We start from the raw sequence: 44967 nt of genomic DNA, 5'->3' as shown, positions 1-44967 counted from the left end.
ACTTAACAAACCGCCTGCGTGCGCTTTACGCCCAGTAATTCCGATTAACGCTTGCACCCTCCGTATTACCGCGGCTGCTGGCACGGAGTTAGCCGGTGCTTCTTCTGCGAGTAACGTCAATTGATGAACGTATTAAGCTCACCACCTTCCTCCTCGCTGAAAGTGCTTTACAACCCGAAGGCCTTCTTCACACACGCGGCATGGCTGCATCAGGCTTGCGCCCATTGTGCAATATTCCCCACTGCTGCCTCCCGTAGGAGTCTGGACCGTGTCTCAGTTCCAGTGTGGCTGGTCATCCTCTCAGACCAGCTAGGGATCGTCGCCTAGGTGAGCCATTACCCCACCTACTAGCTAATCCCATCTGGGCACATCTGATGGCAAGAGGCCCGAAGGTCCCCCTCTTTGGTCTTGCGACGTTATGCGGTATTAGCTACCGTTTCCAGTAGTTATCCCCCTCCATCAGGCAGTTTCCCAGACATTACTCACCCGTCCGCCGCTCGTCACCCAGGGAGCAAGCTCCCTTGTGCTACCGCTCGACTTGCATGTGTTAAGCCTGCCGCCAGCGTTCAATCTGAGCCATGATCAAACTCTTCAATTAAAAGCTTGATTTGCTTCCACTCGAGAAGCGATGCTCAAAGATTTACTGCATGAATTTTACTTCAGTTAGTCACTCTTCAAGACTTGATATTTTTTTGCATCCGAAGATGCTGGATATCGTCTTGTGGAGTGCCCACACAGATTGTCTGATAAATTGTTAAAGAGCAGTGAGTTAGGCGCTTTCGCTTGCTAACTCGAGGTGGCGTATATTACGCTTTCCTCTTTCAGAGTCAACCCTAATTTTCAGGATTTTTTCTCTGCGACCCCCGGATACTCTGTGAAGTTGTTCACATGTTCCGTGTCGATGGAGGCGCATTATAGGGAGCCGGTTCAGAATGACAAGCGTTAATATGCATTTTTTATCTGACCGCTCACTATTCATTCGTAACGCCTATTAAACCCGCTTTTTGATGGCTGCAGGCAGGTCCGCCAGGCTATTTAGCACCCAATCGGCCAGCTTTTCGCCCTGCTCCGTCACCGGCTTGCCGGTACGCACCAGCACCTTGGTGCCGACGCCGGCCGCGATCGCCGCCTGCATGTCTTCCGGTTTATCCCCCACCATATAAGAAGCGGCCATATCGATGTTCAATTCCTGCTGCGCTTGCAACAGCATGCCCGGCTGCGGTTTACGGCAGTCGCACACCTGACGATACTCCTCTACTGCCGCCTCCGGATGATGCGGGCAGAAATAGATGCCGTCGAAGTCGACATCGCGATCGGCCAGCGACCAGTCCATCCACTCGGTCAGGTACATAAACTGGTCTTCGCTGAACTTGCCGCGCGCAATGCCGGACTGGTTGGTCACCATCACCAACGCGAAGCCCATCTTTTTAAGTTCGCGACAGGCGTCAATCACGCCGTCAATAAAGTGGAAATTGTCGATTTCATGGACATAACCATGGTCAACATTAATCGTACCGTCACGATCGAGAAAAATTGCTGGAACGCTTTGTGTCACCGCTTTGCTCCTGAGGGGCTGAATACGCTGACAGTATCGCATGTTTTACCCCGCACTGAGAACGCCGGAGAACGTCGCTGGCCGTTGACTTAGACGTCTAGACGCCTTAACATCTGATCCATACCTTGGTTCCACGCCGAGGTTTACTTTTATCTAGCCACGGGCAACCACGCTAAAATAAGAAGAATATGATTAAACTTTCTAACATCACTAAAGTGTTCCAGCAGGGTTCGCGCACCATTACCGCGCTCTCTGACGTGACCCTTCACGTCCCTGCCGGGCAAATCTATGGCGTTATCGGGTCTTCCGGCGCCGGTAAAAGCACGCTGATTCGCTGCGCCAACATGCTTGAGCGCCCTACGTCCGGCCAGGTCCTGGTCGACGGTCAGGATCTGACTTCGCTGTCGGAAAGCGAACTGACGCGCGCCCGTCGCCAAATCGGCATGATCTTCCAGCACTTCAACCTGCTCTCTTCCCGCACGGTGTTCGGCAACGTCGCGCTGCCGCTGGAGCTGGACAATACGCCGCGCGCCGAGATCAAAAAGCGCGTGACCGAACTGCTGGAGCTGGTCGGCCTGGCGGACAAACACGACGCCTATCCGGCCAACCTGTCCGGCGGCCAGAAACAGCGCGTGGCGATCGCGCGCGCGCTGGCCAGTAACCCCAAAGTGCTGCTGTGCGACGAAGCCACCAGCGCGCTGGATCCGGCCACCACCCGTTCCATCCTGGAACTGCTGAAAGACATCAACCGCCGTCTGGGCCTGACCATTCTGCTCATCACCCATGAAATGGACGTGGTGAAACGCATCTGCGACCAGGTCGCGGTCATCAGCCAGGGGCAACTGATCGAAAAAGACAGCGTCAGCGAAGTGTTCTCACACCCGAAAACCCCGCTGGCCCAACAGTTCATTCAGTCCACGCTGCATCTGGATATTCCGGACGACTACGCCGCGCGCCTGTCGCCGGAGCGCCAGGGCGACCGTCAGCCGCTGCTGCGCCTGGAATTCACCGGCCAGTCGGTCGATGCGCCGCTGCTGTCTGAAGCCGCTCGCCGCTTCAACGTGAACAACAACATTATCAGCGCCCAGATGGATTATGCCGGCGGCGTGAAATTCGGCGTGATGCTGGCGGAGCTGCACGGCAGCGACGAAGACGCGCTGGCGACGATTAAGTTCCTGCAAGAAAATCAGGTAAAAGTAGAGGTTCTGGGTTATGTCTGAGGCAATGATGTGGTTGATGGCACGTGGCGTGTGGGAAACCGTCATGATGACCTTTGTCTCCGGCTTCTTCGGTTTCGTGCTCGGCCTGCCGGTCGGCGTGCTGCTGTATGTGACCCGCCCGGGGCAGATCATCGCCAACAATTCGCTGTATAAGATCCTGTCCGGGCTGGTGAACATCTTCCGTTCCATCCCGTTCATTATCCTGTTGGTTTGGATGATTCCTTTTACCCGCATGATCGTCGGTACCTCGATCGGTCTTCAGGCGGCCATCGTGCCGTTGACCGTGGGCGCCGCGCCGTTCATCGCGCGCATGGTGGAAAACGCCCTGCTGGAGATCCCGTCCGGTCTGGTGGAAGCGGCGCGCGCCATGGGCGCCACGCCGATGCAGATCATTAAGAAAGTGTTGCTGCCGGAAGCCCTACCGGGCCTGGTCAACGCCGCGACCATCACCCTGATCACCCTGGTGGGTTACTCCGCCATGGGCGGCGCGGTCGGTGCCGGCGGTCTGGGCCAAATCGGTTACCAATACGGTTATATCGGTTATAACGCCACAGTTATGAATACCGTATTAGTATTACTGGTAGTTTTGGTTTATCTGATCCAATTCTGCGGCGATCGCATCGTCAAAGCCGTTACCCATAAATAGTTTCACAGCATATTAATGCGAGTCTAATGAGGAAGGGATATGTCGTTAACATTTAAATCCATCGCGACAATTGGCGCACTGATCGGCACTCTGGCTCTGGCGGGCTGTGGCCAGGATGAAAAGAATCCAAACCACATCAAGGTCGGCGTGATCGTCGGCGCAGAGCAGCAAGTGGCTGAAGTGGCGCAGAAAGTGGCGAAAGAGAAATACGGTCTGGACGTCGAGCTGGTCACCTTCAACGATTACGTGCTGCCAAACGAAGCGCTGAGCAAAGGCGATATCGACCTGAACGCCTTCCAGCACAAGCCTTATCTGGATCAGCAGATCAAAGATCGCGGCTACAAGCTGGTGCCGGTCGGCAGCACCTTTGTTTACCCGATCGCCGGTTACTCCAAGAAAATCAAATCGCTGGACGAGCTGAAAGAAGGTTCTCAGATCGCACTGCCTAACGATCCGACCAACCTGGGCCGCTCGCTGCTGCTGCTGCAGAAAGTCGGCCTGATCAAACTGAAAGACGGCGTTGGCCTGCTGCCGACCGTGCTGGACGTGACCGAGAACCCGAAAAACCTGAAGCTGGTTGAGCTGGAAGCGCCTCAGCTGCCACGTTCTCTGGACGATCAGCAGATCGCGCTGGCGGTGATCAATACCACCTACGCCAGCCAGATCGGCCTAACGCCGGCGAAAGACGGTCTGTTCGTGGAAGATAAAGACTCGCCTTACGTCAACCTGCTGGTTGCGCGCGAAGATAACAAAGATGCGGAAAACGTGAAGAAATTCGTGCAGGCCTATCAGTCTGACGAAGTTGACGCCGCCGCCAACAAAATCTTCAACGGCGGTGCGGTGAAAGGCTGGTAAGCGCTTATTCGCCAATTTTATTCCTATAATTGCAAGACGGGCCAAGGCCCGTCTTGTTATTTCCGCCATAGATTGCTTCAATAGCGCCACTTTCATTAAGGCAGAGGAATCTCAATGCGTGTTTTACCTCTCTGTTTGTTAGCGCTCGCGCTGGCCGGATGTTCATCGCAACGTATCGCGCCATCCTCAACAAACAGCACCAGCAAGCCGACCACGACCGCCCCGGCCAAGACCACGCCGGCCGCCCGCCCCGCTCCGGTAAAACTGTATAAAAGTGCAGAAGAACTCGTGGGTAAACCGTTCCGCGATCTGGGTGAAGTGTCCGGCGAATCGTGCCAAACCACCGTACAAGACTCCCCACCGAATCTGGCTACCGCCCGTAAACGCATGCAAATCCGCGCGTCTTACATGAAGGCCAACGCCGTGCTGCTGCACGACTGCCAGATTGTCAGCGGCGTCGCCGGTTGTTATCAGCAGGCCGTCTGCCAGGGCTCGGCGCTTAACGTCTCGTCCAAATGACCGAATTCGTTTTCGAGCAGATCGGCGTGATCCGCTCGCCGTATAAAGAGAAATTCGCCGTGCCCCGCCAACCTGGGCTGGTCGAAGACGGTGGCGGCGAACTGCTGTTGCTACCGCCCTACAACCAGGCGGAAGCGGTTCGCGGTCTCAGCGATTTCAGCCATCTGTGGGTGATGTTCATTTTCCATCAAACCATGGAAGGCGGCTGGCGCCCGACGGTACGCCCACCGCGTTTAGGCGGCAATGCCCGCATGGGCGTGTTCGCCACCCGCTCCACCTTCCGCCCCAACCCGCTCGGCATGTCGCTCATTGAGCTCAAAGGCGTACGGGTGAAAAACGGGGAAGTGGCGCTGGAACTGGGCAGCCTCGATCTGGTCGACGGTACCCCGGTGGTGGACATCAAGCCTTATCTGCCGTTCGCCGAGAGCCAACCGCAGGCCCGCGCCGGCTTTGCCCAGGCCGCGCCCGCCGGCGATATGCCGGTGCGTTTCGCGCCGCAGGCGGAACAGCAGCTGCAGCAACATCAGGCGCACTACCCGCAATTAAGGCGTTTTATCAGCCAGGTGCTGGCACAGGACCCCCGTCCCGCCTATCGTAAAGGAGAGGACGTCGAACGGGATTACGCCGTCTGGCTGCTGGATTTCAACGTGCGCTGGCGCGTCGTAGACGGCCACACCGAAGTGCTGTCGCTCGACCCGCGTTAAAATTCCGCCGCCTCTCTTTTGGCGACCCGCTCGCGCTGGTAAACTAAATCACTTTTTGGCCGCCACTCTGGCAGCCCGATGCAATTTGCAGTTCTAACGGAACCAAAACACCATGCGTACTAGCCAATATCTGCTCTCCACTCTGAAGGAGACACCTGCCGACGCCGAAGTGATCAGCCACCAGCTGATGCTGCGCGCCGGGATGATCCGCAAGCTGGCCTCCGGTCTTTATACCTGGCTGCCGACCGGCCTGCGCGTTCTGAAAAAGGTTGAAAACATCGTTCGCGAAGAAATGAACAATGCTAATGCGATCGAAGTGTCCATGCCGGTGGTTCAGCCTGCCGACCTGTGGCAGGAAAGCGGCCGTTGGGAGCAATACGGCCCCGAGCTGCTGCGCTTCGTCGACCGCGGTGACCGTCCTTTCGTGCTGGGCCCGACGCATGAAGAAGTGATTACCGATCTGATCCGCAACGAGATCAGCTCGTACAAGCAGCTGCCGCTGAACTTCTTCCAGATCCAGACCAAGTTCCGTGATGAAGTGCGCCCACGTTTCGGCGTGATGCGTTCCCGTGAGTTCCTGATGAAGGATGCCTACTCCTTCCATACCTCGCAGGAGTCTCTGCAGGAGACTTACGACGCGATGTACGAAGCGTACAGCAAAATCTTCAGCCGCATGGGCCTGGATTTCCGCCCGGTGCAGGCCGATACCGGCTCGATCGGCGGCAGTGCGTCGCACGAATTCCAGGTGCTGGCAGACAGCGGTGAAGACGATATCGTGTTCTCCACCGGTTCCGACTTCGCCGCCAACATCGAGCTGGCGGAAGCGGTCGCGCCGGCGGCTCCGCGCGCGGCAGCCAGCGAAGCGCTGCGCCTGGTAGATACCCCGAACGCAAAAACCATCGCCGAGCTGGTCGAGCAATTCGCGCTGCCAGTGGAAAAAACCGTGAAGACGCTGATGGTACGCGCCACCGAAGAGAGCGGCCACAAGCTGGTCGCTCTGCTGGTGCGCGGCGATCACGAGCTGAACGAAGTCAAGGCAGAGAAGCTGGCGCAGGTTGCCACGCCGCTGACCTTTGCCACCGAAGAAGAAATTCGCGCCATCGTCGGTGCCGGCCCGGGTTCACTCGGCCCGGTCAACCTGCCGATGCCGGTGGTAGCTGACCGCAGCGTGGCGGCGATGAGCGACTTTGGCGCCGGCGCCAACGTTGACGGCAAACACTACTTCGGCATCAACTGGGAGCGCGATCTGCCGCTGCCGCAGGTGGCCGATATCCGTAACGTGGTGGAAGGCGACGCCAGCCCGGACGGTCAGGGTACGCTGCTGATCAAACGTGGCATCGAAGTGGGCCATATCTTCCAGCTCGGCACCAAGTATTCGGAAGCGATGAAAGCGACCGTGCAAGGCGAAGATGGCCGTAACCAGGTACTGACCATGGGTTGCTACGGCATCGGGGTCACGCGCGTTGTGGCCGCCGCCATCGAGCAGAACCACGACGAACGCGGCATCATCTGGCCGGACGCTATCGCGCCGTTCCAGGTCGCTATTCTGCCGATGAACATGCACAAGTCGTTCCGCGTGCAGGCGCTCGCCGAAGAGCTGTACAACACCCTGCGCTCCCATGGCATCGACGTGATCCTCGATGACCGCAAAGAGCGTCCGGGCGTGATGTTCGCGGATATGGAACTGATCGGCGTGCCGCACTCTATCGTTATCGGTGACCGTAACCTCGACAACGAAGAGATCGAGTACAAGAACCGCCGCGTCGGCGAGAAGCAAATGATCAAAACCGGCGAAATCGTTGATTTCCTGCTGGGCCAGATCAAACGCTGAGCGACGAACGCCAGAAAATAAAAAACCCGCCTAGGCGGGTTTTTTTATATCCGAAAACGCTTACTTGCTGCTGCAGTTTTTGCTGCGGTCGAACGCGATTTTGCCGTCCGGTACCACCGCCTTCTCTATCTGCCCTTCTTCCATCGATGGCTGCACGCTGAAATGCGCATTGAAGGTCAGGAACACCGGCTCGCCGGCATTTTTGTTGGCTTTGGCGTAACCTTGCTCCAGCGCGATGCTGTTATCCACCGGGAACGTGATGCCGGTAGCGCAGTCCTTGAAGACTGCCGCATCCGCCATATAGGTGTAACTGCCTTTCATCACCATCGGCGTTTTAGGCAACGGTTTTTCAATCGGCTCCAGGCGATAGTTCAGCTTGGAGGCGATCGGCGCGCCGCTGCGATCCAGCATCTCCAGGCTCTTGCCCACCGGACGGAAGTAACGTTTTTCACCGGTGCTGTCGGTCAGCACCAGCTTATCCGCAGTGCGCGCCCATTTGCCGTAGTCGGCAAAGGTCTGATCGCCGTCTTTGGTGCCGCGATAGGTTTCCTGCAGAACAAAGGTGCCGTCCTCATCCAGGAACAGCGCCGTATCCAGCCCGCCGCAATCGGCGCAAGGCAACAATCCTTGATAACTCTGCGGCATCGCCTGCAGCGGTTGTTCCTTCGGCTGATAATGATTGTTGCATCCCAACAACGAGAGTGCGCCTGCCGCCAAGAACAGGGCTACCGTAATTTTCTTCACAGTTATTCTCCTACTGTGTTCATGTATTCCTAAGTGCGAACCTTGCCACGCAGCGCCTTGGTGGCGCCTTTACGCGTCTTGCCTTCCAGGCGACGCAGTTTCGCCCCTTTCGTCGGCTTGGTCGCCTTGCGCGTTTTTTCCATCACCATCGCCTGCTGAATCAGCGCGACCAACCTGGCCAACGCCGCTTCGCGATTCAATTCCTGACTGCGATACTCTTGCGCCTTGATAATCACTACGCCATCAGCGGTAATGAGATGATGATTCAGCGCCAGCAGCCTTTCCTTATAATACTCTGGCAGGCTGGATGCCCGGATGTCAAAGCGCAAATGGATCGCCGTTGAGGTTTTGTTCACGTGCTGGCCGCCCGCGCCCTGTGCGCGGATCGCCGTCAATTCCAGTTCATTATCCGGTATGGCTACGTTTCTTGACAGTTCCAGCACCGGTTACACCTGTGCCTGCTGCCACTCGGCAAACTGGATTTCCAGACTATTCTGAGCATCGGACAGCCAAATAGTTCCCTCCTGCAGCGTTGCCTGCAGCGTCATGGTGCGGCTGGCCAATGCCGTCAGGCGCGCCAACTGCTCGTCGTCAAGGAAACGCACGCTCAGGTTCTTGTAGCCGGCCACCTTACCCTGCATTCCCTGCCACCACACGTGCGCAGCGCGCTCGCCGTAAGCGTACAACACCACGCGCGGCGACTGGTTGCAGGCCTTGCGGATGCGTTTTTCGTCGGGTAATCCCATCTCGATCCACATTTCCAGCCCGTTGTGGTCGTTGCGCTGCCAGATCTCCGGCTCGTCGTCGGCGCTCAGCCCTTTGGTGAACACCAACCGCTCGTCGGCATGACAGATCCAGGCCAACAGGCGCAGCATCATGCGCTGCTCATTTTCGGACGGGTGTTGCGCCAGCGTCAGCGTGGCGTCGTGGTAGAAGTGACGATCCATATCAGCAATATTGACCGCGGCTTTATAAATGGTTGCTTTCAGCGCCATGGGTGACCTCGTTATTATCCGGCGACAGTGTACTTGATCAGGGCCAAACCCCGCCAGCGCGGCCAGGCCACGGCAGTGCGAAAGGCGTGCCGGGGTGCTGATAACTCCATAACAGCTGTGCTATAGTCGTCTAGGATAGGATAAAACTCCGAGAGCCTGCGCCTCATCGCGATAGTAGTCTTGATGATGCAGAGGTTCTTAAGGGAGGAAACTGTGCAACAATACTGTGAGTTAGTACGCCGTACTTACGCCGAGATTGGCAGTGGAGATCTTGGCTACGTGCCTGATGCGCTGGCTTGTGCGTTAAAGGCATTGGACGATGTCGCAGCGAACGATGCGCTACCGTCCTCCGTTAGGGAACAGGCGGCCTTTGCCGCCGCTAACTTATTGGTGAGCGACTATGTTGATGAATGATGAGTACCAACCCATCAATTGCGATGACTACGACAACCTGGAACTCGCCTGTCAGCATAAACTTATTCTGAAGCTGGAGTTACGCGACGGAGAAGTGATCGAGGCCAAGGCGATCGACCTGCTGCAAAAGAAACGCGTTGAGTATCTGACCATCGAACAGAACGGCCAGCAGCGCGACCTGCGTCTGGACCATATCAGCAGTTTCAGTCATCCGGAAATCGGTACCGTGGTCGTCAGCCTGTCGGACTGAGCAGCGGTAACCCCATCCCAACAGGGCAGCCCAACGGCTGCCCTCGTCATTTAGGGCTTCAGGCTGGCGTAATAGGCCGCCAGATCGGCGATATCGTCATCCGACAGCCCCGACACGTAGGCCTTCATCACCTCGGCCTGGCCGCCGTTGCGTTCCCCTTTCTTGTACGCCTGCAATGCGTGCTGCAGGTACATGGCATTCTGCCCGGCCAGATTCGGGTACATCGGCACCGTCACCTTGCCCTGCGCGCCGTGGCAGGCCGCACAGGCGGCGGCTTTGGCCTGGCCGGCCGCCGCATCTCCCGCCGCCAACGCCGGCAGGCTGAACAGGCCGGCAGCCAACAGCGCGATTTCCACAAACTTCATCATTGATCCTCACGATTATGATTTTTTTCCCAGCGCAGCCGCCACGGGCGTTCGCCTTCCGGCACCTGCCCCGCCTCACAGACGAATACGCCCAGCGCGGCGATCAGCTGCTCATCATAATAAATCAACGGGATGCGTTCACGCTGCCAGGGAGGAATACCCAGCTCCTGCCACAGTTTTTTTATCGGCCGCGAATGGACGCGCCCCACGATGCGCACCGCGCCCTGTAAGCCGCCGAAACGAATGCTAATCTGCTGCGATGGCTGCGGTGCGCGCAGCGCCAGATCGCCCTCACCGGCAACCAACTGCCCCAGCCCGTCCGGCAACGTCAGCGGCTGGTCAGGCTGCCAGGGCAGATGCACATCGCGCAGCGCCGCCAGCGGCGGCAACAGGTGCAATCGGCCGCGGAAACGGCGGATCTGATAGGCGCCGAGCTGCAGCTGCGGTTCGGCATCTTCCCGGCTGAGCGCCACCTCATCCCACAGACGCTGCAACTGCTCACGCGCCGGCATGGTGACGTTGAACAATGCGATCCAGCGCCGCAACAGAGCGAAGCGCCGCACCGGCGAACAGGCCGTCAAACCGTCGATCGCCAATGAGCGATCCGCCGCCAACAGGCTTTGCAGCGGTTCCGCCAGCAGCTCGTCCAACAATTGTTCCTGTTCGGCGCACAGGCTGGCGCTGCGCGCCACCGCCGAGGCGAAGTGCGGCCAACGTTGATTGAGCTGCGGCAACACCTGCAACCGCAGGAAATTGCGATCGAAGCGCGTGTCCTGATTGCTGTCGTCGTCTATCCAGGCCAAGCCGTGGCGTTGCGCGTAATTTTCCAGCGTTTGACGCGAGCAGCCCAGCAGCGGCCGCAACAGCAGGTGCTCGCCCAGCGTGGCGCGCGCCGCCATCGCCGACAACCCCGCCGGCCCGCTGCCGCGCTTGAGCGCCAACAGGAAGGTTTCGCTTTGATCGTCAAGGTGTTGGGCGGTGAGCAGCGCTTCGCCCTCCGCCAATGCTGCGCTGAAGGCGGCATAGCGCGCCGCACGCGCCGCCGCTTCGATGCCGCCCTGGCGGGCATCTACCTGCACGTGCGTCACCGTCAGCGGGATCTGCCAGTCGGCACACCGGCTGCGGCAATGCTCAACCCAACGGTCGGCAAAGGCGCTCAGGCCATGATGCACGTGCAGCGCACGCAGCTGCAGCGCCGGACGTTGGCGGCGCAACGCCGCCAGCAGATGCAGCAGCACGCTGGAATCCAGGCCGCCGCTGAACGCCACCAGCAGCCGCTGCTGCGCGCCCAGCTGGTCCGCCACCTGCGTCGTTAATTGATCAGTATCCATCGGTAGGCTTTGTCACTTCTACATAGCTGCACGTTAACCCCGCCTACCGCCATCAATCAAGCATTAACCGTCCGGGCCTGGCGTCGCGTCAGCAGCCACCAGCCGCCCAGCACCGCGATCACCGCCAGCGCACATCCGGCCGCTCCCCAGCCGATCTGGGCGAAAATGCGGCCATACGCCTGCATCGCCGCCCCCTCTATGTGATCTTCGGCGGTCTGATTGGCGATGATGCCCGCCAGATAGTTGGCGATCGAACCGGTCGCCAACATATAGATGCCGGTCAACACGCCGGTGGCGCCGGGGATATTCAGCCGGGTGATCTGCGCCATCGCCACTGGATCGATAAACAGTTCGGCAAAGCCCATCACCGCCAAACCGGCGATCATCAGCCCCATCGATCCCGGCCCGTGCAGCCGGGTATTAAGCGCCATCAGCGTAAAGCCGACGCCGATCAACAGCAGACCGAAGGCGAACTTGCACCAGATGCGCAGCGTGCGGTCGCCATCGCCACTCGCCAGCCAGGCCAGCGCCACGCCGCCCAGCATCACCGCACAGGCGTTAACCGACTGGAACAAGGCGGTCGGCACCGTCCAGCCGAACCAGCGCCGGTCAACGAAATGATCGATAAACAGGCTGATGGAGCTGCCGCCCTGCTGGGCAAAGGCCCAGAACAGCGTGCCTAGCAGCATCAGCACAACGATCTGCCACAGCCCCCGGCGCTGGCCGGTGTCCGCGCGCAGCATAATGCGTGCCACCAGCACCACCGCCGCCACGCACACCAACCCGAGCAAATAGCCGGCCCAGCCACGTTCAAACAGCAGCGTGAAGAACAGCGGCGACGCCAGCAGCACCACCAGCAGCCAACCCCAGTGCGGCAGGCCCAGGCTTCTGGCGCGCATCAGCGGTACATTCACGCCACGCGTGTGGCGGAAGTGGCGCCCGCCGAGCAGGAAAATCACCAGGCCGGCGAACATGCCGATCCCGGCCAATGCAAAGCCGACGTGCCAGCCATAGCGCTCAGCTGCCAACCCGCAGGCAATCGGCGCCAGAATAGACCCGACGTTGCCGGCGGCGTACAGCAGCGAGAAGCCCCCTTCGCGGCGCGAGTCCTGCGCCGGATACAGCTCGCCCAGCAGGCAGCTGATATTGGATTTGAACAGGCCATAGCCACAGATGATGATGGCCAGCGCCAGATAGAGCGACTGGGCGGAGACCGCGCTCAGGCCAAGCACGATATGCCCCAGGGTCATCAGCGCCGCGCCGGCGATCACCGCGACGCGGTTGCCCAGCAGGCGGTCGGCGAGCCAGCCGCCAAGAATAGGAGTGACGTAAACTAACGAAGCGTAAGCGCTGTAGAGATCGATGGCGTGGCTGTCGGTATAGCCGAGTTGGTGGGTCAGATAGAGGATCAGTAACGCACGCATGCCGTAAAAGCTGAAATATTCCCAAATTTGTATCGCTACGACATAGTAGATTGCGCGCGGCTGTGAGGGTGTTTTCATGGAGGTCTCCCATCAGTCGGTGAACGGCAAAGGGGAAGCGCGAGCGCCTCCCCTCTTATTGGCTGCGGTTATTTCGCCTTCAGCACTTTCACCCGATAACGTCCGTCCGCCTGACGATAGGCGCCGTGAATGTCGGTTTCAAAGCCCGGATAATGCGCGCCGATTTCGCACAGCATCTGCAGGAACTCCAGCACCGGCCGGCTCTCTTCGGTCAGCATTTCGCCCGGCATCACCAGCGGCACGCCCGGCGGGTATGGGAGGATCATGTTGGCGTTGACCTTGCCGACCATCTCTTCCAGATAGACCTCTTCCACTTCGCCGTGCAGCTCTTTCTGGAACGCCTGGTACGGATTCATCACCATGGTTGGCAGCACTTCGAACGCGCGGTACATCAGGTCCGGCAGGTTGTGCTGCTCCACCAGGCGGTGAATGTTCTGCGCCAGATCCTGAATGCGCATGTTTTCATAGAAATCAGGCGCTTCGTGATACAGCGAAGGCAGCATGTTTTTCACCCGCAGGTTCAGATCGAACGAGCGTTTGAAGTCGGTCATCGCGCGCAGCAGGCTGAGCGCCTTGGTTTTGTCGATGCCGATGCTGAACAGGAACAGCAGGTTGTACGGCCCGGTTTTCTCGACGATGATGCCGCGTTCGTCGAGGTATTTCGCCACGATGCTGGCCGGGATACCGAACGGCTGCATCTCGCCTTCCTTGCTCATCCCCGGCGTCAGAATGGTGACCTTGATCGGGTCCAGATACATGTGTTCGTTGTCGATGTTCTTGAAACCGTGCCAGGCGCTGTCGGAGCGCAGCGGCCAGCATTCCGGCTCATCGATATGCTCCGGCTGCCAGACGTCGAAGAACCAGCCGTCGGACTCGACTTTCAGGCGTTTAATCTCTTTGCGGAACTTGATCGCGCGCTCGATAGAGCCGTGGATCAGGCGCTTGCCGGCGTTGCCTTTCATCATCGCCGCGGCGGTTTCGGTCGACGCCACGATGCCGTAGTGCGGCGAGGTGGTGGTGTGCATCATGTAGGCTTCGTTGAAGGTTTCTTCGTTGATGTCACCCTTCACATGAATCATCGAAGCCTGCGAGAAGGCCGCCAGCAGTTTGTGGGTGGACTGGGTTTCGTAGATCACCTTGCCCTCCACGCGGCCGCCGCTCATGCCGCACTTGCCTTTATAGATCGGGTGGAAGTTGGTGTAAGGCACCCAGGCGGAATCGAAGTGGATCGACTTCACGTCCAGGGTGTTCTTGATAAAGTCGGTGTTGTACAGCAGCCCGTCATAGGTGGAGTTGGTGATCACCGCGTGCACCGGCCAGGTGGCGTTCGGGGTCTCCTTCACGCGCTTGGCGATGGTGGCGCGCTGGAACTCGCTCTGCGGAATGCCGCCGAGGATGCCGTAGGCGTTGCGGGTCGGGCGGAAGTAGATCGGCGTGATGTCGCTCATCATCATCAGGTGAGTCAGCGACTTGTGGCAGTTACGGTCAATCAGCACCGTGCTGCCCGCCGGCGCCGAATACATGCCGACGATCTTGTTGGCGGTGGAGGTGCCGTTGGTGACCATGTAGCTGCGTTCGGCGTTGAACACGCGGGAAATGTACTCCTCCGCCTCTTTGTGCGGGCCGGAGTGATCCAGCAGCGACCCCAGTTCGGACACCGAAATCGAAATATCCGACTTCATGGTGTTCGGGCCGAAGAAATCGTAGAACAGGCTGCCCACCGGGCTCTTCTGGAACGCGGTGCCGCCCATGTGGCCCGGCGTACAGAAAGTGTATTTGCCTTCGCGCACGTATTTAAACAGAGCCTTGGTCAACGGCGGCAGGATGGTGTCGATATATTCGTCGGTATTCTGTTTGATCTTGGCGGCGATGTCGGTTGCCGCGCCAAGCGCATACTCGAAGAAGCGCACCTGCATGCGCAGATCGTTCAGGCTGACGTCCAGCGTGGAATAGGTGTTGGCGAACGCGTACAGCGGCATGTATTCGTTCAGCTGGCTGATCTCTTCGCACAGCTCCAGGTTGTATTTGTCCCAGTCGAAGATCACCCCGCACAGGCGGGCGTTGTTCTCGATCAGTTTCAGCAGGTCTTCGCGATCGTTAGGGTAAACGATGCGGAAATCCAGACTTTCCAGCGCCTGATGCAGTTCACGGATAGGCTCTTCTTTGAAGTAGACACCCATGTGATTCATGATGGCGATAACGTTCATATGCATTTCTCCTGGCAAAGCAAGCCCCTTCCCGTCGCGGCTGACAGGTCGGAAAGAAAGGGGCTGGGTAAATTCAGTCGGTCAGCGGACGCGAATCAGTGCGCTTTGGCCGTGGTGTTTTCATCGACCGCCGCTGCGTTGGCAGCCTGGCGGGTATTCATTTTCCGGGCGTAGAACATCAGGATAATCAGGCTGATGATAAAGGTGCCGGACAGTTCGAATGAGTTGGCGCCCATCAGCGCGATGAAGCAGAAGCCGCAGCCGCACACCGAAGCGATTAGGCTCAGCAGGTTGCGCACGTTGACCCCTTCGAAGCGGATCAGATCTACGCAGGAATAGAAGTAAGGCAGCATGGTCAGCAGCACCGCGATGCCGGTCAGCTCGCCGAACAGGTCGGAAGCCTTGCCGCCGGCGGAGCTCATCAGGGTGATCAGCACCATCAGCGCGGTCATTTTGCAGCCGGCCAGCAGCAGGCCTTTTTTCGGAATGCCGTTTTTATCCAGCTCGCCGTACACTTTCGGGAAGTTGCCGTCGTTGGCGGCGCGCACCCCGGCCTGGCCGACCAGCATCATCCACGAACCGAGTGAGGTCAGGCAGGCGAAGGCGGTGAAGGCGGAAACCATCGGTGCGGCCCAGTTGCCCATAATCGCCGAGGCGCTGATGGCGAACGGCGCGCCGCTGGCGGCCATTTCAGACGCCGGGAACATGCCGCTGATCACCTGGGTGGCGGCGATGTAGATGATGCCCGCCAGGCCGGTGCCGAGCATGGTCGCCAGCGGCACGGTACGTTTCGGGTTTTTCACCATGCCGGTGCTGACCGCCGCGGATTCCACGCCGATGAACGCCCACAGGCACAGCAGAATACTTTTGATGACCGCATGGCTGTCGGTGGTGCCGGAGGTATTCCAGTTAGCCTGGTAGGTGGCGGCGTCAAACCAGTGCCAGCCGAGGGTGGCGGTCACGATCACCGGGATCAACACCAATACCAGGCCCAGGGTAGTCAAACGGCTGACCCAGGTTCCGCCCAGCATGTTGACGAAGGTGAAGACCCACACGATGGCGATACAGGCGATACCGGCAGGTATCGGGTTGTTCAGCGCCGGGAAGAAGGTGGAGAGATAAGAAACGGCGGTAATGCCGATGGCCAGGTTACCGATCCAGTTGGCATGGTAATAAAGCACGCCGGTCTGGAAACCGAAGGCCGGGGAAATTTCACCGGCGTAGGCGATAGGGCCGCCCTGCTGCGGGTTTTTGGTGGCGAGACGGGCATACACATAGGCCAGCGACATCGCCCCGATAATCGAGATCACCCACCCCCAAATGGCGATGGATCCGAGACTCGCCAGGTTGGCGGGCAATAAGGCAATCCCGCTCCCCATCATATTGCCGGCGACGACGCCGGTGCAGGCAATAAGCCCTATTTTCTTGGGTGAAGCCATGGTCAGTTTCTCCTGATTTACGTTTCTTATAAGCCACACCCATAAATAAAAGATTTTAATGAGCCGGCTTGATAGTCAGGATGCTAACCATCGGGGGGAATAAAGTCCTAAAGATAAAGTGAGATTACGCTCATGATCATACAAATGATAACCTGAGGTTTTTGATTAACACATCAAGATAAAAAGGTAAGCTAAAGAAAAGATAAACATCTTTTAAAAACAGAATGATACCTAGGTTAATAATGAATAACAAACGACAGAAAAGGAACAATATTACGCAGCAAAATAACACAATGGCGCAACATGTCTTCACCAATAAATAACGCCGACAGCATTCCCGGAGAATAATGGCGGCGTAGTATCGGTTAATTATTGGTGCTGGTAGTTATTTAAATAAGGCACCACGTTGGTCAATGACGTCTGGAATACGCCATTGGTGATCCAATGCAAGGTATCCTCACCGGGGCGCAAATTGAACGCGGTAATATAAGAATCCGCCGCCAAATGATTCTGCCCCTGCATTTCATACACTTTGCCCAGCAACACATAATTCAGCCACGACATTTGCAACTCAATCCCCAGATCGATCGCCCGGTGCGCCTCGTCAATGCGCCCCTGCGCCAACGCATCGACCGCCAGAACTTGCTGCATGATCGGCGTGTTTTTCAATTCGGGGATCGTCGTCAGATGGCTGATATCGGCGCGCAATTGTGCCAAGGCCTGGCTGTCGAACGGTTGGTAAGAATTGCGCAGCACATCCACCAGCGCCTTTTCCGCCAGCAGGTAGTGGAAATTCGGCGCGCTTTTAATCAGCTCGCTCAGCTGAGCGCTGGCGCGAGTCAACGAATCGGCATCACCGTGGATCAACAATTGATGTGCCTGGTAGAAGCGCTGCAGCAGCGGCCCGTTGTCGGGCAGCAGCTGCGCCAGACGCTGCTCCAACTGCGGCGGCCAGGGCTGCTTCAGCGCCGTGGACAGGCTGGCGAGGAAATCGCTTTGGATCTTCAGCTGGTTATCGGCGGTAATGAAGTAACGCTTGTCCAACATGATTGAGCTGTCGGCGTTATCCACCAGCCGCACGGACAGGAAACACTGCTGGGCGCGGTAGTGGCGCTGATTGACGAACTCGATATACAGCGACTTGCCCGAGTTGCTGGGGCCGGAATAGTTATAGTTGGTCTGGTCGTGCACCAGGAAGGTCGAGTAGGTGTTGAGCGAATCGGTGATCAGCTCGCTGACGCCCACCACATAAGAGAGCTGCGGCATCCAGTTGCTGCAGCTCTCGCCGCCCTGAATGCGAATATCGATATCGCGCGGGTTGAGCAGCACCGGCATGGTCGAAACCGGCACGCGCTGCGACAGCGTGGCGATGCCGACAAACGCCACGCAGACGCTGAGCGCCGCCAGAAACGCCAGCCACACCCAGAACGTCGAGCGGAGATAAAAGCGCGGCAGCTTTTCGTCAGGCGCGGCGACCGGCGCTCGGGGCCGGCTCGGCGGCACATACGGCGTCTCGTCGTCGTCATCGCTGCCGTCTTCCGGCTCATGCATGATCACCGCGATCTGCGGCGCCTGTGCGGGAGCGGGTTGCGTCTCGCCCTCTTCACACCATATCACCGACGTCGCCAGCTTATACCCACGCTTGGGCACGGTGATAATGTATTCCGGGCTGTCGCTGTCGCCGTCTTTCAGGTATTTGCGCAGCTCTGAAATACATTGGGTCACCACGTGGTTGGTGACGATATTGCGCTTCCAGACGTTGTCGATCAGCTCGTCGCGGCTCAGCACCACATCGGGGTGCCGGGCGAAATAGCACAGCATGTCGATCAGGCGCGGTTCCAGCGTTTTCTGGCGGCCGTCTCGGCTGATGGTGTTGTCGGCAGGGGTAACCAGCCACTCCCCGACGCGAAAAGCAGGCTCTTGCATGGCGGAAATAACTCTGTAGGCATGTAGGGCAAGGGCGCGATCATAGCATAACCGCCCCCGGCTGTGGCCGCCGGGAGGCGATTAAGCCGTTAACTCTCGTATAATTCTAACGGTAAACCATCAGGATCGCTGAAAAAGGTAAAGCGGGATTGGGTGTAGGGATCGACGCGCACCGGTTCGCAGGCAACGCCGGCCGCCTGCAGATGGGCGATGGCCCGATCGATGTCGTCAACGCTAAACGCCAGATGGCGCAGGCCGCAGGCCTCCGGGCGGCTGACGCGGGCCGGCGGCGAAGGGAAAGAAAACAGTTCGATAGTGTATTGTCCGTTGAGCGCGAGATCCGCTTTCCAGGAGTCGCGCTCCTCGCGGTAAACTTCACTCAGCAGGGTAAAACCGAGAATATCGCAATAGAAATGCTTACTGGCAGCGTAGTTCGCGCCAATGATCGCAATGTGATGCACCTGACGTAATCCCAGCATAGAAACCCTCTCCTGTTCATTCTGATGGGGCACGGTATCCGGCGGCGGCGATGACGTCAACGGCAAAAACCCCGCGGATTGCCGCGGGGCATGATTCAGCACACGGCGTCTCAGGCCTTCAGATCCGCCAACGCCGCGCCGAAGTTGATGTGCAGCACCTGCCCATCGACCACCAGCGCCGGTACACTCTGCACGCCGAGGCGCTCAGCTTCCGCCACGCGCGTTGGGCGTTCCCCCAGGTGCACCACTTCCACCTGCACGTTATCGCTCAACAGTCCCAACAGCTGCTGTTCGGCACTCACGCATACCGGGCAGCCGGCATGATAAAACACGGCCTTAGTCATCCTCATTCTCCTTGGTATTGACGGTTTCGGGCACGTTTACTTACCCATATTGTTTCGAATCGAAACAATATGAACAGTATGCCAGCATCAATGACTTGTCAATATAGTTTTTAATCGATACTATTTACGCAGCCTGATGAGGATACGATGCTAAAACTGTTTGATCTGCTTGAACGCCTGAATAGCCTGCAACGCAGCTGGCTGCGCAGCCACGAAGAATTGGAAAGCCTGCCGCCGGTGCAGCTGAGCGCGCTCTACTATCTGGCACGCTGTAATCATTACTCCAACACGCCGATGGCCGTGGCGGAATACCTTGGCCTGACCAAGGGAACGGTGTCCCAATCGCTGAAAAAGCTGGAGCTGAACGGCATGATCGCCCGCACGGCGGACGCAAAGGATCGCCGCAGCGTGCGGCTGCGGCTGACAGAAAAATCGCGAAGTTTAATGGAGACTCTGTTTCCTCCTGCCTATCTGCAGCAGGCGCAAGACGCCATGCAGCAGGACGGCGAACAGTTGCAGGCGCTGTTAACCCAGCTGCTGCGCCAACTGCAGCGGCAGGAAAATGCGGCGCTGTTCGGCGAATGCCACCGCTGCCGCTATCACCAGCAGCGCAATGGCCAACCGTTTTGCGGCCTGACACAGGAACCGCTGCCGCTCGACAGCGTGAACCTGATCTGCCGAGAATTCGCCTAAACGATTATGCTGGCGCTTTCAACACCTTCACCAGATAGCGCCCGTCCTCCGTCAGTTTGGCGCCGTGGATGTCGGTTTCAAAACCGGGATAGCGCTCACCGATAGAGCACAGCATCAGCAGGAAATCGAGCACCGCCCGGCTCTCTTCGGTGATCATTTCTCCCGGCATCACCAGCGGCACGCCCGGCGGATAAGGCAGGATCATATTGGCCGCCACCTTGCCCACCAACTGATCCAGCTCGCAGGTTTCCACATTGCCGCGCACCTGCTCCTGGAACATCTGGTGCGGCGTCAGCTTCATTTCAGGCAGTACGTCGAACGCCCGCTGCATCAGGCGCGGCAGATCGTGTTGGCGGATCAGCCGATGAATGCCGGCGGCCAGATCCTGGATACGCATATGGCGATAAAAATCCGGATCCTCGGCGTACAGATCCGGCAGCATGTTCTTCACCCGCAGGTTGAGATCGTAGGCGCGCTTGAAATCAGTCAGGCCGCGTAACAGGCTCATCGCCTTGGTTTTGTCGATGCCGATGCTGAACAGGAACAGCAGGTTGTACGGCCCGGTCTTCTCCACCACGATGCCGCGCTCGTCGAGATACTTCGCCACCAGCGCCGCCGGGATCCCCTCTTCCTCCAGCGCCCCCAGCTCATTCATGCCCGGCGTCAGGATCGTCACCTTGATCGGATCGAGGTACATGTGATCGCGATCGGTCTGGCCGAAGCCGTGCCAGTTATCGTCAGGATCCAATGGCCAACACTGCGCCTCATCGATCTCCTCCGGCTGCCAAATGTCAAAGAACCAACTGTCGCTCTCCTCGCGCAGCCGCTGCACTTCACGGCGAAAATGCAACGCGCGCTCCACCGATCGATTGATCAAGCGGCGCCCCGGGTTGCCGCGCAGCATGGCGGCGGCGGTCTCCATCGATGCCACAATGCCATAGTGCGGCGAGGTGGTGGTGTGCATCATGTAGGCTTCATTGAAGGTGCTCTCGTCGTAGTCGCCCTTGATATGAATCATCGAGGCCTGAGAGAAGGCCGCCAGCAGCTTGTGGGTGGACTGGGTTTCGTAGATGACCTTACCGGGCACCCGATCGCCGCTCATGCCGCTCTTGCCGTCGTAAATCGGATGGAAGTTGGTGTAAGGCACCCAGGCGGAGTCGAAGTGGATCGATGGCACTGCCAGCGTCTGCTTGATGTAGTTGGTGTTATACAGCAGGCCGTCATAGGTGGAATTGGTGATCACCGCATGCACCGGCCAGGTGGCGTTCGGGGTCTCCTGCACCCGAGCGGCGATGCTGGCGCGGGTGAACTCGCGCTGCGGAATGCCGCCAAGGATGCCGTAGGCGTTGCGCAGCGGGCGCAGATAGATCGGAACGATATCGCTCATCATCAGCAAGTGGCACAGCGATTTGTGGCAGTTGCGGTCGATCAGCACCGTGCTGCCCGCCGGCGCCGAATACATGCCGACGATCTTGTTGGCGGTGGAGGTGCCGTTGGTAACCAGATAGCTCTGCTCGGCGTTGAAAGTACGCGCAATATACTCTTCGGCCTCGAGGTGCGGCCCGGTGTGATCCAACAGCGAGCCGAGCTCGGTGACCGAAATCGAAATGTCGGCCTTCAGGGTATTGGCGCCGAAAAAGTCATAGAACAGGCAGCCCACCGGGCTTTTTTGGAACGCGGTGCCGGCCATGTGGCCCGGCGTGCAGAAGGTGTACTTCCCTTCGCGCACGTAGTTGAACAGCGCCTTGGTCAGCGGCGGCGTAATGGTATCAATATATTCTGCGGTGTACTGCTGGATGCGCTGCGCGATATCGTCCGCCGCATTCAGGCCATACTCGAAGAAATAGAGCACCATGCGCATTTCATGCAGGCTGACGTCGAAGGTGGAGTGGGTATTGATAAAGGCGTACAGCGGTAGGTATTCGTTCAGCTCGTTGATCTCGCTGCACAGCTCCAGACTGTAGTCGTCCCAGTCGAAGATCACCCCACAGATGCGGGCATTGGCTTCGATCAGCTTCAGCAGGTCACCGCTGTTTTTGGGGTACACCAGTTGGAATCCCATGGTGGCCAGCGCAGCGTGGAGCTCGCGGATCGGCTCATCTTTGTAGTAGACGCCCGTCGGGCCCATGATGGCGATGATATTCATCGGCAGCTCCTGTCAGTTAACGGCCAAGTCTCTATAACACCACGAAAATCCGGCGGTGTGTAGCCAAAAAAAAACCGCCCGGAGGCGGTTTCTTGCAGCGAAGAACAGAACTCAGCAGTAGCCGTAGTTCATCAGACGCTGGTAGCGACGGTTGAGCAACTCTTCGTCGTTTAGACCATCCAGATCTTTCAGATCGGCCAGCAGCTGCGCTTTCAGCGCGGCAGCCATCGCCGGCACGTCGCGGTGCGCGGAACCCAGCGGCTCCGGGATCACCGAATCGATCAGCTTCAACTCTTTCAGACGCGGTGCGGTAATGCCCATCGCTTCTGCGGCCAGCGGCGCCTTGTCGGCACTCTTCCACAGGATGGAGGCACAGCCTTCCGGCGAAATCACCGAGTAGGTGCTGTACTGCAGCATGTTCACCTTATCGCCCACGCCGATCGCCAGCGCGCCGCCGGAGCCACCTTCGCCGATGACGGTGCAGATGACCGGGATGTTCAGACGCGACATCTCACGCAGGTTGCGCGCGATGGCTTCTGACTGGCCGCGTTCTTCCGCACCCACGCCCGGATAAGCGCCCGGAGTATCGATAAAGGTGATGAGCGGCATCTTGAAGCGGGCGGCCATTTCCATCAGGCGCAGCGCCTTACGGTAACCTTCCGGCGCCGGCATGCCGAAGTTGCGGCGGATCTTCTCTTTGGTTTCACGGCCTTTCTGGTGCCCGATGATCATCACCGGGCGGCCATCCAGGCGCGCAATGCCACCGACGATCGCTTTGTCGTCAGCGTAAGCGCGATCGCCCGCCAACTCTTCGAAGTCGGTAAAGATGTGTTTGATATAATCCAGGGTATAAGGACGGCGCGGGTGGCGTGCCAATTGGGCAATTTGCCAAGCCCCAAGATCGGCAAAAATCTTGCGCGTCAGCTCAACGCTCTTTTCACGCAGGCGCTGAACCTCTTCGTCCAGATTAATATCTAATTTTTCGTCTTGACGGCTGACTGCAGTCAGCGAGTCAATTTTCGCTTCCAGCTCTGCAATCGGCTGTTCAAAATCAAGAAAATTCAGACTCATAGCATTCCTATTTTAGTCAAATTCCAAGTCCACCTGCTCATTGCCTACCAACGTCCGCAAGTCGATCAACAAGCGGTCGGTGGGCGTCACGCGCCAGGTTGCGCCAAAACGCAGCTTGGCTCGTGCATCTTCCCGTTGATAGTAGAGATGCACTGGAATCGTCCCCGAGCGATGGGGTTCCAACGACTGACGGAGACGGTTCAAAAGCTGGTCATCAATTTGCCTGTCAGTCAGCGAGATAGCAAGCCCGCGAGCGTATTTTTCCCGGGCTTCACTGATGTCCATTACCTCGCGGGCCATCATTTTAAGCCCGCCGCTAAAGTCATCAAAGCTGACCTGTCCACTGGCGATAAGGATACGGTCTTTTTCCAACAAATGCTGGTATTTTTCTAGCGCTTCGGTGAATAGCATCACTTCCAGACGGCCCGAACGGTCATCCAGCGTGCAGATGCCGATACGGTTGCCGCGCTTGGTCACCATGACCCGCGCGGCGACCACCAACCCGACGGCGGTAGTCATTTTGCCCCGATCCGTCGGGTGCATGTCTTTCAAACGCTGGCCACCGGCGTAACGTTCGATTTCCTTCAGGTACTGGGTGATCGGGTGACCAGTCAGGTACAGCCCCAGCGTCTCCCGTTCACCGTCCAGCACCACCTGCTCCGGCCAGGGCGCGATATTGGCGTAGGATTGCTCCACCTGCTCCGGCGCTTCCGCCAGCACGCCAAACATATCCACCTGGCCAATAGCTTCGGCTTTCGCATGCTGATCCGCCGCTTTCAACGCGTCGCCGAGCGAATTCATCAGCGCAGCGCGGTGCGGCCCAAGGCGATCGAACGCCCCGGACATGATCAGTTTTTCCAGAATGCGGCGGTTCAGTTTCTTGATGTCAGAGCGCGCGCACAGGTCGAACAGGTCTTTGAAGTAACCTTGTTCGCCGCTGTTGCGCGCCTCGATAATGGCCTCGATCGGCCCTTCCCCCACGCCCTTGATCGCGCCGATGCCATAAACGATCTCGCCGTCGTCGTTGACGTGGAAGTGATACAGGCCACTGTTGATGTCCGGCGGCAGGATCTTCAGCCCCATGCGCCAACATTCGTCCACCAGCCCCACCACTTTGTCGGTGTTGTCCATATCGGCGGTCATGACCGCCGCCATAAACTCGGCCGGATAGTGCGCCTTCAGCCACAACGTCTGATACGACACCAGCGCATAGGCGGCGGAGTGCGATTTGTTGAAGCCGTAACCGGCGAATTTCTCCACCAGGTCGAAGATTTTCACCGACAGTTCACCGTCGATGCCGCGCGATTTCGCGCCGTCTTCAAAGCCGCCGCGCTGCTTGGCCATTTCGACCGGGTTCTTTTTACCCATCGCACGACGCAGCATATCCGCGCCACCCAAGGTGTAGCCGGCCAACACCTGGGCAATCTGCATCACCTGTTCCTGATACAGGATGATGCCGTAGGTCGGTTCCAGCACCGGCTTGAGCGACTCGTGCTGCCACTGAATGTCCGGGTAGGAGATCTCTTCGCGGCCATGCTTGCGGTCGATGAAGTTATCCACCATCCCTGACTGCAGCGGCCCCGGACGGAACAGCGCCACCAGTGCGATCATGTCTTCGAAGCAGTCGGGCTTCAGGCGTTTGATCAAATCTTTCATGCCGCGCGATTCAAGCTGGAACACCGCCGTGGTTTCCGAGCGCTGCAGCATGTCGAAGCTTTTCTTGTCGTCGAGCGGAATGGCGGCGATGTCGATCGGTTCCAGCCCGGTCTTGGCGCGCCGGGCGTTGATCATTTCCAGCGCCCAGTCGATGATGGTCAGGGTGCGCAGGCCGAGGAAGTCGAACTTCACCAGCCCGGCATATTCCACGTCGTTCTTGTCGAACTGGGTCACCGGATGGTGCCCTTCGGCGTCGCAGTACAGCGGCGCGAAGTCGGTGATCTTGGTCGGCGCGATCACCACGCCCCCGGCGTGTTTACCGGCGTTGCGCGTTACCCCTTCCAGCTTGCGCGCCATGTCGATCAGCGCCTTGACCTCTTCATCGGCCTCGTAAATCTCCGGCAGCTGCGGTTCGGCGGCAAAGGCTTTCTCCAGCGTCATGCCCGGATCCGGCGGCACCAGTTTGGAGATGCGATCGACGAAGCCGTACGGGTGCCCCAGCACCCGGCCTACGTCGCGGATAACCGCTTTCGCCGCCATGGTCCCGAAGGTGATGATCTGCGATACCGCTTCGCGGCCGTACATCTCCGCCACGTGCTCGATCACCTGGTCGCGCTTCTCCATGCAGAAGTCGACGTCGAAGTCGGGCATCGAAACACGTTCCGGGTTCAGGAAGCGTTCGAACAGCAGGTCGAATTCCAGCGGATCGAGGTCGGTGATTTTCAACGCATAGGCCACCAGAGAACCGGCGCCGGAGCCGCGCCCTGGGCCTACCGGCACGTTGTTGTCCTTCGACCACTGGATAAACTCCATCACGATCAGGAAGTAGCCGGGGAACCCCATCTGGTTGATCACCTTCAGCTCAACGTCCAGACGCTCGTCGTATTCCGGGCGGCGCTGCGCGCGCACTTCAGGATCGGGGAACAGGAACTCGAGACGCTCTTCCAGGCCCTCTTTCGATTTGAGCACCAGGAAGTCCTCGGTGCTCATATCGCCGGTTGGGAACTGCGGCAGGAAGTATTCGCCGAGGCGAATGGTGACGTTACAGCGTTTGGCGATTTCGACGCTGTTCAGCAGCGCTTCCGGGATGTCGGCGAACAGCTCGCACATCTCGTCTTCGCTGCGCATGTATTGTTGCGGGCTGTAGTTGCGCGGCCGCTTGGGATCGTCCAGCGTAAATCCGTCGTGAATGGCGACGCGAATTTCATGAGCGTCAAAATCGTCTTCCACCAGGAAGCGCACGTCGTTGGTGGCCACCACCGGCAAGCCGCGCTCGGTGGCCAATGCCACCGCCGCATGCAGATAGTTCTCTTCGTCCGGGCGACCGGTGCGGATCAGTTCCAGGTAGTAACAGTCCGGGAAATACTGTTGGTAGAAGTCCAGGCATTGATCCACCTGCGCCTGGTTACCGCGCAGCAGGAACTTGCCGACGTCGCCCTGACGCGCGCCGGAAAGCAGGATCAGCCCTTCGCGATGTTCAATCAGCCAGTCGCGATCAATGGTCGGGCCGGCGGCGCCGTAGCCACGCTGATAGGCGCGGGAAATCAGCAGCGTCAGGTTCTGGTAGCCTTCGTTGTTGCTGGCCAGCACCGTCAGCTGAGCCAGTTCGTCGCCCAGCTCATCGCTTTGCACATGGAAATCCGCGCCGATGATCGGTTTGATCCCGGCGCCGTGCGCGCTGCCGTAGAACTTCACCAGCCCGCACAGGTTGGTGAAATCAGTGATTGCCAGAGCAGGCATGGCTAACGCGGCGGCTCTTTTCACCAGCGGCGCCGTCTTGGCCAATCCATCAATCATGGAGTAGTCACTGTGGACGCGCAGGTGAATAAAACGAGGTTCGGCCATCTCCAGATACCTGATTGAAGGGGCTCAGCAGGCTGAGCCCGGGTTAATGCTATCGTCGAGCCCGGTCAGGCCCGCAGACTACAGCGCCAGCGCTCTTTTCACCGGCGCGAAGCTGCGGCGATGATGCTCGGTGGCGCCCAACGCAGCCAGCCGCTCCAGGTGGAGGGCGGTCGGGTAGCCTTTATGCTGCGCGAAACCGTAGTCCGGGAACTCGCTGTCCAGCTCGGCCATTTCGCGATCGCGCGTGACCTTCGCCAGAATGGACGCCGCGCTGATCTCCGCCACACGGCTGTCGCCCTTCACCACCGCCTGCGAACGCATCGGCAGGTTCGGGCAACGGTTACCGTCGATTAAAACCATGTCCGGCGCGATATGCAACCCGGCCACCGCGCGCTGCATCGCCAACATGGTGGCGTGCAAAATATTCAGCTGGTCGATTTCCGCCGGTTCGGCGCGCCCCAGGCTCCAGGAGAGCGCCTTGGCGACGATTTCGTCATACAGCGCCAGGCGGCGTTTTTCACTGAGTTTCTTGGAGTCCGCCAGACCGACGATCGGCTGCGCCGGATCGAGGATCACGGCAGCGGTGACCACCGCGCCGACCAACGGGCCGCGGCCCACTTCGTCCACACCGGCAATCAGCGTGGCAGCGGGATAGATAAAGGGTTCAATCATGCTTTCGCCAGCTCCAACACAGCCTGAGCGGCCTGTTCGTCCGCACCGCAACGAATGCTTTGGTGCAAGGTAAGGAAAGTTTGTTTCAGCGCGTCGGTTTCCGGGCTCTCTTCCAACAGTGGCATCACGGCGGCGGCCAGTTTGTCCGGCACGCAGTCATGCTGCAGCAGCTCGGTGACAATTTCGCGCCCCGCCAACAGATTCGGCAGCGAAACGTAAGGCGTTTTCACCAGCTTCTGCGCCAGCCAGAAAGTGAACGGCTTCATGCGATAGCCCACCACCATCGGGCACTTGGCCAGCATGCACTCCAGCGCCGCCGTGCCGGATGCCAGCAGCGCCGCGTCGCTGGCGATCATCGCCTCGCGCCCCTGGCCGTTCAGCAGATGTACCGTCAGATCCGGCGCAACCTCGGCCTTGATGCGCTCAAACTGCTCGCGCCGTTTGGCGTTAACCAGCGGCACCACCACTTCCAGCTCGGGATAACGCGTGCGCAGCAGCTGCGCGGTTTTGAGGAAGTCGGCGCTCAGCATCTCGACTTCGGCGCCGCGGCTGCCCGGCAGCAAGGCCAAACAGCGCGCCTGCGGAGCGATGCCAAGCTGAGCGCGCGCCGCCAACCGATCGGGCTGCAGCGGCATGGCGTCCGCCATGGTGTGGCCGATAAACCGGCAGGGGACGTTGAAACGATCGTAAAACGCTTTTTCGAAAGGGAGAAAGGCCAGCACCAAATCGGTGGCTTTGCCTATTTTGAAAACGCGCTTTTGCCGCCAGGCCCACACGGACGGGCTGACGTAGTGGATGGTGCGAATGCCGCGCTGCTTGAGGCGGCCTTCCAGCGTGATGTTGAAGTCCGGCGCGTCGATGCCGACAAACACGTCCGGCCGCAGCTCACCGAAGCGGCGAGTGAGATCCTTGCGGATCTTCAACAGGCGTGGCAAGCGCTCGAGCACTTCCACCACGCCCATGACCGCCAGCTCTTCCATTTCGTACCAGGCTTCGCAGCCTTCGGCCTGCATTAGCGGACCGGCGACGCCAACGAAACGCGCGTCGGGGATCTGCGCCTTGAGCGCGCGGATCAAACCGGCGCCGAGAATGTCACCGGAGGTTTCTCCGGCGACCAGTCCGATAGTCAATGGACGATTCGACATAGCTCAGCGAATGATGCCGCGGGTGGAACGGGTGAAGAAATCGAGGTACTGCTGCACCACCGGCTGCTCTTTGGCCAGGGCTTCGATTTCCGCCTTCGCTTCATCCAGCGTTTTTTCACTGCGATACAGGATTTTGTAGGCGTTGCGGATCGCCTGCATTTCATCCTTATCAAAACCGCGACGCTTCAGGCCGACCGCGTTGACGCCGAACGGCGTCGCGTGGTTGCCCTGCGCGATGACGAAAGGAGGCACGTCCTGAGCGACGCCGGAACAACCGCCTACCATCACATGCGCGCCGATAATGCAGAACTGATGGATCGCCGTCATGCCGCCAATGATGGCGTGATCGTCGATTTCCACATGCCCCGCCAGCGTGGCATTGTTGGCCAACACGCAAGAATTGCCGACCACACAGTCGTGAGCAACGTGCACGTTGACCATCAGCAGGTTATCGTTGCCCACTTTGGTCAGGCCGGTGCCCTGCGCGGTGCCGCGGTGAATGGTGACGCTTTCGCGGATGCGGTTGCGATCGCCCACTTCAACGCGCGTCGGTTCGCCTGCGTATTTCAGATCCTGGTTCACTTCACCGATGGAAGCGAACTGATAAATCTGGTTATCGCAGCCAATCTTGGTAATGCCGTTCACCACCACGTGGGATTTCAGCACCGTGCCGGCGCCGATTTCCACCTGGGAGCCGACGTAGCAGAAAGGGCCGATATGCACGTTGGCGCCGATCACGGCGCCCTCTTCGACTATCGCGCTAGGATGGATAAAGGCGGTTTGGTCAATCACGGATTAAGCCTCCCGGCTGCGGGCACACATCATGGTTGCTTCGCAGACAATTTTACCGTCAACGGTCGCCACGCCTTTGAAGCGAGTCAGACCGCGGCGAGTTTTCTCGAAGGTGACTTCCATGACCATCTGATCGCCTGGCACCACAGGGCGCTTGAAGCGTGCTTCGTCGATACCGGCGAAGTAATACAGCTCGCCCGGCTCCAGTTTACCGACGCTTTTAAACGCCAGGATACCGGTGGCCTGCGCCATGGCTTCCAGGATCAATACGCCTGGGAAAATCGGTTTGCCAGGGAAGTGGCCCTGGAAAAACGGTTCGTTCACCGATACGTTCTTCACCGCACGCAGATATTTGTGCTCTTCAAACTCGAGGACGCGGTCGACCAGCAAGAACGGGTAACGGTGAGGAAGCAGATCCAAAATTTCTGCAATATCCAGAGTATGAGTGTCAGTAGTCAAAATACTCTTCCTGTCTCTAAAAACTGATGGCATCAACAACACGGCCTGCGCTGACCCCAAAAGGAGATCATCATGCAGGCCGCAAATTAACATCTCTTTGCGCTTTTGGTCTCACGACCAACGCGTTTCGTTTTGTACCCGCCAGGGCGGGCGGCAATGATTAGTCTTTTCCGACTTTACGTTCGACAGCTTTCAAGCGTTTGCTGATCTCATCGATATTCATCACCAACGCAGCGGTTTTACGCCAAACCTTGTTAGGCTGCAACGGAATGCCCGAAGAGTATACCCCAGGTTCGGTGATTGGTCGCATAACCATTCCCATTCCGGTGACAACCACCTTGTCGGCAATTTCCATGTGACCGTTGATCACGCTGGCACCGCCAATCTGGCAGTAGCGGCCGATTTTCAGGCTGCCGGCCATGATCACACCGCCGGCGACGGCGGTATTGTCGCCAATCACGACGTTATGTGCAATCTGGCATTGGTTGTCGATGATAACACCATTCCCGATTTGGGTGTTATCCAAAGCGCCGCGGTCAATGGTGGTGCAAGCGCCGATTTCGACGCGATCGCCGATAATCACCGTGCCCAACTGAGGGATTTTGATCCACTCGCCGCGCTCATTCGCATAGCCGAAACCGTCTGCGCCGATCACGGTGCCCGACTGGATCAGGCAACGCTGGCCGATTTCGACCGCATGATAAATCGTGACGTTCGCCCACAGACGCGTTCCCGCGCCGATGCGTGCGTGTTTGCCGATGAAGCAGCCCGGGCCGATAACCACGTTATCGCCAAGCACCGCACCCGACTCGATCACCGCGTTCGCCCCAATGGCGACGTTCTGCCCCAGCTGCGCTTCAGGTGAGATCACCGCGCTTGGCGCGATATCCTGGGCCGGCGACGGTGTGGTGTCCATCAGCTGCGCCATGCGCGCATAGGTCAGGTAAGGGTTCTTAACCACCAGCGCCGCAGCACGGCAGTGTGGTAAATCCGCTTCGGTAAGCACCACGGCGCTTGCCTGGCAGGAAGACAGCTGCTCTTGATAGCGGCTGTTTGACAAAAACGTGATTTGGCCAGGCTGTGCCGAATGCATAGAAGCAATGCCGGTGATGACGAGATCGCCATCACCGTGCAATTGTGCATCCAACTGCTGCGCTAAATCAGCCAGTCGAATTGAAAGCATGTGTTATTTAACCTGTTTCAGCACGTCAGCAGTGATATCTTTGGAAGAGTCTGCATAGGCAACGGCGTTGGCGTCGATCACCACGTCATAACCGCCTTTGCTGGCGACAGATTTCACCGCGTCCTGAATGCGGCTCAGGATCTTGTTACGCTCTTCCATCTGGCGACGACGGTTGTCCTGCTCGAAAGCCTGCGCTTTCTGAGAGAACTGCTCGCGCTGCGCCATCACGTCTTTTTCCAACTTGCTGCGATCGCTGGCTTTCATGGTAGCGCCGTCACGCTGCAGACGCTGCATTTTGGTCTGCAGGCTACGTTCCATGTTCTGGAGTTCGCTTGCACGGCCTTTAAACTCGTTTTCCAGCTGTTTAGCGACCGTTTCGCGGGCCGGCAGCTGTTGGAAAATGCTGGAGACGTTAACGACAGCGATCTTATCTGCTGCCTGAACGCCAGCTGAAGCAGCCATTGCTAAACCGAGGCCTGCGGCACACAACCACTTTTTCACTATAAACTCCTTACCATCACCCATTTGTGTCATATGACACTGAAGTACACAATTTGCCAGACTTGTCCCACCAAACAATGAGAATCATCTCCCTCTGCCGGCGGGCGCCTGGCCATTGCGATTCTTAATAACTGTTATGCCCAGAGGCGAGACCCGTTACCAGGTCTTACCGATGTTAAACTGGAACTGTTCGGATTTGTCGCCTTCGTATTTCTTGATCGGGTTGGCGTAAGAGAACACCAACGGCCCCAGTGGCGACATCCACTGCAGCGCGATACCGGCGGAAGAACGAATATTACTGGCTTTGCTGTAGTCCGGCACGCCGTACATCAGCGTTTCGTTGGTATTCTTCCACTTGGTGTCCCACACGGTACCGGCATCGATGAACAGCGACGTCCGCACCGAGTTGGCGTATTTCTCGCTGATGAACGGCGTCGGGGTGATCAGCTCCAGGCTGGCGACCGCCATGGCGTTACCGCCTACCGCGTCATCCGAGCTACAGATGCTCTGACGATCGGTCGTGCTGCCGGCGTTGAACTGACACTGGTACGAGTTGGAGTTGTAGTACACCGCCTTCGGACCAATGGTGTTGGACTGGAAGCCGCGCACGGTGCTCGAACCACCGGCATAGAAGTTCTCATAGAACGGCATTTCCTTGCCGCCCAGCCCATCCGCGTAACCCAGACGGCCGCGACCCAACAGCACCCAGGTGCGGTCGTCGTTGATCGGCACGTACTGTACGCTGTCCAGCGTCACCTTGTAGTATTCGTTGTCCGAGCCCGGAATGGTGACCTTGCCGTTCAACGTGGTACGGTTACCCGAGGTCGGGAAGTAGCCGCGGTCCAGGTTGTTATAGGTCCAGCCCAGGTTCAGCGTAAAGTCGTCCGTCGAGTAGCTGGCGCGGTCGGTCTTGTTCGCATCCACGCCCATCGAGTCGAGGTAACGCCACATGGCGATCTGCGGCTGCATGTTCGACAGACCGTTGTGGACGTAGCCCAGGCCGGTGCGCAACGAGTTGTTTTCGTTGATCGGGAAGCCCAGCGTGCCGTCGATACCGTAACTCTTGTTGGTATAGTCCGACAGATCCGCGTCATCCGCCTTAAAGTCGTTGTAGAAGATGCGGCCGCCCAGGCTCACACCGTCAACGGTGAAGTACGGGTTGGTGACCGACAGTTCGGTATAGGTCTGGTAGTCGTTCTTGGTGCCGCTGATGCCGACCGAGTAGCCGGTACCCAACCAGTTATCCTGCTGCACGCCGGCCTGGAAGCTGACGCCGCTCTCGGTGCCGTAACCGACGCCGAAGTTAAAGGTACCAGTGTTGCGTTCTTTCACCTTATAGGTCACGTCGACCTGATCGGCGGTGCCCGGCACGCGCTGGGTTTCCACGTCAACCGTTTCGAAATAGCCCAGACGGTTCAGACGCTCTTTACCCTGCTCGACCTGCTCGTTGCCGAGCCAGGCGCCTTCCATCTGGCGCATTTCGCGACGCAGTACGGAATCCTTGCTGGTGTCGTTACCTTCGAACTTGATGCGACGCACGTAGAAGCGGTTGCCCGCGTCAACGTTGACGTGCAGCTTGACGGTTTTATCCGCGTCGTTGATCTCAGGCTGAGTGCCGACGCGCGGGTAGGCGTAACCATAACGGCCCAACATCGTTTTGATGTTGTCTTCCATTTTGGTCACCTTGCTGCCGTTGTACAGCTCGCCTGGCTCAATTTTGGTGATCTGAGCGACTTCCGCCGAGTGGCCGGCCAGGTTGCCATTCACGACAACATCGGAAAGCTTGTACTGCTCGCCTTCGGTGATGTTGATGGTGATGTAGATGCCTTTTTTATCCGGCGTCAGGCTCACCTGGGTAGAATCGATGTTGAAGCGGGCATAGCCGCGATCCAGATAGAAGCTGCGCAGGGTTTCGAGATCGCCCGCCAGTTTCTGCTTCTGGTATTTGCGGTCGCCGACCAGGTTCCACCACGGCACTTCGTCACGCAGTTGGAAGCGTGAGATCAGTTCGTCGTTGGTGAAAGCATGGTTGCCGACGATGTTGATTTGTTGAATCTTGGCGGAGACCCCTTCCGTGAACACCAGTTTCAGGTCGACACGGTTGCGCGGCAACGGCGTGACTACGGCTTTCACCGAGGCGCTGTATTTACCGACGCTGTAGTAGAAGTCTTCCAGCCCTTTTTCAATGCTGGAGATCGTGGTGCGGTCGAGCGCCTCGCCCACCCGGACGCCGGAGGCTTCCAGGTTCTGCTTGAGCATGTCATCTTTCACCGACTTGTTGCCGGAGAAAGTGATGCTGGCGATGGTAGGACGTTCCTTCACCTGCACGATCAAGGTATTACCATCGCGCAGTACGCGCACGTCCTCGAAGTTGCCGGTGGCAAACAAGGCACGAATGGTATTACTGATGTCATCGTCAGTGACGGTATCGCCGACGCGAACCGGCATGTTGAGTAACGCCGCACCGACGGCAACTCGCTGCAGGCCTTCGAAATGAATGTCTTTCACTACGAACCCGTCTGCACCGTATACGGTGGCGCTGCCAAACAGCAGCGACGCTATGAGCAACTTTTTCATCGCCATCGTTGTTATGCGTTCTTCCTAACCTATCCCCGCCCCTAGAGGCGGGAAAAATCATTGAAAAGTGCAAGACCCATCAACAACACCAGCACGATCGAACCTATGCGGTAGCTGTAGTCCTGTACTCGCTCGGAAACCGGCCCACCCTTCAGCTTTTCTATCGCCAGGAAGAGGAGATGCCCACCATCTAACACCGGTAATGGGAACAGGTTGATGATCCCCAGGTTGACGCTAATCAACGCCAGGAACATCAGATAATACACGAATCCGACTCCGGCTGACGCCCCAGCTCCCTGTGCAATCGAGATCGGGCCACTCAGGTTGTTCAGCTTTACATCACCGGTTATTAATTTGCCCAGCATGTTGACCGTCAGCCGCATCAGCTGCCAGGTCTTGTCGCCGGCCTGATACAGCGCCGGGAACGGTCCATACTGGCGAATCGTCTTATACTCTTCCGGCAGCGGCAGCACCTTTGGAATGATGCCTGCAAACCCCACCGATTTGTCTTTTCCCACCGGCTTTGTATCCGGTATCAGCGTCAAAGACAAGGGGGCGCCGTTTCTTTCAATCTCCAAAGCCAGCGGTTGCCCCGGGCCATCGTGGATACGCTTCACCAGCGTCTGCCAACGACCCAACGGCTGACCATCGACTTTAACGATCCTGTCCCCCGCTTGTAAACCCGCCTTTTGCGCCGCCGAGTTAGGCTGCACTTCCGCCAACACGGATTCGATCTGCGGGCCGCGCGGCATAATGCCCAGCGCGACAACGGGATCCTGCTTGTCCGGTTCAAAGTTCCACTGGCGCAAATCCAGGGTTTTGGTCACCACCTGCGAAGAGCCGAACGGCGCGACGCCGACTTCGGTTTGCGCATCGCCAATCTTCGCCACCAGCGCCAGACGAACTGATTCCCAATCAGGCGTTTCGATGCCGTCAACCGACTTTAGTTCCATGCCAGACGAAATTTCGGCCTTGGCGGCGATGGATTGCGGCGCGATTTCGCCGATCACCGGGCGGAAACTCGGCACGCCGATGATGAACACCAGCCAATAGGCAAGGATAGCAAACAGGAAGTTGGCGATGGGGCCGGCGCTGATGATGGCCGCGCGCTGCCAGACGGTTTTGTTGTTAAAGGCCTGATGGCGCATTTCCGGCGCCACCGACTCCACGCGCTCGTCCAGCATCTTCACGTAACCGCCAAGCGGGATCAGAGCGATGACGTACTCGGTGCCCTGGCGATCGGTACGGCGCCACAGCGCCCGGCCGAAGCCGATGGAAAAGCGTTCAACGCGCACGCCGCAACGACGGGCAACCCAAAAGTGTCCGAACTCATGCACGGTAATCAAGATACCGAGCGCAATCAGAAACGCCACCAGGTTCCAAAGCACGCTGACCATCATCCCTCACTTTCCGTCATCGACGGATTAAAACACCAACAGCATCAGGCAGGCAAACACCGGCACCGCCGCGGTCAGGCTGTCGATACGATCCAGTATGCCGCCGTGACCGGGAATCAAATGCCCGCTGTCCTTGATGCCCGCTTCGCGTTTGAACATGCTTTCGGTCAAATCGCCCAGCACCGAAGCCAGCGCGGCGAGCACCGAACAGGCCAACAGCGTGGTCGGCACCACGTTCAGTGGCGCGTAGCGGCCGAACAGCCAGGAAATGACCGCCGACGTCAGCAGCCCGCCGATCAACCCTTCCCAGGTTTTACCCGGCGAGACCTTCGGTGCCAGTTTATGCTTGCCGAACAGCTTGCCGAACATGTAGGCACCGGAATCCGCGCCCCACACCAGCAGCATCACGTACAGCAGCCACCAGGCGCCAGTAAACGGATTTTGCTCGTAGCCGAACTGGCGCAGCGCCAGCATGCCCCAAAAGAACGGCACGATGGTCAGCAAGCCGAACAGCAGGCGCAGCGGGCGCGAATTGCGCCAGATAGCGGCCGAACCGGGATAGAACAACACCAGCAGCAACGCCGCCAGCCACCAGGCCAGCGACAGCCACAGCGAGCCGCTTATCTGCGGCACGGATTGATGGTAAGCGGGGACACTGAGCATCATCAACGCCAGCAGAAAACCGCACAGTATCGCCAACCAGATGCGCTGCGAACGGGAGGTAAAACCGGCCAATTGGCCCCACTCCCAGGCTGCTAACATGCACACGACGAGCGTTACCAGAGCAAAGGCCAGCGGCGGCAACAGGAACAGCGCCGCGATAACGATCGGGATTAAAATCAGAGCAGTTATGAGGCGATACTTCAGCAAAAGTTCTCCCTAGGACGCATCGGCGCCGATAGGTGTTGTTCCCCCGAAGCGGCGCTCACGTTGTGCAAATGCATTCAGCGCACCTTCAAAGACAAGTTCATCGAAATCAGGCCAGAGCACATCAGTAAAGTAAAGTTCAGCATAGGCGATTTGCCACAGCAGGAAGTTACTGATGCGATGCTCGCCACCGGTGCGGATAACCAGATCCACCGGCGCCAGGTCGCTCATGCAAACCCGCTCGCTCAATAATTCCTCGCTGATCTGATCCGGGTGCAACTCCCCTACCCGTACCTGTTCGGCCAGTTCCCTTACTCCCTGAATGATATCCCAACGGCCACCGTAGTTGGCAGCGATATTGAGCGTCAGGCCATCGTTATTTTCCGTCAGTGCTTCAGAGCGGCGGATCCGCTCCTGCAAACGCGCGCTGAATCGGCTGATATCGCCGATCACCCGCAGCCTGACGTTATGTTTATGCAGGCTTTTTACTTCACTATCCAGAGCGCGGACAAAAAGCTCCATCAGGGCGGAGACTTCCTGCACCGGACGGTTCCAGTTTTCGCTGCTGAAGGCATAAAGCGTGAGTGCATCTAAATGGTGGCTGGCGGCAAAACTGACCGCGCGGCGAACCGATTTCACCCCTGCTTTATGACCGAAGACACGTAACTTGCCCTGACGTTTGGCCCAGCGTCCGTTACCGTCCATGATAATGGCGACATGGCGCGGCCCCTGGGAAGATGGATTAGCCTCTTGTTGGTTTGCGGACGACATAACTCGTACTTATTTCCTCAGTAGAAATATAACTGCCTTTCCGGAACATCAGGCCCTTACGCGCAAAAAAAGCCGTGTGCCCGACACGGCTTTCAGCCTGCCCTCGCGATACCCGGCACAGCCGGGCCGCCATTGGCGCACAGAGCGCCAATCGGGCCATAATTCAACGGTATAACCGCTGACAGGTGGCGCAGACTATACCACCTCAGCGGGGCATGAACAAACGGCCCCGCTGCGGCACGCGCGAATTACGAGCAAAATCGGATAATCGCCGTGATCAGCCGCACAACGCGCGAACGCGCTCCTCGGCAGCGGCGCGCGCCTGACGGTCAATGTCTAAGACCGCGTCAATGCAGGTCGGTTCCTGCAGCGCGAGACGTTCCACCACCTGGCGATTGACCGCGGCAATGTCGGTAAAGCGGATCTGCTGCTGCAAAAATGCCGCCACGGCGATTTCGTTGGCCGCGTTCAGCGCGGTGGTCGCCGCCTGACCGGCCTCGAACGCCTCGATCGCCAAGTACAGGCAAGGATAACGTTCGCGTTCCGGTTCGGCGAAGGTCAGCGAACCGATGCGGCAGAAGTCCAGCGCTTCCACGCCGGAGTTCACGCGCTGCGGATACGCCATCGCGTGGGCGATCGGCGTACGCATATCCGGCGTCCCCAACTGCGCCAGCACGCTGCCGTCGGCATAGCGCACCATCGAGTGAATCACCGACTGCGGGTGCAGGATCACTTCCATTTGCTCGCCCGAGGCGTTAAACAGCCAGCGGGCCTCAATGTATTCCAGACCTTTGTTCATCATGGTGGCGGAATCCACCGAGATCTTGCGGCCCATCGACCAGTTCGGGTGGGCGCAGGCTTGATCCGGCGTCATCGCGGCGAACTGTTCCAACGGCGTGGTGCGGAACGGGCCGCCGGAACCGGTAAGCACGATGCGCGAAACACCATGACTGTCCAGTGAAGAGTATCCCAACTGACGCTGAATGTTCTCAGGCAAACTCTGAAAAATTGCGTTGTGCTCGCTGTCGAGCGGCAGCAGTTGCGCCTGGCTTTGCCGCACCGCGTCCATAAACAGACGGCCGCAGGTGACCAGCGATTCTTTGTTGGCCAGCAGTACCTGTTTGCCGGCGCGGATCGCCGCCAGCGTCGGCAACAGCCCCGCAGCGCCGACGATGGCCGCCGTCACTTGATCGACGTCATCCAACGCTGCCAGCTCGCAGGCCGCTTGTTCTCCGGCCAAGACTTCGGTAGCGACACCGTTTTCCGCCAGTACAGCGCGCAGCTCGCGCGCGGCGTTTTCATCCGCCATCGCGGCGAAGGCGGGCCGGAATTCCATGCATTGCTGCGCCATGACCGCGACGTTACGGCCGGCCACCAGCGCTTTGATCGCAAAACGGTCGGGATTCGCCCTGACCACGGCCAGGGTACTGGTCCCTACCGAGCCGGTCGAGCCAAGAATGGTCAGTTGCTTCATGAGTTCACTCTGAATAACTGTCTGATGAGATCGGAGGTGTTCCAGTGTGGAACCTTGGACACCGCTTGTCCATGATCTTTCAGTACGATGAAACGGGATCAGCGCCACAAAAAACAAAGCGCCGCCCAGGCGACGCTTTCTTTCTGCGCGATGCTGATTAGAAATCCATCAGCTCTTTTTCTTTCTCCGCCAGCGCGGCGTCGACCAGCTTGATGTAAGCGTCGGTCATTTTCTGAATCTCGTCTTGTGAGCGACGTTCTTCGTCTTCGCTGATCTCTTTGTCTTTCAGCAGCGCCTTGACCTTGTCGTTGGCGTCACGACGCACGTTACGCACCGCTACGCGGCCCTGCTCGGCTTCGCCGCGCACGATCTTGATCAGATCCTTACGACGCTCTTCGGTCAGCGGAGGCAGCGGAACGCGAATGTCAGAACCGGCGGAAGACGGGTTGAGGCCCAGATCGGAGCTCATGATCGCTTTCTCAACGGCCTGGCTCAGGCTGCGGTCGAACACGTTGATTTTCAGCGTGCGGGAGTCTTCTACGGTTACGTTGGCCAGCTGACGCAGCGGCGTAGCGGCGCCGTAGTATTCCACCATGATGCCGTCCAGAATGCTTGGAGAAGCGCGGCCGGTGCGGATCTTGCTGATTTGGTTTTTGAATGCTTCTACGCTTTTTTCCATGCGTGAATCAGCATCTTTTCTGATTTCATTAGTCACGTTGCAAACCCTTGGAAGCTGGTTACTTGGCAGGCGATACTCAAGTATAGCCCGTAATCGTACTCGAAGAGCGCGCGGCGCCTGGCGTCACGCGCTCCGAAAAAGGGGTGCGAACAGCCTTATTTGCTGATCAGCGTACCTTCGTTCTCACCCATCACCACGCGGCGCAGTGCGCCAGGCTTGTTCATGTTGAACACGCGGATCGGCAGACCGTGATCGCGGGCCAGCGTAAACGCCGCCAGATCCATCACTTTCAGCTCGCGCTCCAGCACGTCCTGATAGGTTAATTGTTCATACAGCGTCGCATCCGGGTTTTTCACCGGATCGGCGGAGTATACGCCATCCACTTTGGTGGCTTTCAGCACCACGTCCGCTTCGATCTCGATACCGCGCAGGCAAGCGGCGGAATCGGTGGTGAAGAACGGGTTGCCGGTACCGGCGGAGAAGATCACCACGCGGTTGTTGCGCAGCAGGCTGATCGCCTCTGCCCAGCTGTAATTATCACACACGCCGTTCAGCGGGATCGCCGACATCAGGCGGGCGTTCACATAGGCACGGTGCAGTGCATCACGCATAGCCAGGCCGTTCATCACGGTAGCCAGCATTCCCATGTGGTCGCCCACTACGCGGTTCATGCCGGCTTGCGCCAGGCCCGCGCCGCGGAACAAGTTCCCGCCGCCAATAACTACACCGACCTGAATTCCCAGTTCGACCAGCTCTTTCACTTCCTGAGCCATGCGATCCAAAACGCTGGCGTCGATACCAAAACCTTCTGCACCTTGCAGGGCTTCGCCACTCAGTTTAAGCAGAATACGCTGATATACGGGTTTTGCATTGGTTGCCATGGTGTTCTGTCCTAAGAAGCAGTATTAGTATTGGGGATTTCAGCCGATGAAACGCGCCTGAGGTGAGTATCACGCTGCAGGGCCTGCCACCGGTGTAATTCTGGCTGGATAGTATGGAACCGCCAGACGGCGGTTCCATCGACAGTCATTAAGACTGTTTGCTCATCGCGGCAACTTCAGCAGCGAAGTCGGTTTCGACTTTCTCGATGCCTTCGCCCACTTCGAAGCGAATGAAGTTGGTCACGTCAGCGTTGTGCTCTTTCAGCACCTGAGCAACAGATTTGCTCGGATCCATAACGAAAGGCTGACCGGTCAGAGAAACTTCGCCGGTGAATTTCTTCATGCGGCCTTCAACCATTTTCTCTGCGATTTCTTTCGGCTTGCCTGACTGCATGGCGATGTCCAGCTGAACCTGGTACTCTTTTTCTACCACTTCAGCAGACACGTCTTCTGGCTTCACGAACTCTGGCTTGCTCGCCGCAATGTGCATTGCGATTTGCTTGACCAGCTCGTCGTCAGCGCCTTTAGCCGCAACCAGAACGCCGATACGCGCGCCGTGCAGGTAGCTGCCCAGCACGTCGCCTTCCAGGGAAGCAACGCGGCGAATGTTGATGTTTTCACCGATTTTTGCCACCAGCGCTACGCGCTCTTCTTCGAACTGTGCTTTCAGCACGTCAACGTCAGTGATTTTGCCGGCCATAGCGGCATCCAGCACTTTGTCGGCGAACGCCTGGAAACCGGCGTCTTTCGCGACGAAGTCAGTCTGGCAGTTAACTTCCAGAATGATGCCGTAGTTGCCTTCGATCTTGGTTTTGATCACGCCGTCAGCAGCTACGTTGCCTGCTTTTTTAGCGGCTTTGATCGCACCGGACTTACGCATGTTTTCGATTGCCAGTTCGATGTCGCCGTTGGATTCAACCAGCGCCTTCTTGCAATCCATCATGCCAGCGCCGGTACGCTCGCGCAGTTCTTTTACCAGGGCAGCGGTAATATCAGCCATTTATTTTTCCTCGGTTATCTCGCGTGGAGACAGTTCTCATTCAGATAAGCAAAGGGGGCCTTTACAGGCCCCCCTAACCAACATATGTCAATACCTGGTTAATAAGGGCTCAGTGACGAGCTTGCCTTATTATTCAGCTTCTACGAAGCCTTCTTCCGCCTGAACGGCCAGATCTTGAGAACGACCTTCACGCACAGCGGCAGCAACAGCAGTCAGGTACAGGTTTACTGCACGGATTGCGTCGTCGTTACCAGGGATGATGAAGTCAACGCCGTCTGGGTTGGAGTTGGTATCAACGATAGAGAATACCGGGATACCCAGGTTGTTGGCTTCTTTGATCGCGATGTGCTCGTGATCGGCATCGATAACGAACAGTGCGTCTGGCAGACCGCCCATATCCTTGATACCGCCCAGGGAGTTTTCCAGCTTGGCCAGTTCACGAGTGCGCATCAGCGCTTCTTTCTTGGTCAGCTTGTCCAGGGTGCCGTCTTGAGACTGGATTTCCAGATCTTTCAAACGCTTGATGGACTGACGAACGGTTTTCCAGTTAGTCAGCATGCCACCCAACCAGCGGTGGTTCACGAAGAACTGGTCACAGCTGTTCGCAGCGTCTTTTACCGCTTCGCTTGCTGCGCGTTTGGTACCAACGAACAGGATCTTGCCTTTACGGGAAGAGATCTTGCTCAGTTCAGCCAGAGCGGCGTTGAACATTGGTACGGTCTGCTCCAGGTTGATGATGTGAACCTTGTTACGAGCGCCGAAGATGAAAGGCTTCATTTTCGGGTTCCAGTAACGGGTCTGGTGACCAAAGTGAACACCAGCCTTGAGCATGTCGCGCATGGAAACAGTTGCCATGATTAAACCTCTATAGATTAATTGGGGTTATGCCTCCACGTATCCCATAACGCCGACCCTGGCGGCGACAAGTCACCTCAGGGCACCCCGGCGGATGTGCCGATACGTGTGTGTTATTTACACAAAATGAGTGCAGTTAAAGTATTTTCGGCCAATTCCTGCCAGGTCACAAGAACCAAGTCGCGGATCGCCGGCGCGCTTTATACCATAAACCCGCCGCTGACACCAACTTTTGTTGCTTTTCGCCGGGCGTCGGGAAATGAAATTTGGCAGCCTCCGGCCGGGCTGATACCATAAGTCACTGCTTCTTATTGTCGACGATAACGACACCTGCGGACGAATTTCATGGCAATCTCAATTAAAACACCTGATGACATCCAAAAAATGCGCGTGGCCGGCCGCCTGGCTGCCGAAGTGCTGGAGATCATCGAGCCGCACGTCAAACCTGGCGTGACCACCGGCGAGCTGGACCGTATCTGTCACGAGTACATCACCAACGAGCAGCAGGCCATCTCCGCCTGCCTCGGCTACCACGGCTTCCCGAAGTCCGTGTGCATCTCGGTGAACGAAGTGGTGTGCCACGGCATCCCGAGCGACGACAAAACGCTGAAAGACGGCGACATCGTCAACATCGACGTGACCGTGATTAAAGACGGTTTCCACGGCGACACCTCGAAAATGTTCATCGTCGGCAAACCGACCATTCTGGGCGAGCGCCTGTGCCGCGTCACTCAGGAAAGTCTGTATCTGGCGCTGAAGATGGTCAAACCGGGCATCCGTCTGCGCACTCTGGGCAAGGCTATTCAGCAATTCGTCGAAGCCGAGAAGTTCTCCGTGGTGCGCGAGTACTGCGGCCACGGCATCGGCGAAGTGTTCCACGAAGAACCGCAGGTGCTGCACTATGACGCGGACGACGGCGGCGTGGTGCTGCAGGCAGGCATGGCGTTCACCATCGAACCGATGGTCAACGCCGGCGACTACCGCATCCGCACCATGAAAGACGGCTGGACGGTAAAAACCAAAGATCGCAGCTTGTCGGCGCAGTATGAGCATACTATTGTGGTCACTGATAACGGCTGCGAAATAATGACGTTGCGCAAGGATGACACCATCCCCAACATCATTACGCACGAGATGTAAGCACCGCGGCGAACGCCGCGTGCAGAATATCACCAGGCCGGCTTATGCCGGCCTTTTTTATGGGCTGCGCACTATGTCTGACAATCTCCTTCAACAGGCGGCCCCGGCCGTGCCGATGCCACCCGTCTCTCCCAGCGCCTACGGCGACGACGACCTCACCTGCCTGGTGCTGAAACAGCGGCTGGAGCAGTTTCAGCTGTGGCTGGCGGCGGCGTTCGACGCCGGCTCCAGCGCCGAAAGCCTAGTGGCGGCGCGCAGCGACTTCATCGATCGCCTGCTGCGCCGGCTGTGGACCTTCTACGGCTTCGAAGATATCCCGGAAACCGCGCTGGTGGCGGTCGGCGGCTACGGCCGCGGCGAACTGCATCCGCTGTCGGACATCGACGTGCTGGTGCTCAGCCAGCGCCGGCTGACGGAACAGCAGTCGCAGCGAGTCGGCGAATTCATCACCCTGCTGTGGGATCTCAAGCTGGAGGTGGGCCACAGCGTGCGCACCCTGGAAGAGTGCCTGCTGGAAGGCCTGGCGGATCTGACCGTGGCCACCAACCTGATCGAATCGCGCATGATCTGCGGCGACGTCGCGCTGTTCCTGCAGATGCAAAAACACATCTTCAGCGACGGCTTTTGGCCTTCGCCGCAGTTTTTCCACGCCAAGATCAACGAGCAGCAGGAACGCCACCAGCGCTACCATGGCACCAGCTATAACCTGGAACCGGATATCAAAAGCAGCCCCGGCGGCCTGCGCGACATCCACACGCTGCTGTGGGTGGCGCGCCGCCACTTCGGCGCCACCTCGCTGGACGAAATGGTCGGCTTCGGTTTCCTCACCCAGGCCGAGCGCAACGAACTGAACGAATGTCAGAGCTTCCTGTGGCGCATCCGCTTTGCTCTGCATCTGGTGCTGCCGCGTTACGACAATCGTCTGCTGTTCGATCGTCAGCTCAACGTGGCGCAGCTGCTGCGCTATGAAGGTGAAGGCAACGAGCCGGTCGAGCGCATGATGAAAGATTTCTACCGCATGACGCGGCGCGTCAGCGAGCTGAACCACATGCTGCTGCAGCTGTTCGACGAGGCCATCCTGGCGCTGGACGCCACCGAGAAACCGCGTCCGCTGAACGACGATTTCCAGCTGCGCGGCGATCTGATCGATCTGCGTGACGAAACGCTGTTCATCCGCGAGCCGCAAGCCATCATGCGCATGTTCTACCTGATGGTGCGCAACCGCGAGATCAAGGGCATTTACTCCACCACCGTGCGCCAGCTGCGCCACGCGCGCCGTCACCTGAAACAGCCGCTGTGCACCATCCCGGAAGCACGCGATCTGTTTATGGCCATCCTGCGCCACCCCGGCGCGGTGTCGCGCGCGCTGGTGCCGATGCACCGTCACAGTGTGCTGTGGGCTTATATGCCGCAGTGGGGCAAGATCGTCGGGCAGATGCAGTTCGATCTGTTCCACGCCTATACCGTCGACGAGCACACTATCCGGGTGCTGCAGAAGCTGGAGAGCTTCGCCGATGCGCAAACCCGGCCGCGCCATCCGCTGTGCGTGGAGCTGTATCCGCGCCTGCCGCACCCGGAACTGCTGCTGCTGGCGGCCTTGTTCCACGATATCGCCAAAGGGCGCGGCGGCGATCACTCGATCCTCGGCGCGGAGGACGTGGTCGAGTTCGCCGAGCTGCACGGTCTTAACTCGCGAGAAACCCAACTGGTGGCCTGGCTGGTGCGCTGCCACCTGCTGATGTCGGTCACCGCGCAGCGCCGCGATATCCAGGATCCGACGGTGATCCAGCAGTTCAGCAGCGAAGTGCAGAGCGAAACTCGCCTGCGCTACCTGGTA

Annotated in this window: 41 protein-coding genes and 1 rRNA gene (1 of these 42 only partly in view); 11 read left to right on the top strand and 31 right to left on the bottom strand. The window is 58.4% G+C overall.

All coding sequences use genetic code 11. From position 1 onward, the window contains the following. Window positions 1–598, bottom strand: a 16S ribosomal RNA gene (locus WA302_RS18745); the annotation flags it as partial. A 393-nt stretch (window positions 599–991) separates the two neighbouring features. Then, on the bottom strand, window positions 992–1555 hold the full coding sequence (gene gmhB / locus WA302_RS18740; protein WP_025304009.1) for a D-glycero-beta-D-manno-heptose 1,7-bisphosphate 7-phosphatase: 564 nt from the start codon (window positions 1553–1555) through the stop codon (window positions 992–994). A gap of 188 nt (window positions 1556–1743) precedes the next feature. Here gmhB and metN point away from each other — a divergent pair, with 188 nt between their 5' ends. The 6 genes from metN (at window position 1744) to proS (ending at window position 7330) form a co-directional block, all read left to right on the top strand. Further along, window positions 1744–2775: a methionine ABC transporter ATP-binding protein MetN gene (gene metN, locus WA302_RS18735; protein ID WP_004932012.1), complete on the top strand. Its 1032-nt coding sequence runs from the start codon at window positions 1744–1746 to the stop codon at window positions 2773–2775. Then, entirely contained in the window at window positions 2768–3421 is a 654-nt protein-coding gene (locus tag WA302_RS18730; protein WP_004932010.1) for a methionine ABC transporter permease MetI, read from the top strand. The genes metN and WA302_RS18730 overlap by 8 nt, the downstream gene beginning before the upstream one ends. Before the next feature lie 39 nt (window positions 3422–3460). After that, entirely contained in the window at window positions 3461–4276 is an 816-nt protein-coding gene (locus WA302_RS18725) for a MetQ/NlpA family lipoprotein (RefSeq protein WP_025304010.1), read from the top strand. Between the two features lie 114 nt (window positions 4277–4390). Further along, complete coding sequence (gene rcsF, locus WA302_RS18720) at window positions 4391–4795, top strand: Rcs stress response system protein RcsF (RefSeq protein WP_025304011.1); 405 nt, start codon at window positions 4391–4393, stop codon at window positions 4793–4795. Further along, window positions 4792–5499, top strand: coding sequence for a tRNA (N6-threonylcarbamoyladenosine(37)-N6)-methyltransferase TrmO (tsaA, locus tag WA302_RS18715; RefSeq protein ID WP_336064653.1), 708 nt, complete (start codon window positions 4792–4794; stop codon window positions 5497–5499). Before rcsF ends, tsaA begins: the two co-directional genes overlap by 4 nt. A 112-nt stretch (window positions 5500–5611) precedes the next feature. Beyond that, on the top strand, window positions 5612–7330 hold the full coding sequence (proS, locus tag WA302_RS18710) for a proline--tRNA ligase (protein WP_025304013.1): 1719 nt from the start codon (window positions 5612–5614) through the stop codon (window positions 7328–7330). 60 nt (window positions 7331–7390) lie between these two features. Here the strand turns inward: proS and nlpE are convergent, their stop codons facing one another. Genes nlpE through WA302_RS18695 form a run of 3 tightly spaced genes read right to left on the bottom strand, consistent with a single transcriptional unit; the run spans window position 7391 to window position 9069 of the window. Beyond that, a complete protein-coding gene (gene nlpE, locus WA302_RS18705; protein WP_025304014.1) occupies window positions 7391–8074 on the bottom strand; it encodes an envelope stress response activation lipoprotein NlpE in 684 nt (227 codons plus the stop codon). Between the two features lie 29 nt (window positions 8075–8103). Further along, window positions 8104–8517, bottom strand: a complete 414-nt coding sequence (gene arfB / locus WA302_RS18700; RefSeq protein WP_261456837.1) for an alternative ribosome rescue aminoacyl-tRNA hydrolase ArfB — start codon at window positions 8515–8517, stop codon at window positions 8104–8106. Window positions 8518–8520: 3 nt separating this feature from the next. Beyond that, window positions 8521–9069 carry a YaeQ family protein gene (locus WA302_RS18695; RefSeq protein ID WP_025304016.1) on the bottom strand — a complete coding sequence of 183 codons (549 nt, stop codon included), beginning with the start codon at window positions 9067–9069 and terminating at the stop codon, window positions 8521–8523. Window positions 9070–9282: 213 nt separating this feature from the next. Here WA302_RS18695 and WA302_RS18690 point away from each other — a divergent pair, with 213 nt between their 5' ends. Together WA302_RS18690 and rof are read left to right on the top strand one after the other, a co-directional pair. Then, on the top strand, window positions 9283–9483 hold the full coding sequence (locus WA302_RS18690; RefSeq protein ID WP_004931993.1) for a YaeP family protein: 201 nt from the start codon (window positions 9283–9285) through the stop codon (window positions 9481–9483). Further along, window positions 9470–9733, top strand: a complete 264-nt coding sequence (gene rof, locus WA302_RS18685) for a Rho-binding antiterminator (protein ID WP_004931991.1) — start codon at window positions 9470–9472, stop codon at window positions 9731–9733. Before WA302_RS18690 ends, rof begins: the two co-directional genes overlap by 14 nt. A 50-nt stretch (window positions 9734–9783) precedes the next feature. On the opposite strand, the gene WA302_RS18680 is transcribed toward rof, so the two are convergent. The 8 genes from WA302_RS18680 to WA302_RS18645 form a co-directional block, all read right to left on the bottom strand. Further along, window positions 9784–10098 carry a c-type cytochrome gene (locus WA302_RS18680; RefSeq protein WP_025304017.1) on the bottom strand — a complete coding sequence of 105 codons (315 nt, stop codon included), beginning with the start codon at window positions 10096–10098 and terminating at the stop codon, window positions 9784–9786. Next, entirely contained in the window at window positions 10098–11429 is a 1332-nt protein-coding gene (gene tilS / locus WA302_RS18675; protein WP_261456836.1) for a tRNA lysidine(34) synthetase TilS, read from the bottom strand. Before tilS ends, WA302_RS18680 begins: the two co-directional genes overlap by 1 nt. Window positions 11430–11485: 56 nt before the next feature. Continuing rightward, window positions 11486–12931, bottom strand: a complete 1446-nt coding sequence (gene dtpD / locus WA302_RS18670; protein WP_049203279.1) for a dipeptide permease DtpD — start codon at window positions 12929–12931, stop codon at window positions 11486–11488. Between the two features lie 68 nt (window positions 12932–12999). Further along, a complete protein-coding gene (gene cadA / locus WA302_RS18665; protein WP_025304020.1) occupies window positions 13000–15138 on the bottom strand; it encodes a lysine decarboxylase CadA in 2139 nt (712 codons plus the stop codon). Window positions 15139–15233: 95 nt separating this feature from the next. Then, window positions 15234–16577 carry a cadaverine/lysine antiporter gene (gene cadB, locus WA302_RS18660; RefSeq protein ID WP_025304021.1) on the bottom strand — a complete coding sequence of 448 codons (1344 nt, stop codon included), beginning with the start codon at window positions 16575–16577 and terminating at the stop codon, window positions 15234–15236. Window positions 16578–16946: 369 nt separating this feature from the next. After that, window positions 16947–18503 (bottom strand): lysine decarboxylation/transport transcriptional activator CadC, encoded by a 1557-nt coding sequence (cadC, locus tag WA302_RS18655; RefSeq protein ID WP_049203373.1) that lies wholly within the window; start codon window positions 18501–18503, stop codon window positions 16947–16949. A gap of 89 nt (window positions 18504–18592) precedes the next feature. Continuing rightward, window positions 18593–18982 carry a VOC family protein gene (locus WA302_RS18650; protein WP_025304023.1) on the bottom strand — a complete coding sequence of 130 codons (390 nt, stop codon included), beginning with the start codon at window positions 18980–18982 and terminating at the stop codon, window positions 18593–18595. 110 nt (window positions 18983–19092) lie between these two features. After that, the gene (locus WA302_RS18645; RefSeq protein ID WP_025304024.1) at window positions 19093–19326 is read right to left on the bottom strand and encodes a glutaredoxin domain-containing protein; all 234 of its coding nucleotides are present in this window, start codon (window positions 19324–19326) and stop codon (window positions 19093–19095) included. Window positions 19327–19473: 147 nt separating this feature from the next. On the opposite strand from WA302_RS18645, the gene WA302_RS18640 reads away from it, so the two are divergent. Then, window positions 19474–20019: a MarR family winged helix-turn-helix transcriptional regulator gene (locus tag WA302_RS18640; protein WP_025304025.1), complete on the top strand. Its 546-nt coding sequence runs from the start codon at window positions 19474–19476 to the stop codon at window positions 20017–20019. A 4-nt stretch (window positions 20020–20023) separates the two neighbouring features. Here the strand turns inward: WA302_RS18640 and WA302_RS18635 are convergent, their stop codons facing one another. The 18 genes from WA302_RS18635 to rpsB all read right to left on the bottom strand — a co-directional run bounded on the left by WA302_RS18635 (window position 20024) and on the right by rpsB (window position 41990). Further along, window positions 20024–22165 (bottom strand): lysine decarboxylase LdcC, encoded by a 2142-nt coding sequence (locus WA302_RS18635; protein WP_049207280.1) that lies wholly within the window; start codon window positions 22163–22165, stop codon window positions 20024–20026. 111 nt (window positions 22166–22276) lie between these two features. Beyond that, window positions 22277–23236, bottom strand: coding sequence for an acetyl-CoA carboxylase carboxyl transferase subunit alpha (gene accA / locus WA302_RS18630; protein WP_019455765.1), 960 nt, complete (start codon window positions 23234–23236; stop codon window positions 22277–22279). A gap of 12 nt (window positions 23237–23248) precedes the next feature. Beyond that, entirely contained in the window at window positions 23249–26737 is a 3489-nt protein-coding gene (gene dnaE, locus WA302_RS18625; RefSeq protein WP_025304027.1) for a DNA polymerase III subunit alpha, read from the bottom strand. A 78-nt stretch (window positions 26738–26815) separates the two neighbouring features. After that, window positions 26816–27409 (bottom strand): ribonuclease HII, encoded by a 594-nt coding sequence (gene rnhB / locus WA302_RS18620; RefSeq protein WP_025304028.1) that lies wholly within the window; start codon window positions 27407–27409, stop codon window positions 26816–26818. Continuing rightward, complete coding sequence (gene lpxB / locus WA302_RS18615) at window positions 27406–28554, bottom strand: lipid-A-disaccharide synthase (protein ID WP_004931967.1); 1149 nt, start codon at window positions 28552–28554, stop codon at window positions 27406–27408. Before lpxB ends, rnhB begins: the two co-directional genes overlap by 4 nt. A 3-nt stretch (window positions 28555–28557) precedes the next feature. Beyond that, the gene (gene lpxA, locus WA302_RS18610; RefSeq protein ID WP_025304029.1) at window positions 28558–29346 is read right to left on the bottom strand and encodes an acyl-ACP--UDP-N-acetylglucosamine O-acyltransferase; all 789 of its coding nucleotides are present in this window, start codon (window positions 29344–29346) and stop codon (window positions 28558–28560) included. A gap of 3 nt (window positions 29347–29349) precedes the next feature. Next, a complete protein-coding gene (fabZ, locus tag WA302_RS18605; protein WP_004931962.1) occupies window positions 29350–29805 on the bottom strand; it encodes a 3-hydroxyacyl-ACP dehydratase FabZ in 456 nt (151 codons plus the stop codon). 160 nt (window positions 29806–29965) lie between these two features. Further along, complete coding sequence (gene lpxD, locus WA302_RS18600) at window positions 29966–30988, bottom strand: UDP-3-O-(3-hydroxymyristoyl)glucosamine N-acyltransferase (RefSeq protein WP_025304030.1); 1023 nt, start codon at window positions 30986–30988, stop codon at window positions 29966–29968. A gap of 3 nt (window positions 30989–30991) precedes the next feature. After that, on the bottom strand, window positions 30992–31489 hold the full coding sequence (gene skp, locus WA302_RS18595) for a molecular chaperone Skp (protein ID WP_025304031.1): 498 nt from the start codon (window positions 31487–31489) through the stop codon (window positions 30992–30994). Window positions 31490–31645: 156 nt separating this feature from the next. Next, window positions 31646–34072, bottom strand: a complete 2427-nt coding sequence (bamA, locus tag WA302_RS18590) for an outer membrane protein assembly factor BamA (protein WP_033639522.1) — start codon at window positions 34070–34072, stop codon at window positions 31646–31648. 35 nt (window positions 34073–34107) lie between these two features. Then, window positions 34108–35463 carry a sigma E protease regulator RseP gene (gene rseP, locus WA302_RS18585; protein ID WP_025304033.1) on the bottom strand — a complete coding sequence of 452 codons (1356 nt, stop codon included), beginning with the start codon at window positions 35461–35463 and terminating at the stop codon, window positions 34108–34110. A 27-nt stretch (window positions 35464–35490) separates the two neighbouring features. Next, window positions 35491–36333 (bottom strand): phosphatidate cytidylyltransferase, encoded by an 843-nt coding sequence (cdsA, locus tag WA302_RS18580; RefSeq protein WP_063990765.1) that lies wholly within the window; start codon window positions 36331–36333, stop codon window positions 35491–35493. A gap of 9 nt (window positions 36334–36342) precedes the next feature. Continuing rightward, on the bottom strand, window positions 36343–37101 hold the full coding sequence (gene ispU / locus WA302_RS18575; protein ID WP_025304035.1) for a (2E,6E)-farnesyl-diphosphate-specific ditrans,polycis-undecaprenyl-diphosphate synthase: 759 nt from the start codon (window positions 37099–37101) through the stop codon (window positions 36343–36345). Between the two features lie 277 nt (window positions 37102–37378). Continuing rightward, window positions 37379–38575 (bottom strand): 1-deoxy-D-xylulose-5-phosphate reductoisomerase, encoded by a 1197-nt coding sequence (gene ispC, locus WA302_RS18570; protein ID WP_261456834.1) that lies wholly within the window; start codon window positions 38573–38575, stop codon window positions 37379–37381. Between the two features lie 157 nt (window positions 38576–38732). Then, on the bottom strand, window positions 38733–39290 hold the full coding sequence (gene frr / locus WA302_RS18565; RefSeq protein ID WP_004931943.1) for a ribosome recycling factor: 558 nt from the start codon (window positions 39288–39290) through the stop codon (window positions 38733–38735). A 119-nt stretch (window positions 39291–39409) separates the two neighbouring features. Continuing rightward, window positions 39410–40135, bottom strand: a complete 726-nt coding sequence (gene pyrH, locus WA302_RS18560; protein WP_004931940.1) for a UMP kinase — start codon at window positions 40133–40135, stop codon at window positions 39410–39412. Between the two features lie 148 nt (window positions 40136–40283). Next, window positions 40284–41135 (bottom strand): translation elongation factor Ts, encoded by an 852-nt coding sequence (gene tsf, locus WA302_RS18555; RefSeq protein WP_025304037.1) that lies wholly within the window; start codon window positions 41133–41135, stop codon window positions 40284–40286. Between the two features lie 129 nt (window positions 41136–41264). Next, window positions 41265–41990, bottom strand: coding sequence for a 30S ribosomal protein S2 (rpsB, locus tag WA302_RS18550; RefSeq protein ID WP_016929891.1), 726 nt, complete (start codon window positions 41988–41990; stop codon window positions 41265–41267). Between the two features lie 345 nt (window positions 41991–42335). Between rpsB and map the strand changes: the two genes are divergently transcribed. Together map and glnD are read left to right on the top strand one after the other, a co-directional pair. After that, on the top strand, window positions 42336–43130 hold the full coding sequence (gene map / locus WA302_RS18545) for a type I methionyl aminopeptidase (protein ID WP_004931936.1): 795 nt from the start codon (window positions 42336–42338) through the stop codon (window positions 43128–43130). A 73-nt stretch (window positions 43131–43203) separates the two neighbouring features. Beyond that, window positions 43204–44967 carry the 5' portion of a bifunctional uridylyltransferase/uridylyl-removing protein GlnD gene (gene glnD, locus WA302_RS18540; RefSeq protein ID WP_043139899.1) on the top strand. The gene runs 900 nt beyond the window's last position, so only the first 1764 of its 2664 coding nucleotides appear in the window; its start codon is at window positions 43204–43206; its stop codon lies off the right edge, out of view.

The organism is Serratia sp. 201 (assembly GCF_037027545.1).
Taxonomy (GTDB): domain Bacteria; phylum Pseudomonadota; class Gammaproteobacteria; order Enterobacterales; family Enterobacteriaceae; genus Serratia; species Serratia bockelmannii.
Note: the sequence above shows the minus strand (reverse complement) of the source record. Positions and strands in the feature narration are given on the sequence as shown.

Excerpts from the sequence above, each read along its gene's own strand:
- metN (WP_004932012.1), top strand. The coding sequence starts at position 1,744 with ATGATTAAACTTTCTAACATCACTAAAGTGTTCCAGCAGGGTTCGCGC.
- WA302_RS18730 (WP_004932010.1), top strand. The coding sequence starts at position 2,768 with ATGTCTGAGGCAATGATGTGGTTGATGGCACGTGGCGTGTGGGAAACC.
- WA302_RS18725 (WP_025304010.1), top strand. The coding sequence starts at position 3,461 with ATGTCGTTAACATTTAAATCCATCGCGACAATTGGCGCACTGATCGGC.
- rcsF (WP_025304011.1), top strand. The coding sequence starts at position 4,391 with ATGCGTGTTTTACCTCTCTGTTTGTTAGCGCTCGCGCTGGCCGGATGT.
- tsaA (WP_336064653.1), top strand. The coding sequence starts at position 4,792 with ATGACCGAATTCGTTTTCGAGCAGATCGGCGTGATCCGCTCGCCGTAT.
- proS (WP_025304013.1), top strand. The coding sequence starts at position 5,612 with ATGCGTACTAGCCAATATCTGCTCTCCACTCTGAAGGAGACACCTGCC.
- WA302_RS18695 (WP_025304016.1), bottom strand. The coding sequence starts at position 9,069 with ATGGCGCTGAAAGCAACCATTTATAAAGCCGCGGTCAATATTGCTGAT.
- rof (WP_004931991.1), top strand. The coding sequence starts at position 9,470 with ATGTTGATGAATGATGAGTACCAACCCATCAATTGCGATGACTACGAC.
- WA302_RS18680 (WP_025304017.1), bottom strand. The coding sequence starts at position 10,098 with ATGAAGTTTGTGGAAATCGCGCTGTTGGCTGCCGGCCTGTTCAGCCTG.
- tilS (WP_261456836.1), bottom strand. The coding sequence starts at position 11,429 with ATGGATACTGATCAATTAACGACGCAGGTGGCGGACCAGCTGGGCGCG.
- dtpD (WP_049203279.1), bottom strand. The coding sequence starts at position 12,931 with ATGAAAACACCCTCACAGCCGCGCGCAATCTACTATGTCGTAGCGATA.
- cadA (WP_025304020.1), bottom strand. The coding sequence starts at position 15,138 with ATGAACGTTATCGCCATCATGAATCACATGGGTGTCTACTTCAAAGAA.
- cadB (WP_025304021.1), bottom strand. The coding sequence starts at position 16,577 with ATGGCTTCACCCAAGAAAATAGGGCTTATTGCCTGCACCGGCGTCGTC.
- cadC (WP_049203373.1), bottom strand. The coding sequence starts at position 18,503 with ATGCAAGAGCCTGCTTTTCGCGTCGGGGAGTGGCTGGTTACCCCTGCC.
- WA302_RS18650 (WP_025304023.1), bottom strand. The coding sequence starts at position 18,982 with ATGCTGGGATTACGTCAGGTGCATCACATTGCGATCATTGGCGCGAAC.
- WA302_RS18645 (WP_025304024.1), bottom strand. The coding sequence starts at position 19,326 with ATGACTAAGGCCGTGTTTTATCATGCCGGCTGCCCGGTATGCGTGAGT.
- WA302_RS18640 (WP_025304025.1), top strand. The coding sequence starts at position 19,474 with ATGCTAAAACTGTTTGATCTGCTTGAACGCCTGAATAGCCTGCAACGC.
- WA302_RS18635 (WP_049207280.1), bottom strand. The coding sequence starts at position 22,165 with ATGAATATCATCGCCATCATGGGCCCGACGGGCGTCTACTACAAAGAT.
- accA (WP_019455765.1), bottom strand. The coding sequence starts at position 23,236 with ATGAGTCTGAATTTTCTTGATTTTGAACAGCCGATTGCAGAGCTGGAA.
- dnaE (WP_025304027.1), bottom strand. The coding sequence starts at position 26,737 with ATGGCCGAACCTCGTTTTATTCACCTGCGCGTCCACAGTGACTACTCC.
- rnhB (WP_025304028.1), bottom strand. The coding sequence starts at position 27,409 with ATGATTGAACCCTTTATCTATCCCGCTGCCACGCTGATTGCCGGTGTG.
- lpxB (WP_004931967.1), bottom strand. The coding sequence starts at position 28,554 with ATGTCGAATCGTCCATTGACTATCGGACTGGTCGCCGGAGAAACCTCC.
- lpxD (WP_025304030.1), bottom strand. The coding sequence starts at position 30,988 with ATGCTTTCAATTCGACTGGCTGATTTAGCGCAGCAGTTGGATGCACAA.
- bamA (WP_033639522.1), bottom strand. The coding sequence starts at position 34,072 with ATGGCGATGAAAAAGTTGCTCATAGCGTCGCTGCTGTTTGGCAGCGCC.
- rseP (WP_025304033.1), bottom strand. The coding sequence starts at position 35,463 with ATGGTCAGCGTGCTTTGGAACCTGGTGGCGTTTCTGATTGCGCTCGGT.
- ispU (WP_025304035.1), bottom strand. The coding sequence starts at position 37,101 with ATGTCGTCCGCAAACCAACAAGAGGCTAATCCATCTTCCCAGGGGCCG.
- ispC (WP_261456834.1), bottom strand. The coding sequence starts at position 38,575 with ATGAAGCAACTGACCATTCTTGGCTCGACCGGCTCGGTAGGGACCAGT.
- pyrH (WP_004931940.1), bottom strand. The coding sequence starts at position 40,135 with ATGGCAACCAATGCAAAACCCGTATATCAGCGTATTCTGCTTAAACTG.
- tsf (WP_025304037.1), bottom strand. The coding sequence starts at position 41,135 with ATGGCTGATATTACCGCTGCCCTGGTAAAAGAACTGCGCGAGCGTACC.
- rpsB (WP_016929891.1), bottom strand. The coding sequence starts at position 41,990 with ATGGCAACTGTTTCCATGCGCGACATGCTCAAGGCTGGTGTTCACTTT.
- map (WP_004931936.1), top strand. The coding sequence starts at position 42,336 with ATGGCAATCTCAATTAAAACACCTGATGACATCCAAAAAATGCGCGTG.